Origin of the sequence: Paraferrimonas sedimenticola (assembly GCF_002282855.1) — a bacterium.
Classification (GTDB): Bacteria; Pseudomonadota; Gammaproteobacteria; order Enterobacterales; family Shewanellaceae; genus Paraferrimonas; species Paraferrimonas sedimenticola.
Genome location: NZ_NRIR01000007.1, coordinates 171,763 through 227,518 on the forward strand (window position 1 = coordinate 171,763; position 55,756 = coordinate 227,518).

Here is a 55,756-nt window from a genome sequence, read left to right on the forward strand (position 1 = left end):
AAAGATATCAAAGCCGTTCCAGCAGAAGTTGTGCCAATAGCAGGCGGCAAAACGCAGGTGCTCTTTCATGGTCTTGCCCAGTACCACGCGATTTTCATCGTAGTAGCGGTAGGCCAACGGGTTAGTCGACTCTGGACCTTCGTATTTGACCTGACTCAGGCCTGGAAAATGTTCGCTCATGAGTTCTCCTGGGAAAAAAGCGGTTTTAATACACGATAGAGTTCACCAAAGCGCTGACGTCGCTGCGCATGGCGATTTACTTGATTCGGTTGAGGTTGATGGGTAGCAACGATAGGCGGCACTGGGCACACCTCGCGCACACTTAACTCGGTTTCAATGGCTAAACGCGCCAAACGGGCCGCGCCAAACGCAGGTCCCATTTCGCCGCCTTGGCGAAACACCAACTGTAGGTTGAATATGTTGGCCAGCAGTTGTCGCCAGTAGGGGCTCTGGCCACCACCGCCAATCAGGGATACTTGCTCTGGTACCACGCCAGTTTGATGCAGTGCATCGGCACCGTCGGCGAGCGCATAACCCACCCCTTCCAACACGGCATGAGTCATCATGGCGCGGTTAGTTTGGTGGTTTAGGCCAATAAAATGGCCCATGGCGTGTGGGTCATTGTGAGGAGTGCGCTCACCACTGAGGTAAGGCAAGAAATACAAGCTGTCTTGCTGGCAATCGTCGCTGTGCTCGGCCAGCTCTTCGAGTAAAGCCACTACCGGCAGACCATTGACCTTAGCCCACCACTCCAAACAGGCTGCAGCGCTAAGCACCACTGACATCATGTGCCAGCTGTTAGGCAGCGCGTGGCAGAAGCTGTGCAGTGCTGAGTCGGGGTTAGAACGAAAGCCATCGCTGGCGACGAAGTACACCCCAGAGGTACCCAGACTTAACATGGCCTGTCCTGGCTCGGTTATACCGACACCAACCGCTCCTGCTGCGTTGTCGCCACCACCGGCAACGATAGGCACGCACTCGAGTCCCCAACGCTGTGCCAGCGACTCGCTGAGATGACCGGTGATCTCACTGCCTTCAAACAGCTTTGGCATTTGGCTTTGTGAAAGACCTGTGGCGGCCAGCAGTTCTGGGCTCCAACTGCGCTTGGCCACATCCAGCCATAAGGTGCCGGCGCTATCCGACATGTCAGAAGCGTAATCGCCGCTCAAGCGATAACGCAGGTAATCCTTGGGCAGCAACACCATAGCTACCTGATCGAAAATTTCCGGCTCGTGGTTTTTCACCCACAACAGCTTAGGCGCGGTGAAACCCGGCATAACGATATTACCGCCAATCTCACGACTATTAGGCACCGCAGCTTCAATCGCTTGGCATTCGGCCTGGCAGCGGCCGTCGTTCCACAAGATTGCAGGGCGCAGCACTTGGCCCTGATTGTCGAGTAAGGTCGCACCATGCATCTGGCCGGACAGGCCAATGGCTTTGATTTGCGTGAGAGCACCGGCGAGTTTGAGCTTATCCAGTGCAGTGCAGGTTGCCTGCCACCAGTCGGCTGGGTCTTGCTCTGACCACAGCGGCTGGGGCCGGCTGACACTCAAGGGTTCAGACTGGCTGGCAACCACTTGGTCTTGGTCGTCCAACACCAGTACTTTAACCCCTGAGGTTCCTAAATCTATTCCAATGTACACAGGCATTCCTTCTGGCGAGACCCTGATTTACCACCGCCTAATTGGAGTTGTGAAAAAGCGTTTTGGCGGTCCAATATCAATCAATGTTACCGCTAACATTTCTAATTGCAAGTTGTAACATGAACAAAATACACACAAGTGGTCTTAAAAAATGGTCAAAAGCCCAGCTAGGCTCGCTAGCTGGGCTTAAAAAGAATAGTCAAAGCGGTTGGATTTGCAGCAAACAAGTCAGTGGAATTAACGCAGAATATCTTCCCAGTTGAGTTGAGGCTCACCTAGGACCACAAAGTCCGGGTTCTCTAAGGATTCGCGCTGGTTATAACTCAAAGGTTCGAGTTGCAGCGACAGTATCTGCCCACCGGCTTGTTCAACAATGCATTGAGTTGCACCGGTATCCCACTCGCCGGTTGGTCCTAAGCGAATGTAACAATCGGCCTGGCCTTCAGCAATCCAGCAAGACTTGAGGGCGGCGCTACCCATAGGCTCTAGCTGATATTCCAAATCAGGCGTTAAGTGCGCCAATAAACGCTCGGTCTTTTGGCGACGGCTGACCGCCATGCGCAGTTCGGTCAGCTGTTGTGGGTCTATTTTATTGGTGCGAATGCGCTGGGTTTCGCCTGCGAGTCGCTTAAAAGCCCCTTGGCCTTTGACCGCGAAATAGCAAGCTTTAGTCATAGGGGCATAAACCACCCCCATCACCGGAGTATTGTCTTCGATAAGCGCGATATTGACAGCGAAATCGCCACTGCCAGCGATAAACTCCTGAGTTCCGTCTAAGGGGTCTACCAGCCAATAACGGGACCAGCGACCGCGCTCTTGCAGTGGAACATTGGCATCTTCTTCCGAAAGAATTGGCGTTGTCGGAGTGAGCTGCCTCAGTGCATTAACTATGTACTCATGAGCGGCCAAATCCGCCGAGGTCACCGGAGTCTCGTCGGATTTTGTCAGTTTGGAGAAACTGCCAGATTGATAAATATCGCGAATCAGACCGCCCGCGTGAGTGGCGATCTCAATGGCTGATTCAACTAAGTCTTTGGGCTGCATCGCTACCTCCGCCCCGCACTAACCTTCTGCCAGTGCGCGTTTTGCCAATGCGCGTTGGGCCAACATAAGTGCGGCCACCGAGCGCGACTCAATAAAGTCATCCTGATCCAAAAGTTGGTCCCAGTCCGCACGAGCTACGGTTTTTACCCCAAGTGGCTCTGGCTCATCCCCTTCAAGCCAACTCGAATACAGCTCCTCTGCTAGAAAGATGTGCATCTTGCTGGCAAAGTAGCCGGGTGCCAGTGCTACCTGCTTCAATTCGGTCCAGCGCTTCGCGCCAAAGCCCATTTCTTCTTGCAGCTCTCGGTTAGCCGCCTCCGCTGGGCTCTCGCCCGGGTCAATTAAGCCCTTGGGGAAACCCCATTCGTAGCTGTCGGTACCCGCGCAGTACTCTTGCGCCAGTAATACACTGCCGTCTTGTTGCAGCGCGACAATCATTACCGCGCCGGATCGATTGCCGCGCATTCGCTCGTAAAAGCGCTCGGCACCGTTGGCAAAGCGCAAATGAACTTGCTCAATCTTAAACAGCCGACTTTGGGCGACCAGTTTGGCTTCCAATATCTCTGGTTTTTTGCGGTTGTCGCTCATCAAGCTTCCACTTCCTCAGGCGTGAATATTTTTACTTTATCTCACCAAACAAGGGTTTGAATAGGATTACCAGACAATTTATTAGTCAATTTTTAGTTGCCACAGGGTGATCGAGTCGACAATACGGCTTAGCCACACCTTAATTCGGTAAAAGCCACTTTATATTAGGCCGGCTTCATATATAGTGACCGCTCACTATTTCATATGAGGTAAGCGCGTGCGTGCAATTGGCTCCAAACTACAGAGTGTTTCGTTAGACAGTCTTCCCAAAAAGCGATTGGCTGTATCTACCGCATTTCTGCTCAGTGGAATCTGGATTAGCCTGCAAAGCCCGTTGGAATTCGCGCCTAAGCGCCAAGCCCTAGCGCTACCTAAGACGATGCCCGTCGTGGCCGCTTCCCTGCCCGACAGCGCACAAGTGGATTCACCACAGTGGCAAACTGTCATTGAGCGCGGTGATAACCTCAGCGCCTTGTTCAAACGCGCTGGCCTGTCGAGCCAGATCTTGCACAAGGTGATGCAAGCAGATGCCGCCATTCTGGCTTTGGACACACTGCGTCCGGGGCATGAGCTCAAACTGTGGAAAAACGATCGCGGCGAATTAACTCAATTAGAGCTGGTATTCTCCCGTGCCCATCAAGTGGTGTTTAGCCTTAACGCGGCCAATGAATTCAGCTATGAAGAGTTCAAACGCGAGGGTAATTGGCAGCCAAGAGTCCTGGCTGGCACCATTCACAGCTCCTTTTACGTCGCCGCTAAAAACGCCGGCCTAAGTGCCAGTGAAGCGGTGTTAATTGAGAGCCTGTACCGCGACAAAATCGACTTCAGTCGCAATATTCGCAAGGGTGATCGCTTTCAGGTACTGCGCAAAGCCCAATATCTCGAAGGGGTCGCCACTGGCGAGCATCGCATCATGGCGGTGCGCTTTTTCCGCGGCAACCAGATGCTAGAGGTGTTCCGCCATAGCGACGGCCACTTTTACGACAATAAAGCCAAGGGCTTAGGTCAGGGATTTTTGACCCGTCCGTTTCAGGGCAACTATCGCATCAGCTCGCACTTTAATCCGCGTCGCAAGCATCCGGTCACTGGAGTCACCACGCCACACAATGGCACCGACTTCGCCACCCCAACCGGCACTCGTTTGATAGCTCCCGCGGATGGAGTGGTTAAAACCGTCGCCAACCACCAGTTTGCCGGGCGCTACTTGGTCATTCAGCACGGTGACCGTTACCGCAGTCGTTTCTTACACCTGTCAAAGATTTCAGTGTCGCCCGGTCAAACCGTACGCCAGGGACAGACGATTGCCAGATCCGGTGCCACCGGCCGTGTAACCGGTGCGCACTTGCACTACGAGCTTCACGTCAACGGTCGTCCAGTTGACCCAATGAAAGCGAGCTTCCCTCGCTCTACCGAGCTGGACGCCAAGCAAAAGCCCGAATTCTTTGAGTTGGTTAAATCGCGCCAGCTGATGCTCGACCTGAGCTAATATTCCAAGAATTTCAGACAAAAAAATGCCAGTCGACTGACTGGCATTTTTTTGTGGGATCGGCTTGATTAAGCTTCCATCTGTAAGCTGCGACGGCGGTTGCGATATTTCACTTGCACCACCTTGTTGTTGCCGCTTAAACATTGGTTGCGACCTAAGCTCATCGGCTCTGGCTTGTCTGCCATGGCGTTGAATTGAATTGGCATTTCGCTAGGATTCTTACGCGGCTGATGCTGCCAATCGCGCTCGGCTACGCCAAACTTGCTGTCGTGGTGCTTTTTGGCTTGGTGACGACGGGATTCTTTGGCCTTATTCACTTCTTTCAGTGCCTCAACCTTTTGAGTTTCAAAAGTGATCGGCTTAACCGGCTCAAAGGTTTCCAGATTGTCTGAGTTGGCTTCGACAGGTTCAGGGGCAAAGGTAAAGACCAGCTTATTACTATTGGTTTTCATGGCGCTATCCAGAGGCGAATAAAGTATGGTTCTACTTTATCTAAGCCGCCCTATTTCCTCTGTGGTGTAGCAGTTGTTAAAAGTGTGTTGTTGATGACGCAAGCCAAAAAAAGAGCGCCTAACAAGGCGCTCTTTACCGATAAATCACTGGCTTACAAGCCGGGAATGGTGCCCGAGAATTCAAGCGGATAGCGCCCTTTGGCATCCGGTCGGCCCAAAAAGCTCAACACTTGTTGCAACTCTTTTGGTTGGGTTTCTACCTGACGCACGCTGCCCGTTAGTTGGTACTTACCACCCTCTAACAACCTTAGCTGGCCCAGAACTCCCAATTGATTGCTGTCTTCCGTTGCTACTGCTACTAGCTCACCCGCGTCGCAACTCAAGCCTAAGTTGAAGTTGCCCAAACCAAAATCGCCAAAATTATTAGCCGCTTCTAGGTTAACTACCTCTAGCGAGCCCATCAGCGTTTCACACCAAGGTTGTCCTTGTTGCGCGTCGCGTAACAACAAATCGACCTGACCGCTGGCTTGGGTGCGCATCGGCAGGCTGTTGGCCGGTAGCCAGTAGCTGATATCTGCAGTGAGTTTTAGCTGATTGACAAACGCGCCAGAAAAGCCGTAACCCAGCTCGCCATTACCGTGCAGGTAAGAACGGCTATCGCCCACCTGCACTGCCGCTTCAAGCTTACCCATCAGCAGTTTGGAGGTATGAATTTGCCAGCGCAAATACTCGATGCGCTTACCATCAATATTCAGCTGACCTATCTCTCCATTCCATAAGGAACCGGTGACGCCGGACAAGCTGACGTTGTTTGGCAGTGGCGCCAGTTGGGCAACAAAGCGTGCGGGCAAAAGCACCAGCATGAACACCAGATATAAAAGCACGCTTAGAATAATTATCTTAACTTTGGACACTCGAATTCCCACTATTTGGCCAGACTCAGGCGACGCACTCGTACAACGCCCGGAACATCGGTTTCGGTGACTTCAATGTTCTCGATTTGAACCCCGTGTTGATTCACCAACAACACCAGCCAGTTGACTATGTTCTCAAACGGCGCGTCTTCCATGCTCAGCTGCAACTTGTTATTGCTTGGGTTATAGCGTGTCACATTGAGCTTGTAGTTTTGCGCGCTGCGACTAACGATACTTTGTAGGCTGCCCGAGCTGGACTGAGTGCCAGCTCCCGAGGCACGCAAGCTGGCGATGCGATCGCCCACTTGCTGCACGTGAGCTAGGGTGCGCAACTGCGCCTTGTAACGGTTTTGCGCTTCGTCTCTGGCATCTGCAATCGGCGACCAAATTGCCCAGTAAAAAATGGCAACTAAGGTCAGCGCACCGGCGATGGCCACAATTTGACGCTCGCGTTGGTTCAGATTTTCCCACCATTCCTGCATGGCTATCGCTCCTTGATGGTAATGGTGCCGGTGATCATCTCACCAGAATCGTTCATCGAGCCGGCATTCACATCAAATTGTTGTGAGGCCAGATTCTGGAATTGCTCGATGTGGGCAAAGTTCTCTGCCTTAATGCTCAAGCGCAATTCCTGACGATTGGCGTCGTAGCGAATACCGGATAGTTTAAGACTTGGCACCTCTTCAAAGGCCTTGTCCAGCTCGTCCATCACGCTGAACAACTGGCTGCCCTCACCGCCGCCTTGCAACTCGCGCAGCTTGCTGTCGATTTGAGTGCGAACCAGACCTTTGCGTGGAGTGCTGTTGAACAGCTGCTGGTAAACTTTGCTGGCCTGCTCTTCTAACGCGTCCGCTTCGGCGTTGTACAAGTACCACTGCAAACCGTTATTGAGCATACCAAGCAGCAGGCACACACCTGCAACTACAGCCACTTTTTGCCACAACTTAAAGGCTTTAAAGTATTCGCGCTTTGGTGCAAACTCGCCAGATAACAAGTTCATTGGCGCTTTAGCCGCGCCTTTCGCCAATACCAACAGGGGCAGCTCTAGGGTTTGCTGACGCACCTCGAGCATGGGCAGCTCTAGTGGCGAGTAGGCCGCCACGCTAATTGGGTCGCGCTCTTCATCCGCGGCGTCCGCAACTTCTTTAGCGGCCAATAGCGACAGCCACTCAGGACTGACACTCATGCCTTGGCCGGCTTGTAAGCGCAGTAGCCACTGCTCGCCTAACTGAATTGCCGACCACTGCTCTGAATCGTGAGGTAGCGACAAGACATCGATAACCATCTTGCGTGGCGTCAATTCAGCAGCGGCAAGCCAATCGAGCCATTGGCTCATTTGCGCTTTGGCTACCACCGCCACCGAGGCAATGTTGTTGTCAATTGGGCCGACCACAAAGTGGCACTGCTCTACGTCTTGCGCGAGCTCTTCTTCGAGCATAAAGGGCAAAGCCTTCAGCGCTTGACGCTGGCCTTTCTCGGGCAATTCGACTTGAGTTAAAGTCACCGCCTCGGCGCTAACTAGTACATCCAGGGTTTTACCCCGAGCGCGCTCGGTCAGCTCTTCAAGCTGTCCAGCGTTGGCCAGTTCACCACTGGCAATCACTTCGTCTTCGGTCGTGGAGTACAGCAACCAGCTAATTGGCTGATCGAAATCCCTGCCTAAGCGAATGTAGACTTGTTCGCTCATCGTTGCCCTCCGTATTGGCGGGTTAGCGTTTGCATTTGGTTGTTTCCACCTTTCTTCATCACACTTGAGAGCCTAAAAATGCTCTCGTCGAGACGGGCCGCGGCCTGTACATCAAAATAACTACTACTCACGGAAAGACTGCTCTTAGCGGCACCGTCGAGCTGCAAACCTCGCACTGCCGACTCTTGCCAGAAGTCTTCCATTTTCTCCCAGCCAGAGCTGGGGCGTTGATTCAATAAATTCTGCGCTTCACCAAGACTGATTTGCCCTTGAAGCATGCCCACTAACAACGCCGCTTGTTCCGGCTTTAAGGTGTTTACGTTAAGCACCTGAGTCGTGTCCCCGGGAATGGCACAAACGTAATCTTGTAATTTCTGATACACCTGCTGGCTGTAACCTATCACTGCTCTGAGCTCGCTGCGGTGATTCATCAGCGTATTAGCGGCGCGGTATGGTACCTGGCGACTCTCGTAATCGGCATCTTCGGCGCCGTATGGGCTTGTGACGGTATCGCTGTCAGTGTAGTCCTTGAGCGTATGGGTCAATCGTTCCGCCCCATAACTGTCGAACTCCAAGGCTTCCAACATCGCCTGATACTGGCGTCCTGGCAAGCCCAAAACAAACCCAGAGTTGGCCTGCTTCTCTTGCTCAGTGGCTTCAACGCTCACTGCGTTGAGGTTAAAACACGAACGCAAATCCTTAATTCGCCCGGCGATTTGGCCTTCATCCACCGGAAATACAATGTTGGGGCTTGCCCAGTATTGTTGCAAATGCACTCGGCCTTCGCTGTCGTCTAGATCCTGTTTTAACACTTTTTTGGCCAGCTCTTCGGCGGCCATGGCGTACCAGTAGGCCTGATGATATTGCGCCTGATTCAAAGTGCGTTGCACCGCCAGTTGGCTGCGGCCGTTGATGTCCACGGCCAAGGCTGCAATCACAGCCACCACCAGCAACACAATCAGCAAGGCCATGCCTTGTTGTCGCTTAGCCATTACTCGGGCTCTCCGTCTTCGCGGGAGCTACTGCCAGAGTTGTTGTTACCCGAGTTATTGCCCGAGTTGTTGTTATTATTGTTGCCGTTGTTATTGCCGCCATTCTCTTCGTCGCTGTCATTGGCGCCGCCGGTTTGGCCACCAGGCAATAAGAACTTGCGCAGCAATTTACTGTTGTCCTCAAACTCCACCTCCAGGGCTATGCCTTTAGGCAGCAATTCAGCGGTCACTTCTTGAGTCCAGCTCTTGTCGTAAAAGAAGGAATAGCGCACCGCCAGTACTTCCTCGGCGATCACGGTTATGGTTGGCTCCTCGCCAATGATAGGCTCAGGCAGAGGAAAGTGCAGCCGCTCCAAGCGCCCTTCAAACACTCGGTAGGCCACGCTTTGTAAGCTGCCTCGCGGCAACACACCGTCTGGGTTCAACCAGCCCAGTCGATGAAAAATCAGGGTTTCGCTGTCGGATTCTAGCAAGTTGGTGCCATGAACTAGCACCGCACTGCCGTGCTCTTCCTCACCGCGAAAGGTGCGCGCGACCATTTGGCTAAAGTCGCGCTCCATGGCCCACATGCCTTGCTGCAGGCCTTTCAAGTGATCTGTGTATTGTTTGGTTTGCTCATCTTGGCTCAACACAGTTTGCAGCACCGCATTGCTGGCTAGGCCTATCAAACTAAAGATGGCAATCGCAATCAGCATTTCCAGCAAGGTGAAACCGCGCGTGTTAGTCGAGTTTCGCGACATAACTGCTCACCTCCATGGTTATCCGCTCGTAGCGGCTATCTTCGCTGATTAAAATAGTGACCTTGCGAAACTTCTCGTCGTTGGTTTTCTCAACTACCCGCTTCCAGTACCAAGTCTTTTCTAACTGCTCGACATCGCCACGCTTCTCGCCCACTTCAGGAAATGGCTCAACCAGCAGAGTCTCAACCATCTGGTTGTCCGCTACCCATTGGGCCAAAGTGCGGGTTTTGAGCACCGGCATATTGCTGATTTGCGCACTCAAACTCTTGGCAATCGACACCGCAGCAATCGAGAAGATGGTCAAAGCCACCATGACTTCCAGCAAGGTCATTCCGCGCTGTTTCATAGGTCGGCCTCGATGAAGTCTTGCTCAGTCTCAAGGATTTTCATCCGCCCTAAGCTGTCGGATATCACCATGACTTCAATGTCTTCGTTCTGGTCGTTCTTGGCGGTTAACAGCAACTCAAAGGCACTGATTTCCCCAGAGGGAAACAGCATGACTTGGGGCTCGGGAAACTTTTTGGTCAGTGTGGATTCCACTTCAGCAAATGGCTCGTCAAACCAAGACTCAGATTCATCTTCGTCTTGTTTCAGCGGCAAACCGTCCACGGTCAACTCAAACTCCATCCCTTGCTCGAGATAGCGTTTCTGGAATTGACGCTTGTGCGTTATGGGGATCCACTTGGGGCGATTGCTCTTAGTGCGACGCTCTTTGGCCGCTTGCTCAGATTCGGTGGCTTGCTGAATTTCGTCGTCGTACACCACGAAATAGTAATGGTCGTCTTCGACAACGATACCGGCCCAACGGCCAGATAGAGTCACTTCTTGCAGCGCCATTTCGGTCACTGCGACAAACTTGCGCGCCTGTTTGCTGAGCTGATCCTTAACCGGATCATTGTTAATACTCAGTACAACCGCGGCTGCCGCCAGCCCCATTAGAAGGGCCACCAGCATCACCTCAAGTAAGGTAAAGCCCTGTTGGCGGCGCGCAGTCATGAGGCATTAAATCTCGTTTAGGTTCCAGTTACCGATGTCGTCTTCGGTGCCTGGTTCCATGTCTGGACCCATGCTAAATACATCAACACGGCCATTTTCGCCCGGGCTGATTAGCAAGTATTCGTTGCCCCAAGGATCGGTTGGCAAACGCTTGATAAAACCGCCGTCAGGGTAGTTGCGAGGTTCAGGTGAGATGTTTGGCTTGTTTACCAATGCATCCAGACCCTGCTCGGTAGTCGGGTAGCGGTTGTTGTTCAGCTTGTACATGTCCAACGCGCTCTCTAGCGCCACAATGTCAGACACGGCTTTTTGGCGGTCAGCCTGTTCTTTGTTGCCCATCAAGTTAGGCACCACCAGCGACGCTAAGATCCCCAGGATCACAATCACTACCATGACTTCTAACAGGGTAAAACCGCGTTGCTTTTGGTTCGCTTGTCTCATTACTCTCTCTCTTGTTCGGTTGGCCGTTCTAGCCAATCATATTATTCAATTCTAAGATAGGTTGCAGGATGGCCATCACAATAAACAACACCACTCCAGCCATAGTTACCACTAACATGGGTTCAAACACACCCAGTGCCAAATTCACCTGACCTTCGAACTCTCTGTCCTGATTGTCCGCTGCCCGCTCTAGCATTTGTTCCAACTGCCCAGACTTCTCGCCCGAGGCAATCATGTACAGCATCATGGGCGGAAACAGCTTGGTGTTGTGCAGCGCCGCACGCAAACTGGTACCTTCACGCACTCGATTGGTGGCGTCGGCCACCGCCGCTTTCACTTTCTTGTTTAGCAGTACGTCGCTGGCGATTCTCATTGCATCCAATAGTGGGACAGCGCTGGCAGTCAAAATACTCAATGTTCTTGCAAATCGAGCGGTATTCAAGCCTTTAGCCACTTTGCCGATCACCGGCACATTAAGGATCCACTCGTCATAGGCCATGCGAATGTTGGGCTTTTGCAGTAGGCGTTGCGCCACCACCATAGCCACCATTATCGCCCCGAGTAAATACAGCCCATAACCGCGAACAAAGTCCGACGCGCCGATTAGGAATAAGGTGGTACCCGGCAGGTCTTGACCCATGTGCTCAAACTGGCTGATAACTTGTGGCACCACAGCGGATAGCAATACCGCGATAACGCCAATCGCTACCAGAGTTAGCATTACCGGATAAATCATCGCCTGAGTCAGCTTGGACTTAAGCTGTTGGCGACGCTCGGTGTAGTCAGCTAAACGATTGAGCACCACTTCTAAGTGACCGGACTTCTCACCCGAGGCCACCATGGCCACAAATAGCTCATCAAACACGTGGGGAAATTCGGCCAGCGAATCAGCCATAGAGTAGCCTTCCACAACTCGTGAGCGCACCGCCATGATCATCGAAGACAACCGCGCTTTCTCGGTCTGCTGAGCCACCGCTTTCAACGCTTCTTCGATTGGCATACCCGAGGCCACCAAAGTGGCCAACTGTCGGGTCAAAAGCGCCAGCTCTTCAGCCGAGATCTTGCGCTTAAACAGCGGCGCTTTGATCTTGCGCTGTTTTTGTTCTTTCTCCGCCACTGGCTCAATTGCGGTCGGCATTAAGCCTTTTTCGCGCAGCAGAGCACGCGCCTGGCGGGCGGTATCTGCTTCAATCACTCCGTTGGCTTTCTTACCCGCTTTGGATAGAGCCTTATACTCAAACGCCGGCATGGATTATTCCTCGCGAGTTACGCGCAATACTTCTTCGAGTGTAGTGATACCCAGAAGTACTTTTTCCACGCCGTCTTGTCGAATGCTCGGGCTGATACCGCGAATATGACGCTCAATGGCCAGCTCACCTTTGCCGTTGTGTATCAGCTCGCGCACATCGTCATCCACGACAAGTAGCTCGTGAATGCCGGTACGGCCGCGATAACCGTTGTAGTTACAGTGCTCACAACCATGGGCTCGGTAAATAATGCCTTCATGCTCTGGGCCTATGCCCAGTAGCTCTTGCTCGCGCTCATCGGCTTTGTGCGGGACTTTGCAATCTGGGCACAGGGTACGCACCAATCGCTGCGCTAAAACGCCAAGTAAACTGGAAGAAACTAGGAAGGGCTCAACCCCCATGTCCTGCAATCGCGTAATCGCACCTGAAGCGGTGTTAGTGTGAAGAGTCGATAGTACCAAGTGACCAGTAAGCGAGGCCTGAACGCCGATTTGGCCGGTTTCCAGGTCGCGAATCTCACCTACCATCACCACGTCCGGGTCTTGACGCAAAATCGCGCGCAAGCCACGGGCAAAGGTCATGTCGACCTTGGTGTTGACCTGAGTCTGACCAATGCCGTCTAACTCGTATTCGATAGGATCTTCGACCGTCAGAATGTTGCGGTCGCGAGAGTTAATTTCATTAAGGCCAGCATATAGGGTGGTCGACTTACCAGAACCGGTTGGACCGGTCACCAAAATAATACCGTGCGGTTTGCGAATTAGGTCGTCAAAGTCTTTGCGTACGCTTGGGGTCATACCCAGCTGGGCCAAATCCAAACGGCCGGCGTTTTTGTCCAACAAACGCAGTACTACTCGCTCGCCGTGGCTTGAAGGCATGGTCGACACACGCACATCCACTGCACGTCCACCGATACGCAGGGAAATACGACCGTCTTGCGGTACCCGCTTCTCGGCGATGTCCAAACGCGCCATTACCTTGATACGTGAGACCAACAAAGAGGAAAGCTTGCGGTTGGGCTTGAGCACTTCCTTGAGAACGCCATCGACGCGAAAACGCACCACCAGCTGCTTCTCGTAAGTCTCGATGTGAATATCCGAAGCTTCTTCTTTAATGGCCTCAGACAGTAGCGCGTTGATCAATTTGATGATCGGCGCGTCGTCTTCGCTCTCGAGCAAGTCTTCGGTTTGTGGCAGCTCTTCAGCAAGAGTGAACAAGTCCATCTCGTTGCCGATGTCTTCCATCATCTGCTGAGCTTCGGAGCTATCTTGCTGATAGGCCTCGGTCAGCATGGCATCGAACGCCGCTTCGTCGAGTTTGTGCAGTGGCAATTGGGCACCGCCAACACGACAGGCTTCGAGCATGGCCGGAATCGGTGTCTGGTCGGTGTAGAACAACACCAGCTCGCTCGGGTCGGCGTCGGCATGATGATGAATGGCAAGCTGGTTTCGCTTAGCAAAGGCGAAAGGCAGTCGCCAAGGCGCATGGTTTTCATGCTCCTCGTGCTGCTCTGACTCCAACTCTGGGGCCAGCTCGGCAGCGTCTAGCGCTGCCTCGGTTTCAGTGGCCTGAGCTTTGGCTTCAGTCATTGTTACCTTCCGCTTGTGACTCTTGCTTGTCCTTGTTCTTCGACTTATCCAAGGCACGCAAGGTGCTATCGGTTTCGCGCTTCGGCGTGGTTAGCCCTTCACCGCTGCGGTACTGGTCAAGAATCTGGTTGACTTCGTCCGGCAGGTACTCGTCTTGATTCCACTCTTCCAAAATTGGCACTTCAGTCAGTGGCATCAGGTTAATGCCGCGCTCTTGCTGCTCAAGTTGCAGTGCGCGGAAGTAGTTGTACTTACGACCAGCAATACCTGACATGGTCACACCATCGCGAATAATGGTTGGCTTAATGAATACCATCAAGTTGGTCTTGCGCTTAGACGAATTGGACGATTTGAACAGGTGGCCAATCACTGGAATATCGCCCAAGAAAGGTACCTTTTGCACACTCTCTTGAACCTGCTCGTTCAACAGACCGCCAAGCACAACGATCTGACCCGAGTCGGCCATCACAGTCGTCGTTAGACGGCGGGTGGCAAAGGTCACGTCAATCGCGGTTTGACCGTTGACGTTGGACACTTCCTGCTCAATGGTCAGCTTAACCGACTTACCTTCGTTAATTTGAGGCACCACTTTGAGCTTCACACCCACTTCTTTACGCTCAACGGTAGAGAATGGATTGTCGTTGTTTGAACCCGCGGTTGAACCGGTCAAAATTGGCACTTCATCACCAACGATAAATGACGCTTCTTGGTTGTCTAGGGTAGTAATCGACGGAGTCGCTAGCACGTTAGAGTTGGTGTCAGACGATACCGCTTGTACCAAGGCGCCAAAGTCACCAAAAGCAACACCCCAAGCCATACCGTTAACTTTGCCTAAGCTCTGGGCTAGTAGAGTAATGTCACCGCGCTTTTCTGGGTTTTCGGTACACACACCGTTTTCAGAACAAACCGTGGTGCCCTTTTCTGGCTGGGCTTGCCAAATACCGGCGCCCACTTCGCCAATGCTCGGCCCCAAGTTATTAAACTGAGTAAAACCACCGGCTGCGCTGGCCCACTGCACACCAAAACCGACGTTATCGCCTTCGGCCACTTCAACAATAATGGCTTCAACCAGCACCTGAGCGCGGCGAATGTCCAACTGGCGAATGACGCTATCTAGGGTGCGCATCTGATCCGGTTCGGCATTGATCACCAATGCATTGGTGTCGTTGTGCGCCATGATGGTGATTTTCTTACGCGAGCCTTTGCTGCGAGACGCGGTTGAATTGCCGCCACCTGACTGAGCTTCTGCTTGAGCTTGCAAGGTCTCAGCAAAACCCGATAGCACCTGCTCAAGATCTTCGGCTTTAGCGTGCTTGAGGTAAACCACCTTGGTGTTACCGGTGTTTTCTAGCTCGCCGTCCAAGCGTTTAACCAACTCTTCGACGCGCTTGCGGCTCTTCTCGTCACCACTAATGATGACAGAGTTTGTGCGCTCATCAGCAACCACTTTTGGCGCTTTACCGGCGCCTTGGTTTTGGCCCTGCGCTCGGTACAAAGACTCGACAATGCGAACCATCTCGCCGGCAGAAGCAAATTTAAGCTTAACTACCTTCATGTCAGTGTCGCCCTGGCGGTCGACGCGCTTAACCACTTCGACGAGCTTGTTCACCGTCGCTGCGCGACCTGTGATCATCAGAACGTTTGACGGGTCGTAGTTCACCACGTTACCGCCACCAGCATTGTCGTTTAGCTGGCGTAGCAATGGCGCTAACTGTTTAGCTTCAACGTTGTACAAAGGCACAATGCGGGTCACCATCTCATCGCCAGCGCCGGGGGTGTCATCGTCGGCTACGCGAATGTTCGACAGTTTGGCGTCTTTGTCTTTAATGACCTTGATGATGTTGTTGTCCATCTCGACAATGGCGTAACCGTAGACTTGCAGCACGTTCTGGAAGAACTGGTAGTACTGCTCATCGGTTAGCAGGTCGTAAGAACGAACGTTGATTTTGCCGCGAACGGTGGGGTCAACAATGATGGTGCGATTGAGGTTCTTACCAACAATGTTGATGAACTCTTGAATGTCGGTGCCTTTAAAGTTCGCTGTGTATTGAGCGTCGTTGGCAAAGGCGCCTTGGCTTAACGAAACGGTGGCGGCCATCAAAGACGCCATCAAGCCCATTTTAATCCGTTTTGTAATCATAGCTTCCTCGATGCCAGCACTTATTGCGGCACACTTAAATTAATTTCTACCAGTTGACCGTCACGCTCGACCATTACCGACACGTCAGTTAGCTCGGCTAATTGAGACATGACTTCCATCGCTTGAATCGCGTCAGTAAGGTCGTAGCCGTTAATCGATTTCGCCAAATCGTTGGCGTTAAATCCGGCTTCTTTGAATAGCTTAGGATCTTTTCCGGGATTTAAGCGATATCCCAGAGTTTCACCTGCGCGCGTGACAGGCGTAATATTGATAAGGTCGGTCAATTTGGCTGGGTCTTGCATCAAAGCTTTGCGGTCTACCGTCACCTGAGTGCGATCGCCCTGACGTTTGGCCTCAACCAAGTTTTTGGTCTCGCTGGAGGCTTCACTGGTGTACTCCATACCGTCGAGCATTAGAGTCTCGTAGCGGCCGCGATTACTTATAATGATGCGATCAGCAAACACTTCTTTGATGCTGGCCGATTGGCCTTTGATGGAGTCGCCAATGGCGTAGGTCTCTTGCGCGCCATTGTGCTCAATGATGGCAAGGCCGCGAGTGGTCTGGGTACTGGCCACCACGCCGGTTAGTAAAATTCGCAAACTGGTTTTTGGCGCGTCGAGCAGGGCTTGATCTAAGCCGGGCTCTGGTTGCTTTGCTTGATTGGCGGCACTATCGCCTTCAACGTATTTACCAAAAAACTGCTTTTCGGTGATGTTGGTCGCTTGCACCGTTGACGAGCCACTCACCGGCAACACCGACGGTTGCCAGTTGGGTATGGTGCCCGGTTGATCGAGCAACTGCCAACTGATGCGGGCGCTCAGGTACAAAGCTACCACCAAAAGCACAACAAAAGTGCCGTTGGCCAGCGGAGCTTGAGGCACGGTTTTAAGCCGTGTAAAAGTTGTCTCTATCCAATCCATAGTTTTTATAGCCAGGCTTTGAAGCGGCTGAAAAAGCGCTTGTCTATCATTATTATAAGTGACAGCTAATCCGCTGCCATGTTAACGCGCTTCAAATGTCGCAACAAGCGCAGTGACAAGTTCGCCGAAGTTTAATCGAAGCTATATGCTATCTTTCCAGCGTTTTGTACAATGTGAGCCACTGCAATATTTGCACTTTAGTAAACAAAGTTTTGAGCAATTCTGATAACCAACGCAAAGTTCGCTTAGATAAGTGGCTTTGGTCAGCCCGTCTTTACAAGACTCGAGCGCTGGCGCAAGAAATGATTTCCGGTGGCAAAGTCCACTACAATGGACAGCGCACTAAACCCAGTCGTTCCGTCGAAGTGGGTGCAGAAGTTGTTTTACGTCAAGGATTTGATGAAAAAACCATCATTATTGACCAATTGGCTGAAAAGCGGGTGAGCGCCCCGATCGCGGCCACTTTGTATCATGAAACCCAAGCTAGCCTCACCAAACGCGAGCAAGCGGCTGCCCAGCGCAAACTACTGGCCAGTAGTCACCCGCAGCCCCGCTCCAAACCGGATAAGAAGCAGCGCCGTCAAATCATTCGGTTCAAATCCACCGATTAGTTAGAGAATCAATTCATGTCAAATACCAGCCTGGACAGTCTCAATCGCTACATGTTCGAACAAGCCGACGTTCGCGGCCAAATGGTGCAGCTAGAACAAAGCTATCAGCGCATGCTGCAAGGTCACGACTACCCGCTGGCACTGCAGCGTTTAATGGGCGAGCTGCTTTGCGCCACTAGCCTGCTCACCGCCACCTTGAAGTTTGAGGGAGATATCGCCGTACAGCTACAAGGCGATGGCCCGGTATCACTGGCTGTGGTCAACGGCACCCAGAACCAAGAAATGCGCGGTGTGGCACACTACCAAGGCAGTCTAAAAGACGACGCCAACTTGACTGACTTGATTGGCAAGGGACACATGGTAATTACCATTACCCCGGACAAGGGCGAGCGCTACCAAGGCGTGGTCGCACTTGACCAGTCAAGCATTGCCGCCTGTCTAGAGAGTTACTTTGAGCGCTCAGAACAACTGCCAACCAACATCTGGTTGTTTGCCGACGGTCAGCACGCCGCTGGCATGTTGCTGCAGGTTTTGCCGGGCAAAGATTCCGACTTGGCAGGCTTTGAGCATTTGGCCCAATTGACCAACACAATATCTGCAAAAGAGCTGTTTGAGCTCGACGCTGAAAATATTTTGCATCGTTTATACCACCAAGAAGACCTGCGTTTGTTCGACGCGGTAGCGGTGGAATTTAAGTGTCGTTGCTCTAGAGAGCGCTCTGCAGCTGCGATCCGCTCAATTGATCGCCAAGAGTTGGAAAGTATTCTTGCCGACATGGGACATATTGCGCTTGATTGTGACTATTGCGGAACCAAGTACGAGTTTGATTCAATAGACGTCGCAGCTCTGTTTGATGGCAATTTGAGCGATAACCACACCCACTAACCTTCACCGGTCTCCTGGGCGGCGCTCCTACCCCAAGACGTGCTGCCTATCAAAGCTAACCTGCGACATAGCGATCGCGGGGATATAATTCTTATAAAAAGCACAAAAAATGGCAGGGGCCGGCAAACCGGCCCGAGTATCCACAAGGAGACCTAGAATGGTGGATCATCACACCCGTGTTCGACGCAATCTAACCCGCGCCGAGCTGATTGAGTGCGCCTTACAGGCAAACGAAGGCCAACTCGCCGCTAATGGCGCTTTGGTCACCCAAACAGGCCAACGTACTGGCCGCTCGCCCTTAGACAGATTCATCGTAGCTGAGGCCAGCTCTGAGCATCATATCGACTGGGGCAAAGTCAATCGCCGCTTTGACTCTGAGCGTTTTGATGCGTTGTGGCAGCGCGTCAGCGATTACATGAAAGACCGCATTTGCTATCAATCGCAACTGCATGTGGGCGCCTCCGAGCGTCACTACCTGCCCCTGCAAGTCACCACAGAAACCGCTTGGCATCAGTTGTTCGCCAAGAATCTGTTCATCGAGCCTGAGCACTTCAACCCAAGTGAAAAAGGCGAGTGGCAAATCCTCAATGCACCTGGTTTTGAGTGTCAACCCGAGCGCGATGGTACCAATAGCGACGGCGTGGTGATCATTAACTTTGGTCAGCGCAAGGTGTTATTGGCGGGCATGTGTTACGCCGGTGAGATGAAAAAAGCCATGTTCTCAGTGCAAAACTTCTTGCTCCCCGAGCACGACGTGCTGCCCATGCACTGTAGCGCCAACGTTGGTGAGCAAGGCGATACCGTATTGTTCTTTGGCTTATCCGGCACAGGCAAAACCACCTTATCGGCTGATCCCAAGCGATTTTTGATTGGCGATGATGAGCACGGCTGGGGCGATGGCGAAGTGTTTAATATCGAAGGCGGCTGCTACGCCAAGTGCATTAATCTAAGCCAGAAAAACGAACCGGTGATTTGGGATGCGATTCGCTTTGGTACCGTGCTTGAGAACGTAGTACTCGATGAGCAAAAGACCCCGGACTATGACGATGTTAGCTTGACTGAGAACAGTCGCGCGGGTTATCCGCTAGAGCACATCGCCAAGCGCATTGAAGCCAATCGCGGTGCCGAGCCACACGCGATAGTCTTTTTGACCTGCGACGTTTCTGGAGTGCTACCACCGGTTTCAATCTTGTCGAAAGAGCAAGCGGCTTACCACTTCTTGTCGGGCTACACCGCCAAGGTGGGCTCTACCGAAATGGGCTCAAGTGCTGCCATTCAGTCCACCTTCTCCACTTGCTTTGGTGCACCTTTCTTCCCTCGCGCAGCCGCGGTTTACGCCGAGTTGCTGATGCAGCGCATCGAGCGTTTTGGCAGTCAGGTGTATCTGGTCAATACCGGTTGGACCGGCGGCGGTTACGGCGAAGGTCAACGCTTTGCGATTCCAACCACCCGCGCCATTATCGACGCGATTGTCAGCGGCGAGCTTAAACAGGCACAAACCACTCATTTACCTCAGCTCAATCTGAGCGTACCAACTCGAGTGAATGGGGTGGAGTCAATTCTGCTTAATCCACGAGATACCTGGCGCGACGGACAGGCATACGACACTGCAGCGGCGGCACTAGCCAAGGCCTTCAACGACAACTTTAGCCAGTATTCAGTGAATCAGGCGATTGTTGACGCAGGACCACAAGTGGCTGAAATTTAAGCGCAATAACACAAGCGATCGCACAAAAGTCACATGGAGGTGACCTTTGTGCAACAGTCTTCACAAAGCACTCGGCTTACACTGCAAGCATATTCACTTGTCGAACTAGGCCCAACATGAACATTCAAGGATTCGAACCCGTCATCAGCGCAGCTATGCTGTGTGCCCTTGTTAGCAGCTGGAGCATGGCGTTAGCGCCAGATTACAGCGATACCGCGCAAGTGAAACCCAGTCTTGAACGACTGCTGGCGCCACTCTCACAGCAAGCCCCCACAGAAATTCGCGACCGCGGTCTGCAAGTACATCTCGAGGCAGACAAGCACCTAGAGCAATTGCAGCTGGATTATCGCACTAAGTTGGAAGCCAACGGTTGGCAGGTGGTGGAACATCAAGGTGATAACTGGGGCCCGTTTGAAGCCGGTGAGCTGGTTGCCACTCGAAACCACAATCACTTGGTGGTGCAGTTTTCCGCTCACGCCGGTCATGCCGAAATCGATTTGTGCGTGTGGGACCATCAACCTCGCAACGATACTTGCCCAGGCTAAAGGTTAGTCGTCTAGTAGCTCGCTCAGCTCCAGTCGACGGTCGATAAGCGCCAGTTTTTGAGGTTTGCTCAGGCGCTTTACCTTGTGCTCAAGACGGCTAGCACGACTTCTATCGCCAACACTTTGATTGAACACTAAGGTCAAAGGGCCGCGGCCACGCAGTGCCTTGGCCCCTTTGGGAGAGTCTTGATGTTCACCAAAACGACGCGCCACGTCCGTGGTTATCCCCGTGTATAACGCACCGTCTTTGGTTTGAATTAAATAGAGACTGTACTCGCTCACTTCCAGCGTCGCAGTTGGTGGCCTTTAAAGGCATAGAATGCCAGATACACATAGCCTGGCAAGAGCACCCAATAGGCCCACTGCGAATCACCCGAGCTCTCAGCCACCGCACCGTAAAGCAGTGGCATGATAGCGCCACCACTAATGCCCATGATCAACAGTGCCGCGCCAGTGCTGGTGTGCTTACCCAACCCGTCAAGGGCCAACGGCCAAACCGCAGGCCACACCAAGGCGTTCGCCAGACCAAGTAGGGCTAGGAAGAACAGTGAGTTAGGCACAGTGGGTACGCCAAATAGCGCAATCGTAGCATCGGCAATACTGGTGGAGCCGGCCGAGCTAAACATAATGCCCAGCGAGAACAGAATGCCAAACAGCGCCGAGGCTTGTAGGGCTTTTTCTTGGCTGATAAAGCGCGGGATCAGCGCCATGCCAATCACGTATCCCGCCACCATAAAGGCCATGGTGTAACTGGTGAGCATGCCGAAATTCTCGACACCAAGTTGGCGTCCATACATACCGATAGTGTCGCCGGCAATCACCTCTACCCCGACGTATAGGAACAGCGCTACTGCACCCAACACCAGATGTGGATACTGGAAGACTTCTTTAACTGGCGCCTTGTCTTTGCCGTCATCGCCCAAATCCAGCTCAGGCAGCGGCGAGAACTTAATCGCAAATGCCAGCAGTACCAGCACCCCAGCCATCCAAACATAAGGCTCAACCAAGCGATGGGACAACTCGGTCAAGGCTTGGCTACGAGCCACAGCGTCCATCAGTGCCAACTTTTCTTCGCTGAACTGGTCCATGCCCGATAGCATCAAAGCGGTAAACATCACAGGGGCAACGATACCTGCGCCTTTGTTGAGCAAGCCCATGATACTAATGCGCACCGCAGCGCTCTCTTTGGGGCCAATGTGGACAATGTAAGGGTTAGACGCGGTTTGTAAAATGGTGAGACCTGAGCCCATCACAAACATCGCCAGCAAGAACACTGAGTACTCACGGGACAGCGCTGCAGGGATAAACACCAAAGCCCCCAGCGCAATGATCAGCAAACCCAGCATCATGCCCTTGCGATAACCGGTACGCTGCAAAATCATCGACATTGGCAACGCCATCACTGTGTAAGCGATGTAAAAGGCAGTTGCCACCAAGTAGGCTTCCATCTGATTGAGTTCGCAAACGATTTCCAAAAACGGGATCAGCGAGCCGTTGAGCCAGGTTACAAAACCAAAAATAAAAAACAGGGTACCAATAATAGCCATGGGTACCCATTGGGGTTGGGTTGGAGTCTTGTCGATTGCTGCGTCCATATCCTGCATCTTCTAGTTTTTGTTCGGTTTCAAACGCTGTTTTTGACTGGAGAAAGACAAAATGACAGCGGTGTCATTTTGCTAATCTACGTCACTTTTTGAGCAATTGCCAACTTCTTTTTCCAGCGAGAAACTCGTCTGAGCAGACTCGAAAGGGCCAGCGCCGAGCCGCTAATCGCCAAAATGACTGCGAGTACGGAGAGAATCCGCAGCAGCGGATTGTTGAAATCCTCGCCTTGGCCATAGTCCATGATATGAATGCGCCAAAGGGCGTCAAACCAGACCCAGTAGTCGTTACGGGCCGTAATAAACACACCTTGCTGGTCGAAATAAAAGCGAGTGCTTCTGTGGTCGTCAAACTGTGCCTGCCACACCAAGCCGCGCTGACCTAACTCGTCAACCAGACCGAGCCACCGGCTGGGAACTTGGTCTAGAAACTTAACGGAAATCAGTTCCCCCTCCCCTGCGTATCTTTGTTGGGCGTAGGTGCTAATTTGCTCGGGTGACAATGAATCTACTGGCGTAGCGTCGGCTAAGCGAACTCTATGGGTCTGTTTAGATTGGCGATACTCAATCAAAGGACCTGCGGCACTTTGCACCAGTTTCAACGCATCCACTTGTCCTGGGGCAAAAGCCGACGGCCACGGGGTGGTAATTGCGGGCTCAGGCGCCAACCAGTCTTGAGATTTCACCCAAGATTGAAACGGCACCAAAGCAAAGTAGGCGCCGCCAATTAACCAGCCCAGCATCTGAATAAAGATCAGAATGGCTAAACTCTGGTGTACTTTATGCGCCAGCTTTTTCCACGCCATACGTCACGACTCCTTGTGTATCTGGCTTGTGATTCGCGCTAGCTCGGCTGAATGAGCCACTCTAGCGACCAATCGCCGCGCTGGTCAGGGTCTAGCGCAGCGCTGAGTTTTGGCAGTAGCGTTTTTAGTTTGTCATCGAGCTGATAAGGGGCATTGATAATCGCCATCCCAGAGCCGTGCATGCCAAAGTCTTGCGCCTGCGGTGCCACGCTCAGCTCGGCCACCAGCAGATTTTTCACTGGTAGTTTCGACAACTCATCGAGTAACCAAGGGCTTTGGTCGCGATCGCTGGCCAACATGGGGTACCAAATGGCAAAAATTCCAGTGTTCCAGCGCTGGCTGGCTTTTTTCACTGACTTAACGACTTTGGCATAATCGCTCTTAATTTCGTATGAAGGGTCGACTAAGGCCACCCCGCGTTTCACCGGCAAAGGCAAAATCCCAGGTAGGCCCTCAAAGCCGTCGCGATGATGAATACCCACTCGCTCATCACCGCCTAAATTGGCGCGCAAACGGTCAATTTCGTTGTTGTGCAGCTCCATAAGATGGAGCTGGTCTTGGTCGCGCAACCACTGGCGAGCCAGTTCGGGTGAGCCTGGGTAAAAGCGCAATGCATCGCTCGAGTTGTGTGCTGCAATCGCATCAAAATACGGCGCGAGCTCAGGCAGTTGCTCCGCTATCGGCAATAAGCGAGCGATACCCTCAAGGTATTCGCCGGTCTTTTGCGCGGTTTCATCTTGCAAGTCGTAGAGGCCGCCGCCTGAGTGGCTGTCCAAATAGCTAAAGGGCTTAGCCTTGGCTTTAAGCGCATCGATGATCAAACACAAGCTGGCGTGCTTGATAATGTCGGCGTGATTGCCGGCGTGAAAACTGTGGCGATAACTGAGCAAAATTCGCTCCGAGAACAATAACAAAAGCCATAGCCTAGCACAGACATCTGCCTAGCTATAGAACAGCCAGAGGCAAAAACGGCGCCACACAGGCGCCGTCCTCAAGGCCGAGTTGGTGTTAGGCTGAAAACATACCGAATACCATACCAAAGCCAATAGCAACCGCAATGATCAGCGCGAAGCTAATCACGGCGTTGGCTATGGCTTTCCAGATACTAAATTCTTGCACCTCGGAAAGACCCACAATGGATAGCACCATGCCCCAGATCGCAGCAACAATGCTGACTATGCCCATGGCCATCACGAAGAAGGCCAACGCCAGCGAGCCAGACTCGGCAATCGCATTCGGCTCCACATAGCTTTGTCCCAGCCAAGCCACCAGAATAACGCTGAACGGCAACACCAGTAGTGTCGGTGTATTGGCCCAACAAAAGACATCAAACATGCGAGCAAAGCTGGCTTTACCGCCAAGCCAACGACCGGTCAAACGGAATAGCCAAGCGCCAATCATAGCGCCGACAATCCCGCCAATCGGCCCCGCGATTAACGCAACCAAGATGGCAATCGCGGTGCTTTCAATACCCGACTCACCTTGCAACGACTGAGACAGCAGCTGGCCAATACCCGCCAGAGCCGCAATGGCGTAGTTAAAGCCGGGCAAAGGATGGCGCCCCAATGCTTTGAAGGCCTCGCGCGGGTAAAACCAAATCTCCTTAAAGGGGTGACGTAAATCGTCTTCAGGCTCGCTAACGTCTGGCTGACCGTCTTCGGACTCTGCGTACCTTGTTGATTCTGTGGCTTGGCTTGCCCAAGGCGAATCCGCGGATTCCATAGGAGTCGGGCTTGGCTCAACTTGGGCTTGAGTGGCCTCGTCTGGAGTCTGGGACATCGGCTCCGGGACACGAGTTTGCTCAACCTCATCCTGAGGTTGATTAGGATTCAAATCGTCCTTATTCATGAAAGTAACTCTCCTTGCTAAAACAGAGGTTTAGCATGAACACAATTAATCCAAAAAGCTAGTCGACCGCGCCTAGTGGCAAGCTAACTTGGGCTCTAAGTCCACCGCCAATGCGATTGCTCAATCGTATTTCGCCACCGTGGCCGCGCACGACACGACGTACAATGGCCAGTCCTAAGCCTGAGCCAACGCTTCCACGGGCGCTGTCGCCTTGAGTGAAAGGCTGAAACAAGTCTTTGATTTTGTCATCAGGGATCCCAGGGCCGTTGTCTTCAATGCTAAACCACACCGCTTCAGATGACTGGCCGCAGGACAAGCGCACCATGCCATTGCCGTAGCGCAAGGCATTTTCCACCAAGTTACCTATCACCCGCTTGAAAGCGACTGGGTTGAGTTTTAGCTCGGGCAAGGGTTCGAAGTCGGTTTCCAACTCGCTGATGCGATGGCGCTCGGCTTCAGCCACTTCTTTGAGCAATTCACTTAGCGAGCAATCCACTCGGTTCTCTTGCTGATCGGTGCGAATAAAGGCGATAAACTGATTGATGATCTCGTCCATGTCTTCAATGTCATGGGCAATGCCTTGTTGCAGGTATTCATCCTGCTCGCTCATCATCTCGCTAGCCAGTCGAATTCTCGTCAACGGCGTTCTCAAGTCGTGGGAAATGCCCGCCATCAACAGCGCGCGGTCCGCTTCCAGTTGTTTCATGCTATCGGACATCTGGTTGAAGGCCTTGGTTACCGCCTCGACCTCGGCACTGCCTTGCAGAGGCAGAGGGTCTGGGTACTGGCCTTGGGAGACAGAAATCGCCGCCCGTTGTAAGCGCCGCAGCGGACGCGACTGTTGTCGAGCGAATAGCCAGCCACCAAGCACACTCAAGGCGCCGATCACCAACAAATACAAGGTCAGTGGCGATATGTTGGAATCACTTACTCCAGGCAGTGGTATTCGAATCCAAATACTCGGCGCTTGCGGTGGGCGTACCCATACCAAATACTGCTCGCCACTGGTAATTCGCACATCCGCTTCACCACCCAATTGCTCGGACATTTGATCCGATAAAAAGCCGTAATACACCGCTTGTTCTACGCCGTTTTCGCGGGCTTGTTTGGGAGTAAAAATTTGTAGCTCGTCGTCGCGAGACTTGGCTCTAAGTGCCTCGGCGAAGGTGGGATTTTCCGCGGTCAACTCAACCCCGTCGATAAACAACTGGTTGATTTGGCGGCCCATGAGTTCGTTGAGTTGTTGCGAGGTGGGTTTGATAACGTAGACAGCTACAGTGACATAGCTAACCAACTGGTTAATCAGCAGCACGCTACCAATCAATAAGGCTGTTTGGCCAAACGCGCTGCGAGGAAGAAACCGCTTTAACATGACGGCCTAGCGGCTAGAACCGTCCGGAATGAAGACATAACCCAGGCCCCAAACCGTTTGTATGTACCTTGGGTTGGTCGCATCAACTTCAATCAATCGACGTAAACGCGACACTTGCACGTCAATCGAGCGCTCGAGCGCCGAGTAATCGCGACCACGAGCCTGGTTCATGAGTTTGTCACGTGACATGGGCTCGCGCGGATGGCTTACCAAGACTTTAAGCACAGCAAATTCGCCACTGGTCAAAGCGATTTGCTGATCGCCCTTGGTCATCTCACGCGTGGCTAAGTTAAGCTTAAACTCGCCAAACTCCACCAATTCCTCGGTTTGCGATGGTGCGCCTGGGGCTTCGATAACTCGACGACGCAATACCGCTTTGATGCGAGCGAGTAGTTCTCTTGGGTTAAAAGGTTTAGGCAGGTAATCATCAGCGCCGAGTTCAAGACCTATGATGCGATCCACCTCGTCGCCTTTGGCGGTGAGCATCACAATCGGCAGGTTATCGTCCTTTTGGCGCAAGCGGCGACAAATCGACAAACCATCTTCCCCGGGCAGCATCAAATCCAGTACCAGCAAGTGGAAATTCTCGCGCTCTAAAAAGCGGTCCATTTGTTCGGCGTTGGCCGCTGCGCGAACTTGGAATCCTTGCTCCACCAGATAGCGTTCCAAAAGCGAACGCAGTCGCATATCGTCGTCTACTACCAGAATTTTCGAGGTTTCTTGGCCCATGGCCCCATCCTTATGTTCACCGGTTCTTACAGAGTCTACACTAGCATGCCACTAAATCGCTGTTTTTGAATCTAATCTTTTGTGGAGCAAGTATCAAAAATTGTTAGTAATCTTGTCTTAGGCGCGCTGGGCTTTCTCATCCCGCGCGTCAATGCTATAACCAATCTTTTGCCAGCTGGAAGGACAGAGTGCGAACCGCCATTATCACCCGCGAAGGCTTTGACCGACTCAAGAAAGAGTTGGACTTTTTGTGGCGCGAAGAGCGCCCTGAAATCACCAAGAAGGTGGCCTGGGCCGCAAGCCTTGGCGATCGTTCGGAAAACGCCGATTATCAATACAACAAAAAGCGCTTGCGAGAAATCGACCGACGCGTGCGCTACCTGCGCAAAGCCATCGACCGCTTGCAAGTGGTGGACTATAACCCGGTACAAGAGGGCAAGGTGTTCTTTGGCGCTTGGGTGGAAATCGAAAATGAAGACGGTGAGCAACTCAGATTTCGAATCGTTGGCTATGATGAAATCTTTGGCCGCAGCGACTACATTTCGGTGGACTCGCCCATGGCTCGAGCTCTGTTGAAAAAATCGGTGGACGACGAAGCCACCGTCATCACCCCTAAAGGTGAAACTCTGTGGTTCATCAACGCCATTCAATACACAGCTTTTGACTCAGAGTAACTGCAGCGGCATGAGTGTTGTGCCGCTTTGTGTTACTGTGTTTTTCCCGCGAATTTGGAACTTATCCCATGTTGTCGATTAGCCAACTTATTGCTCGTGAACTTGCAGTGGACCCGGCCCAGGTGCAAGCCAGTATCGAACTTATAGACGCCGGCGCTACCATTCCTTTCATCGCGCGTTATCGCAAAGAAAAAACCGGCGGACTCGACGATGGTCAATTGCGCCAACTCGCCAGTCGCTTGAGCTATCTCACCGAACTCAACGAACGCCGCCAAGTGATTCTGGCCAGCATCGAGGCTCAAGGCAAATTGAGCGATGCCCTTAAAGCGCAAATTGAGCAGTGCGATGGTAAGAGTCAGCTCGAAGACTTATATCTGCCCTACAAGCCCAAACGTCGCACCAAAGGACAAATGGCTATCGAAGCCGGCCTAGAGCCACTGGCAGAGCAGTTATTAAACCAAGCAGACGCGGTGCCAGAGGCCTTAGCCGCGGCCGCTATCGATGCCGACAAAGGCTATGCTGACGCCACGGCCGTCCTTGAAGGGGCGGCATATATTCTGATTGAGCGCTTTGCCGAAGACGCTCAGCTTATCGACAAAATCCGTGGCTACCTCAAGCAAAACGCTCGTCTTCAAGCCAAAATAATCAAAGGTCAAGAAAAGGCCGGTGCTAAGTTTCGCGACTACTTTGAGCACAGTGAATTACTGGCAAAAGCCCCTAGTCATCGAGTGTTGGCCATGTTGCGCGGTCGCAACGAAGGAGCGCTGAGCCTGGGCCTAGACCTTAAGCCCGCCGAAGGGCAAGTTCGTCACCCGGGCGAACAAATGCTGCATCAACACTTAGGGCTTAATCTAGGCGACAGTCCTAGAGATGCCTGGCTGGCTCGAGTATTAACCTTGTGCTGGCGCATCAAACTTGCCGCCCATCTTGAAACCGAGCTCCTAAGCGCGCTGCGTCAAGTGGCGGAAGCCGATGCGATTCAGGTGTTTGCCAACAATTTGGGCGATTTGCTGATGGCGGCCCCTGCCGGAGCCAAAGTGACTATGGGGCTAGATCCTGGCCTACGCACTGGGGTTAAGGTGGCCATTGTCGACGCCACAGGTAAGTACCACGCTCACACCACCATCTTCCCCCACGCGCCGCAAAACGCTTGGGATAAATCGGCGCAAACCCTTAACAAGCTTATTGATATGCACAAGGTGGAGCTGATTGCGATTGGCAATGGCACCGGCTCTCGCGAGACCGATAAGCTAGTAGCGCAAGTCTTGTCAAAACGCGAAGGGGCTAAGCCAAGCAAGGTGATGGTATCGGAAGCGGGCGCCTCGGTGTACTCGGCCTCAGAATCAGCCGCGTTAGAGCTGCCGGATTTGGACGTCACCATTCGCGGTGCCATTTCCATCGCCCGTCGTTTGCAAGACCCGCTGGCGGAGCTCGTGAAAATTGAACCCAAAGCCATTGGTGTGGGTCAGTACCAGCACGACGTAAGCCAGAGCCAATTGGCGCAAAGCTTGGATCACGTGGTGGAAGATTGCGTTAACGCCGTAGGTGTCGACGTTAACATGGCCTCTGCTGCCCTGCTGTCACGCGTGGCGGGTTTGAGCAAAAGCATGGCTGACAACATTGTCGCCCATCGAGACGAAAACGGTCCGTTCACACAGCGCAAGCAGTTACTTAAAGTGGCTCGTCTCGGGCCTAAAGCCTACCAGCAATGCGCGGGTTTCTTGCGAATTCGCGGTGGTGAGAACCCGTTGGACAGCTCGGCGGTACACCCAGAGGCTTATCAAGTGGCGCAGAGTATTTGTGAGCACCTCAAGCTCCCAGCCAACGAATTGATTGGCCGCACTGACCTACTCAAATCACTGAACCCGAAAGATTTTACTAGCGATGAGTTTGGTGTGCCGACGGTTACCGACATCATCAACGAGCTAAATAAACCCGGACGTGACCCTCGCGGCGAGTTCAAAACGGCTGAGTTTAAAGAAGGGATTGAGAAAGTCTCGGATTTACAGCTGGATATGGTGCTTCAAGGAGTCGTCACCAACGTTACCAATTTCGGCGCCTTCGTGGATGTGGGCGTTCATCAAGACGGTTTGGTGCACATCTCTAGCCTGGCGGACAAGTACGTCGACGACCCGCGCAAAGTGATTAAAACCGGCGATGTGGTCAAGGTGAAAGTGATGGAAGTGGACGTTGAGCGCAAGCGTATTGGTTTGAGCATGCGCCTCGATGAAAAAGCGCCACCGGCTGGACAGAGCAATCGCGCCAACAAGCCAAGCAAAGGGGCTAAACCGTCTCAAAGACCAACTCAAAAACCTCGCCACAAAGGCAAGCCAAAGTCGGCTCCCGCCAACGCTGCCATGGGCGACGCATTCGCTGCGGCCTTTGCTAAGGCGAAAAAGTCTTAAGCTTCGGTGTCCAGCTCGCTCTCATCGGTTTTGGGAGCGCTGGCACTTTGGTAGGTCTGTTGAATTTGTCGCTGAAATTGGCGCGCTTGCGCCGGTGTTTCAGCGGCTATCCCTTCCGCCTGAGATTGGGCTTGGGTTTGGGCAGACGTCTGAGCATCAATCGTTGGACGAGAAACCACAGGGCGTGCTTCGGCTAACCAATGTTGAACCTTGCCTGATTGCCCGGCTTTGGGTTGATTTTGTCGCTGTTGCTCGTCCCGCTCTTCGCTTTGATTTTGATTCTGACCTTGGTCTTGGCCGTCGAGAGCTTCCACTGCATCCAACAAATCGGCGAACACCAAATGCTCGTCTTTCTGTTTTTCGGTTTTGCGCTGCGCTGCGGATTGCTGGGACTTGGTGGTCTTCTTGATGACAGGTTTTCTGGCCGCATCAGTGCGCGCCTGATCCGTGGCCGGATTGGACGTGGCTATGGGCACCTGCGGAAAATTCGAAACCAGCATAAGGGCATCAATTTATTCACCAAAGTGTTTAAATATTAACCGCTTAATCACTGAAAGAAAAGAGGATTAGTCTAGCCCTAGCCACGCCTTGATGCCATCGCAAAACAGCTGCGGATGGGACACAAACGGCGCGTGATTGGCCTTAGCTAATACCCAGTCCTGACCCTTGTCCAGCGACAGCGCATCCTTTTGCGCAACCGGAGTCAAACCATCTAACCGCCCCCAGACTCTGAGCCAAGGCTGCTCAATTGCCCTCCAGTCGTCGCGCATATCGCAGTTCTCCAGCAGCTTTAGGCCGTCCGCCAGCGCTTGTTGATTGGGTAGCGCTTGGGCCAGCACCGCCTGCTTTAAGCGGCGAATATCTTCGCGAGCACCTTCACTACCCATGGCTTGCAGTGCCAAGAAACGCTCTAGGGTGAGTTTGAGATCTTGGCTCAAGGCGCGCTGAAATTGCTTGAGTACTCTTCGTTGAGTACCGGGCCAATCGCTATCGGCGACAAAGTAAGGGCTGCTAGCCACCGTAATCAAGCCCACCACCTTTTGTGGATAGCGCAGGGCTAATTGACTGGCCACCAAGCCACCAAGCGACCAGCCCAACAAGACGCAAGGTTGGTCGATTTGAGCGGCAATCGCATCGACCCAATCGTTCAGCTGAGCCCCGCTAGTGGAGGCAGAGCCATGCCCTGGCAATGGCAGCGCCTGAAGCGCTAGCCCATGGCTTGATAAGCCGGCGAAAACCGCCGGATTCATACCCCAACCGTGCAACGCCAAGACTGGAAAATGGCTCAAATTCACTCCTTTGGCGGAGGGCGTTGGCAATGCATCGACGGCTATATTGGATGACATGAATTTCTCTTATTGGCGGAAAAAGCTCGTGGTCTGGCTGGGCAGTTTACCCAAGCGCTGCCTGCTGTGCCAGCATTGGCTCAGCGCGCACGAGCATGGGATTTGTGACTATTGCTTTAGCGAGCAACTCACATCGACCCAAAGGTGTTTGGGCTGTTTTCAACCCTTAGCGTTACAGCCACCCTTGTTGTGCTCGGTTTGTCGGCGTAACAAGCAGTTGTTGGTGGTGCATGGGGTGTTATTTCATTCTCAAGTCGGCTTTGGGGTGGCGGCGTTTAAACGCTATGGTCAGTTTGCCTGGCTCATGCCTTTGTGTCGCATACTTGCGTTGCGCCTGCGCAGTCTGTGGCAATCGGGTTTACTGCCTATGGTGGATGCCATCGCTCCAGTGCCGGCGTCTCATTTCGCCCTTAAAAAACGAGGATTTAACCAGTCCAAAGTCATCGCCCTCACTTTGGGACACATGCTAGGGCTGCCTGTGGTTGATTTGTTTCAGGCAAAGTTCAAACGCTCACAGCAAGGCTTAACTCGAAGCCAACGACTAACGAATCTGAAAGGCGTGTTCAGTCAACAAAAAACCGCACCACAGCGTTTGGCGATTGTAGATGATGTGGTGACAACGGGAGCAACCGCCCAGTCATTGGTGCAACTGGTGGAGAAAGATTGTGAAGAGATACAGGTTTGGGTGCTGGCTCGCACCCAAACCCAAAGCTGACTTGCGGGTGTTACAGCGCCATATTTGGCGTTAGCAACACACTGTTGGCGATGATTTTCTCAGTGCCCAGCCAAATGTTGCGGAACACTAAGTTGTCAGCGGCGGCAACCACACGACCTTGACCGTAGGCTTCGACCATCAGCGCATTTTGCTCGGCAAAAGCCTGCTGGTATTCCTTGGCTAGGTATCCGCTCAGTAGCGGAGACTTGGCGTAACTCGCCGCACTGGCAAAGGCTCTGCTCGGCATGCCTAAAGTGATGGCGCGGTTTTTCAACACGGCCAAGCGCTCGCCTTGAGTACCGAACAACAAGGGGTGTGACGGGTCAGAATCCAGTTGTAATATCGCACCACCCACCGCCTTCTTGGCGTTGAAGGCATCGCGATCGCTATAGCTGAGTTGAGAGCCGTCAAACAATTCGGCAAAGTCGCGCTTTTGCTTAACCTTAACGCTTAGTAAGCCTTGTTCTGAGGCCCAAGGAACAGCGTTTTGCAAAGCCACCAGCACACCGCCATTGCGAAGCCAGTTTTTAATCGCGGTTACTTGGTTAGAACTCAAGTCACGGTAGCTACCGTCGCTTAAGACCAAGTGGGTGTAGCGCTTTAGCACAGGTGCCGTCAAACGGTGCTTGTCCACAATGCTAGTTGGGGTGTCCATGGTGCGGTCTAGGTAGTACCACAGCTGGCCAAAGGCCAACTGATTTACCCCAGCACCGCCCAACATGGCCAACTTCACCGGGCGAATGGCGCGATATTCAGGGCTACCCAAATCCGAACCAGAAGCGGCGGCACCACTGTCTACGGCAATCGCCTCAATTTGATACTGTTCCAACATAGGCTGCATTAGTGTCTGCAACTCGGCTGGCGTGTACTTAGGCTGATCCGATGGGATCATCAAGAAACCGGCCGACAAACTCAGCGGCTTGCCTCGGTAAGTCAACGTGGCGCCTTTGGTAGCGGACTTAACCACAACCCCTTGCGACGTTAGCGCTTGCGCCAATGCCGGAGCGCGACCGTGGCGGTAATCCACCAACCAGTATAGAGCGTCGTCGTTCAGTGAATAATCGCCGCGCGGTGCGGTATCGCTTAGCTGCGCCGATTTTGGCGAAGCATCTTCGCCCAGACTCATGTCAAAGGCGCGCGCCATGTGCCACGACGAAATGTCGTAAAACACGTTCTCAGCGAACTCGGTGCGACTGTCGAACAGACTGTGCAACAGTGGCGCCTGCGCTTGCTGATACGGCAAGTACAAACCGCCAGCCGGGGTATAGGTTTCACCCTTGTGAGTGATGTTCTGCTTTAAGTAACGAAACTCAACCTTGTGCTGGGTAAGCAGGCTTGCCAACTGATCGCGGCGGTAGCTATCACCGGCAGCTTCAATCAGGTAACCCTTGCGCGAGCGACTGTTGGCAAGCGCTTCTTTAAAAAATTCGCTTTGGTAGCTCTTTAGCTCATCAGCCAGCGCCGCCGAGCCTTCTAAAGTAGAAATCGAGGTCAACCATTGGTTGCGAATGGCGCGCTGTAGGGTCAACACGCCATTGTCTGAGTCCTGTGCGTGGCCACGAGCCGAGGCTTGCTCAAACAAGATGCCCACCGAGCCGTTAATGTCTGGGTAAGTCGAGCCTTTACCGTAGAAGAAATCATCAAAACGCTCGCGAGAGAAATACGCCTGACGCACGCCGTCCAATGCCTTTTGGTGGAACTTGGCAATTTGGGCGGTTAACTCTTGGTTCATTGCTGGCGTTAGCGGATTGGTGCGGCTTGGAACGCCCGGCTGGAAGAAGTAGGTGGAGTTGTGGCCCATCTCGTGAAAATCACCCACCACGTGTGGCAACCACTGTTGGAATAACTTCACACGCCCTTGTGACTCAGGGTGACGCAAGAACAACCAGTCGCGGTTAAGGTCTTGCATGTAGTGATTCACACGACCCGCCGGCCAAGGCTGTTTGTGCTCTCTGTGGTGGTTATCCGAGACGATGTTTTGGCCCTTGTGGGCGTTAGCCCAGTTGGCGAAACGATCCATGCCGTCTGGGTTTTGGCTTGGAGTGATCAGCACCAGATTGTTCTTGAGCAGGTCTTTTACCCAGGCTTCTTCACTGGCGGCCAAGTAATAGCTCATTAGCATGCCAACATGCGCGCCGCTGGCTTCATCACCGTGAATTGAGTAGGCCAGCCAAATCACCGTTGGACCGTCTTGTTTGGCACCGGTGCGCACCTTGGCGCGCTCGGCCATCAATTGCTCTTTGTTGGCGATTAGGCTTGGGTCGCCGATGAGCAAACTACGCTGAGCGCGACGCTCGTGGGAGTAGCCACTGTCTAACAGGGCAACGCGCTCACTTTGAGCTGCTATCAGTTGAATGTAACCGTTGAGTTGGTCGTGACGCAGGTGCCATTCACCTACGGGGTAACCAAGGTAGTCGGTTGGGTGAGTGATATCAGACTGATAACTCACGTCGGGCAATACAGGGTTAGCGAAAGCGGACGGCCATACCAAACAGGCCATCAGCAGCAACAGGGCTCTGAACTTCATAGCGAGTTTAAGTCCTTTATTATTCTAATTTTATCGTAATTGATTAAGGCGACGAGAAGCGCACTTGCAGGCTCACGTTATCATTGTCGCTGCTGATTGGCGAATTTTTAGCTGTTGCCAAATGTGTCGAAAGTCCCAAAGCGATTGTAACCAAGAGTACAAAGACTACCGCTTGAGTTTGAAGCCATGTATGATTGGCGTCTATTTCTTGACTAATTTACTCAGATAAAGCTAATGGAGCGGTTGTAATGATTGCCATTTCCGAGTCTGCCCAGGCGCACTTCGCCAAGTTGTTGGCCGACCAGCCTGAAGGCACCCACATTCGTGTGTTCGTAATTAATCCTGGAACTCCATCAGCCGAGTGCGGCGTGTCTTACTGCCCGCCTGACGCTGTGGAAGAAGAAGACATTCAACTAGAATTTGAAAGCTTTAAGGCCATGGTTGATGACAAAAGCGCGCCTTTCCTAGAAGACGCCTCAATTGACTTTGTTACCGACCAACTGGGCAGCCAACTAACCCTTAAGGCACCAAACGCCAAGATGCGCAAAGTGTCTGATAATGCGCCGCTAGCCGAGCGTTTGGATTATGTGATTCAAGCGGAAATCAACCCGCAATTGGCCAGCCACGGCGGTCACATCGTACTGACTGAAATCACCGAAGAAGGCGTTGCTGTGATCCAATTCGGCGGCGGTTGTAACGGTTGTTCCATGGTAGATGTGACTCTCAAAGACGGTATCGAAGGTCAGCTTCTTGAGCGTTTCGCTGGCGAGATCACCGGTGTGCGCGATGCTACCGAGCACCAACACGGCGAGCACTCTTACCAATAAGACAAGCTTGTAGCTTGGACTTTAAGCGCGAGCGCGTTGCGCGGCCTCCCAGGCCTGCATGATGCGTTTGCGCTCACTTCCCCAACGATAATGCCCTACCTCTCCACTGCCTAAGATCACTCGATGGCAAGGGATCAAATACGCGATTTCATTGGCCGCCATGGCCGAGCCTACCGCGCGTGACGCTTTGGGTGAATTGGCCATACTCGCCAGTTGGGCGTAGGACACCAACTCCCCTTGGGCGACATTAAGCAGGGCTTGCCACACCTTTATTTGAAAGTTGCTTCCCTTGAGTAGCAAATGTAGAGGTTCATTGCCCGAGTTGGCAAACACTCGCTGCGCCCAAGGTTGGGCGTCTCCCGCCTGCCAATTGGCAAGTGGCCAGCTGGTCTTTAGACGGTCTAACGGCTGCTGTTCATTATCGACAAAAGCGAGGTAGCAAAGCCCGCGCTCGCTCCAACCAAACAAGGCCTCACCAAATGGCGTCGCTGCCACACCATAGCCCAAATTTAGCCCCTCTCCACGGCGCTTGATTTCACCGGGCGTGAGCGCCTCGCAAGTCACCATCAGATCGTGCAATCGACCTGGGCTAGATAGCCCGGCACTCAAACTGGCTTCAAGCACTGAGTCGCTGTGTTTCAGCGCTGCGAGCGCATGTTCCTTGGTGAGATACTGTAAGAACCGCTTAGGCGACACCCCGGCCCAACGGCTGAACTGCCGCTGCAAGTTGGACTCGCTCATGCCCACTGCGCTAGCCACTTGCCCCAGCTCGGGTTGGTCTTGAAAGTTAGCCTGTAAATACTCGATGGCCTGACCAATCTGCTGATAAGCGCGAGATACCTCATCCATGGGCACGCCTCCTTTGTTTAAACCATTGCAGCGGATTAAAGCCGGTGATCAGCATGGTGCCACTAACTACAACTAGCCCGCCAAGGAGTGTGTGCCAACCGATAGACTCGCCTAAGAACCACCAGCCCCACAGCATGCCAAACAGCGGAATCAAATAAGCCACCGACAAGGCCGAGGTCGCCCCAACTTGATCGATAAGGCGGAAATACAGCAGGTAAGCCACACCCGAGCAAACGATGCCCAAAGCCAACACGGCCAAGGAGCTGTTTAGGCTAGGAAGCGCATCCGGCAGATTGGTCGGTTGCAGTGGCATCAACAAAATAGCCGCCGCCCACAAGCAACCGTGGGCATTACCAAACGCCCCTGCTGCCTTGCCCCGTTTGGAGGCGTAGTTTGACGCCAAGGCATAGCAAAATGCGGCAAAGCCGGCGGCTAGTAACCCTAGAGTGCTGGCCTGCCAAGCACCATCTGAGGTCAGAATCACCACGCCAGATATGCCTAATAACAAGCCAAACACTTCCGATTTTTGTGGCAGGCGTTTTTGGTCCACCGCGTTGACCACCGAGCCCCACATGGGCGCGGTAGCGTTGAGAATCGCCATCATGGCCACCGACAGTTGGGTGGCGGCGTAGCTGTAGAGCAAGAAAGGTAGTGCGGAGTTAAGTAGCCCCACCACCAGAAAATAGCGCCAGTACTGGCGCGCATTTAACACGCGCTTGGTGATTAGCGCGACGATGGCCAAGAAAATCGCTGCCAATAACAAACGCAGCTCGGTCAGCAAGGGCACCCCAAACTCGTCCACCGCGACGCGCATGAACATAAATGAGCTACCCCAGATAGCTGCCAGCAATACTAATTGGACAGCGCTTTGCCAGCCCATGCGTTCTCCTGCTAAACCTATAATCTCAATCAAACCCAAACAGGCATTGGCCGTTTCGGGTCTAGCCACTATAGTGGCAATAGACACCGGCTGACCACCCGATTCTTGCACAGCGACCATGACCGACGATCAACTGAGCCAACAACTGCCGTTTTTATGCCAGCTCGACGCCGATTTGGCCAAAGCTTTTGAAAGCCTTGGCGCACCGCCGGCGCGAGTTCGTCCAGCGGGGTTTCGCACGCTACTGAACATTATTGTCAGTCAGCAGATCTCAGTGCACGCGGCACGAGCGATTCAGGGGCGCTTGGACGTTCTACTCGATGGTGGAGATGCACAAACTTGGCTAAGTCTGGACGAGCAAGCCATCATAGCTGCGGGTTTGTCTGCCCGAAAACGCCAATACGCCCAAGGCTTGGCCCAGGCCCTAGTGTCGGGTAGTTTGGATTTGGATTCGCTCGATTCCATGTCAGACACCGATGCCATTGACGCTGTCACCCAACTTAAAGGCTTTGGCCGTTGGAGTGCTGAGATCTATTTGATGGTGTCGCACCACAGACAAGACATATTTCCCGCCGATGACATCGCACTGCAAACCGCACTCGCTAGGCTCAAAGGATTGGATGAGCGTCCGAGTGCCAAGCAGGCAAGAGAGCTGACCGAGCATTGGGCGCCTTATCGCAGCGCTGGTTCCCTATTGCTTTGGCACTATTACCAGGGTGCCCCTACTTAAGGCTGTGACCAAGAAGCTGACCCCTATAAGCCCATAAACCCTGTCCAGCTAGCGGCTGATAAAACCACCTCGAGCAAGACGCCAGCGGTAATGGCCGTATAGGCTAATGCCTCGCGCCAGCATAAATACCGACAAGGCTGCCCACAGTGCGGTATTGCCCAAATCAGACATTAACCACCACAGTGGGAAAAACACCACAAAGGCGCTGAAGATCATACTGTCGCGCATCTGCTGGCCTTTGGCGGCACCGATATAGATACCATCCATCAAGTAGCACAAGAAGGACAGCAAAGGCAGCGCCACCACCCAAGGTAGATAGGTCAGCGCGTACTCGCGTACTTCGCTGATTCCTGTCATCAAATGAATCAGCGCCGAGCCAAATAAGCCAAAGGCCAAACTGAATATCAGAGCTGAGCCAAAGCCCCAAATCAGATTCAATCGCACCGCTTTATTGAGAGCCTGATTCTCACCCTGGCCATAAGCACGGCCCACTTGAGCTTCAGCCGAATAGGCAAAGCCGTCCAGCGCGTAGGAAATTAGCATCAGGAAGTTGAGTAAAATCGCATTAGCCGCCAGAGGAATATCGCCTAAGCGCGCCCCTTGAAAGGTCATGAAGGAGAACACGGCTTGCAAGCAAGCGCTGCGAATGAAGATATCGCGATTGAGCGCTAGCAAGCTGCCAAGGCCAGCCAGTTTGGCGTACTTTTGTAACGTGCCTAGCCAAGTCTCGCCAAGACTGCGCAGTTGCCCTCTAGTGAACCACAAGAGCAACAACATGCTGCCAGTTTCGGCCAGCAAGGAGGCCCAGGCCACTCCGGCCACGCCCCAACCAAGACCGATGACGAACCAGAGATCCAGAGTCAAATTCAAGCAGTTGGTCAGAATGACCGCATACATCGCCAGCTTGGACTTCTGTCGTCCAAGTAGCCACCCCATTAGCACCAAGTTCACCAAGGCCATCGGTGAGGCCCATACTCGAATCTCAAAATAGCGCTGCGCTTGCTCGCTGACCTCGGCACTGGCGCCCGCCAGCCAATGAGCTAACTGCCAAATCGGCCATTGCAGCAGCAAAATCCCAAAAGCGATCACCAGAGCGACCATAAGCCCTTGAGCTAACAATTGAATTTGCGCTGCGCTATCATTGGCGCCGAATGACTGGGCTACCTTGCCGGTAGTAGCCATGCGCAGAAACCCCATGAGCCAGAAAATCAGGGTTATAATCATAGATCCGACCGCCACACCGCCAAGGTAATACGGCTGGTCCATGTGACCAATGACCGCGGTGTCCACCAAACCCAACAAGGGCGAGGTGATATTGGATAGGATCATCGGCAGCGCTAACGCCAACACAGCTTTGTGGTTGACCGCTTGCAGCGCACTCTGACTCATAGCATTCCTTAGAGGTAAAAAGTGAAACAATTGTTCGTGGGTCTAGCCCTTTGTTTGGCCGCCGTAAGCGCCAAAGCCGCGGTAATCCTGCAGTACCACCACGTCGCAGACGACACCCCTCGCTCCACTAGTCTGACAGTGGAAGCCTTTGAGCAGCAAATGCAGTACCTCAAAGACCGAAATTTTCAGGTCATCGCTTTATCTGAGCTAGTCGCCGCCATTCAGCAAGGTAAAGCACTGGCAGAAAACACTGTGGTGATCACCTTTGACGATGGTTATCAGAACAACTTCGACAACGCGCGTCCGATCTTACGCCAACACGGCTTTCCTTACACTGTGTTTGTTGCCGCGGAGCCGATTCATCAAAAGCAGCGCCCCATGATGTCGTGGCAGACCCTCAAACAAATGGCGGACGAAGGTGCGGAAATTGCCAATCACTCATGGTCGCACAATCACTTGGTCCATCGTCGCACTGACGAAACCCACAGTCAGTGGCTGGCTCGAATTCAGGGCGACTTGCAAAAGGCCGAGCGCGATATTGAGAAATACACGGGCCAATCCTGGAAAACCCTAGCCTATCCTTTCGGCGAATTTGATGCGGACTTGAAAAACCTACTCAAACAAATGGGCTATGTGGGCATTGGCCAACACTCAGGTGCCGTGGGGTTGACTAGCGATCTACAAGCTCTGCCTCGTTTTCCCATGGCCGATGCCTTTGCCGACATGGACAGCTTTAAACTTAAAGTCAGTAGTCGAGCGTTTGAGATTGAGTCGGTGACACCCGAGAACCCAGTATTAGCTCACGAGGATAGCCGTCCTGTACTGACCGTTACTCTAAACACAAAAGATATCAACAAGAATGGATTGATGTGCTTTGTGCAAGGGCAAGGAGCGAAAGCACCGACTTGGGTGTCGGATAACCAGTTCACCGTAAAAGCAGACCAGCCGCTGAGCATTGGTCGCTCGCGCTACAACTGCACCGCACCTAGCTTATCGAGTAAGGGTTACTACTGGTTTTCGCAACCTTGGCTCAGAGCCAAGGCCGACGGTAGCTTTCCTAAAGGCTAGCCGCCTCGATCAACACGCCGACGTCATGCGCCACATCGTCGGCTTTCACCATCGCCAGCTCACCTGGCTTGAAATCCTTGGGCTTAAGCAGCGCCACTAACTGGCCTTGGGGGTTAATCAGGGCCACTGCGGCGCTGTGATCGACCTGATAATCTTCTGGGTCGTCACCGTTCATGGCGTACACCAAACCCAACTGTTGTGTCAGCGGGTATAGCTGAGGGTGCTCACCCCGCACCGCCACAAACTCAGGATTAAAGTAGTCCATGTACTGCTTAAGTTTTTGCTGAGTATCGCGCTTAGGGTCCACAGACACTAACACCACTTGCAACTGGTCCTGCAGGCCCACCTGCTGATGGGCGCGCTTTAGCTGCAACAAGGTGGTCGGGCAGATATCCGGACAAAAGGTGTAGCCGGCAAACAACAGACTCCATTTGCCTTTAAGGCGCTGTTGGTCAAAGACTTGGCCGTTCTGATCGGTCAGCTGAAACGGCGCTAGCTGCTTCGGTACTGGGTATACCAAAGCCGAACGCGGTGGAGTTGGCGCAGGCTTGTATTGCTGCAAGAACACCCCTGCACCTAATGCGATTAGCGCCACCAATCCAAATACCCAATTGACCGCCTTACCCATGGCTATGCTCCTATACACTGATTGGAAGGTAATGATCGCTAAGCAACACGATGAACAGCGCCATCAGATGCACAATAGAGAACTTAAACAAACCGAAGGCGTGTTTGGGATTGTCCTGATACTTAAGCTGCCAAGCCTTGTAGATAAACATCCCCGACAACACGCTTGAGCCAACCAAATAGAGGTTGCCGCTCATACCTACCAAAACCGGCAGCAAACACACGACGCCCAATAGTAGGGAGTACAAGAACACCGCGGTTTTGGTAAAGCTAATGCCGTGGGTTACCGGCAGCATGGGTACGCCCACTTTGGCGTAATCGTCACGACGGTGGATCGCCAGCGCCCAAAAATGGGGCGGCGTCCAAACAAAGATGATCATCACTAGCAACCAAGCATGGCCATGCCACTCGTTGGTCACCGCGGTCCAACCTAGCAGCGGCGGCATCGCACCGGCCAAACCACCAATAACAATGTTTTGCGGGGTCGCGCGTTTTAAGTAACTGGTGTAGATAACCGCGTAGCCAACCAAGCTAGCGGCGGTTAACCAGGCGGTCAGTGGATTGACCAAAGCGTACAGCATGATAAAGCCTGCCCCGGTTAATAGGCAGGCAAACACTACAGCTTTACCCACGGTCACCTTGCCCTCAGGCAATGGGCGCTTGTGAGTACGCGCCATAATCGCGTCGATGCGACGGTCAATTACGTGGTTGAATGCGGCCGCGGCACCGGACATGGCGCCAATACCCACTAAGCCAAATACCAGCTTATCCAGCGGCACAGCTCCTGGCACAGCTAGGCACATGCCAACGACTACCGTTAGTAGCATTAAGGCCACCACCTTGGGCTTGGTCATTTCTAAGTAATCCCGCCAAGGTAGGCTGAATGTCATGCTTGGCGCTACAGCGCTAGATTGCAGAGTTTTAGCCATGAGGCCTCCTTGCTTAGGCTTTACGCCAACTGAGATAGTTAATCAGAACCAATGAGAGCAGCAGTAACGCCGCTCCGCCGTTGTGAGCCACCGCAACCGCTAGCGGTAGTTGCCATACGATGTTGCTAACACCCAGACCAAATTGAACCACAAGCAGAGCTAGCATCAGCCAGGCTGCCTGACGTACTAGCGGATTTTGGCAGGCACGCAGCATGCGCCAACCCAACAGCAGTAACACCAGACTGACCACCACAGCACCAACGCGATGACTGATGTGTACTGTCATGCGCGCGCTGTAATCCATCACCCCAAACTCGTAACTGTCGTGCTCGCCGGATGGCAGTGAAAAGGCCTCAGCGAAATTTAAACGCTCGCGCCAATTGCCCTCACACATGGGGAGCTCGGTACAGGCAGTAGCGGCGTAGTTAGCCGAAGTCCAGCCGCCGAGCATGATTTGTCCTACCAAGAGCACCAAGGCCAGGCTTGCCAGAGGTGCTAGTGCTTTTAGGGCAGGCTCTTGTAGGCTGCTCTCGCTCATTTGGCGGCGCAGCCACCACAAGAACAGCAAGCTAAATACGGTAAACCCGCCCAGTAAGTGCGCCATTACCACTTGCGGCAACAGCTTCATGGTGACTGTCCAAGCGCCTAAAGCCCCTTGAAAGCACACCAAGGCAAAAAGAGTCGTGGCGAGTTTGGACTGGGTTTTGTGGCCCAGTTTCTTTTGGCGCAGTGAGTGCACCATTAACAACAAAATGGTCAAACCCAGCCCCGAGGCGATATAGCGGTGGATCATCTCGAGCCAGCCTTTGTATGCTTCCACCGGGCGCTCGGGAAACGCCGCTTCAGCCGCTTGCACATGCTCAGCCTGAGTGGGCACGGTGACAAAACCATAGCAACCGGGCCAATCCGGGCAGCCCAAACCCGCGTCTTCCAATCGAGTAAAGGCCCCCATTAGAATTACGCAGATCGCCAGGCCTAAAGAGAACACTAAACCGCGATTAATACTCATAGCCCTAGCCCACCTTGCTCATTTTTAGGAGCTTTTTGACATCCAAAAAGCGCTCGCGCGAATTGCGAGCTTGCTCGCTTTTAAGCCCTTGCTGGTCATAACTCAGCACCCAGTTACCAAGAGGATCGACAATCGCGCTATCACCCAAGCCAATCGGCATTTGCGCGGGATGTTCGGCCAAGATAAAGCCTGAATCGCGCAAGGTCTGGCGGGTCTGTGGCGCCATCGCACTTGGCACCAACACCACAGGCTCTACGCGCTCGTTTAAGCGTCCCAAAGCGGTAATTGAGTTGGCCAACAAGGTGAGATCGGCCTGACACACTTGTAGGCACTGCTCGGGGTGGGCGTAGACCAACTGCCATTTGCCTGGGCTTGGATTTTCCAACGCCATGTCTTGGTAGCTCTGAGCTTCAATCAATTGACCGTGATTGGTGACACCGCCTTGATACCACTCTTGGCTCAAAAACAGCTTGGCCACGCCCACGGGCAACAAAAAGGCCAATACAATCAATAAAAAGGTCTTTTGGTGAGGTTGGATGCTCATGCTAACTCCTTGTGGGCAAACCATTGGCGGTAACCAAAAATAGACGCCACAACTGCGAGCACGCTTGCCATGGTAAACCACTGAATGGCATAACCTTTGTGCTTTTGGGGCGGCATCACTTGGGCTTGATAATTTGGGGTGAGACTCAGCGCTTCGATTTCTTTTAGCTGAACCAAATAGGGTGATAGTTCCAATTCCGACTGGGCGGCAATGGCGTCGATTTGCAGCGCTTGAATGCGCTTGGGCCAACCTGCTTCGGCAGCGAGTTCAGCGTTAAAACGATTGCTGTGGGGGCGGTACAAACGGCCTTGAATATGTTGCTCGACGCTAAGGGTTGGAAGCTCGGGAAGCGTACGACGAGCTTTATCCCCCTCAACAAAGCCAAGATCTAACAGCACCCCTTGGCGATAGCCAACGTCCAATAGCGCCAACCAGCGATAGCCGACCTTGCCGTCATACACTTGGTTGTCCAACAACCAGTAGGATTGATTTTGAAGACGACCACTCAAGCGCACCGAATAGCCTTGCCAATCGCCTTGTTGCCACAGCTTGGTGGCGTCTAAGGGCTCGGCCTGCTGCGCGGCTTGTAAGCGTTCAAGGTTTTGAGTTGCCGCTTCAAAGCGAGACAGCTGCCAAAATCCCAGCTTGACCATCAGCCCAAACAAGGACAGAGTAAATCCAACAAACATCCATAAGCGGATGCTTTTAAAAGGATTTTGAATGCTGGTATTCAAACTACTCATTATTGGCTTACTACTCGTCATTGTTTTCAGTCTTGGGCAAGCGCTATTTGCAATGCTCAAGGGAAACCGCAACCACTCCATGACGCGCCATTTGGGACGGCGGGTGGCCTTTTCGGCCGTGGTTATATTGTTATTGTTATTGGCCATGGCGCTGGGCTTAGTTCAGCCCAACCCACGGCCATATTAGCCTTGCTTTAAAGCACGTACACGAACACGAATAGACACAACCAGACCACGTCAACGAAGTGCCAGTACCAACTGCCCGCTTCAAAGGCGAACTGATTTTCTTTGTCGAAGTGCCCTTTGAGCACTCTGAAGAACAGGATAATCAGAATGATGGTGCCCAGAGTCACGTGCAGACCGTGAAACCCGGTGAGCAAGAAGAAAGTGTTGCCATACACGCCAGAGGCCAGTGTCAGTCCCATTTCGCGGTAGGCGTATACATACTCTTCGGCCTGCAAGGCCAAGAACACAATACCCAGCAAAATAGTGATACCTAACCAAGCGGTAAGGACTCCGCGTTTCCCCTTATCCAGCGCGGTATGCGCCACGTGCAGAGTGATGGAGGACACCACCAGAATAATGGTGTTGTATAGCGGTAAACCCTGCCACGGCATGGCTTCAGTGGTGGTACCATCCGGCGTTTTCAGCAAAGGCCACATTGCCTCAAAGCCCGGCCACAGCACCTCGTTGGTCATGGCGTTGTTACTCGCCCCACCCAACCAAGGCACAGCGATCATTCGCGCATAGAACAGAGCGCCAAAGAAGGCGGCGAAGAACATCACCTCAGAGAAGATGAACCAGCTCATACCCTGTCGGAACGAGCGGTCCATTTGCGCCGAGTACATGCCACCCATCGACTCGTCGATGACGTTTCTAAACCAACCCACCAACATAAAGATAATAGTGGCGATACCGGCCAGCAGAATGTAGCCGCCAAAGCCTTCGCCAGTGCCAAGATTTTGCACATAGCTACCGGCTCCAAAAGCGATTAGGAACAAACCCACAGCGCCAACAATTGGCCAAGGGCTTTGCTCGGGTACGTAATAGACTTGTGTTTTTTCAGTCATAGTGAGCTCCATTTGCCACTTGCGCGGTCAACTGATCACTGATGTTGTAAAGGGTATAAGACAGAGTCAGGGTTTCGATGTCTTTTGGCAGTTGCGGGTCGACAAAGAACACCAAGGGCAAATCGGCAGTGCCGCCCGCCGCCAGTTGTTGCTGGTTAAAGCAAAAACACTCGGTCTTATTGAGATATAGAGCGGCGGTACCTGGGCTGACCGACGGAATGGCCTGCCCTAGAGTGATATCACCGCTTTGGCTGGTGACTTCAAAAGCCACCTGCTTTAGCTCGCCTGGATGCACTGTCATGCGCTTCACCTTGGGCGCAAAGTCCCAAGGCATGCCCGGTGATACGTGAGCAATAAACTCAACGTTCACCAGACGCGAGGTGTCTACCTCGCCCGCTTGATAGACCGCTGCTTCAGTACTGGTTTTGCCGTTGATGCCAGTCCATTCGCAAAACACTTCGTAAAGCGGTACTAGCGCAAATCCAAAACCAAACATGCCAAGGGCCACCAGCAATAGGCTGACGGTCAATTTTTTGTGTTTGGTTTGGGTGAGCTCAGTCATCTACTTCACCTGCGGAGGCGTGGTAAAGCTGTGGTACGGCGCTGGACTTGGCAGAGTCCACTCAAGACCCTCAGCACCTTCCCAAGGTTTACTTGGGGCTTTCTCACCGCCGCGAATACACTTGATCACCACCGCCAAGAAAATGAGCTGCGAAAGACCAAAGGCAAAACCACCGATCGACACGATTTGGTTAATATCGGCAAATTGCAGCGCATAATCAGGAATACGACGGGGCATGCCCGCCAGTCCCAAAAAGTGCATTGGGAAGAAGAGCACGTTGACCGAAATCAGCGAGCACCAAAAGTGCCACTTAGCCAAACCTTCGTCGTACATGTTGCCGGTCCATTTCGGCAGCCAGTAATAGGCGGCGGCCATAATCGAGAAGATAGCCCCGGTTACCAGTACATAGTGGAAATGCGCCACCACAAAGTAGGTGTCGTGGTACTGGAAGTCCACTGGCGTAATCGCCAGCATCAAGCCAGAGAAACCACCGATTGTGAACAGTATGATGAAGGCCAGTGAGAACATCATAGGCACTTCAAAGGTCATCGAACCACGCCACATAGTAGCTACCCAGTTAAACACCTTCACGCCGGTCGGAACTGCAATCAACATGGTGCAATACATGAAGAAGAGCTCCGCCGCCACCGGCATCCCGGTGGTAAACATATGGTGCGCCCAAACTAGGAAGGACAAAATCGCGATACTGGCGGTGGCGTAAACCATGGAGGCATAGCCAAACAATGGCTTACGGGCGAACGCCGGTACAATCGCTGAGATAATGCCGAAGCTCGGCAGAATCATGATGTACACCTCTGGGTGTCCAAAGAACCAGAAAATATGCTGGAACAACACAGGATCACCACCACCAGCGGCATCAAAGAAGCTAGTGCCGAAGTACTTATCGGTTAGCACCATGGTGACCACGCCCGCCAGTACTGGCATCACTGCGATCAACAAGAAGGCAGTAATCAACCAAGTCCACACAAACAGAGGCAACTTCATCCAGGTCATACCCGGAGCACGCATGTTCACAATGGTCACAATCACGTTGATGGCACCCATGATTGAACTGATACCCATGATGTGCACAGCAAACACAAATAAAGCGGTGCTATCTGGGCTGTAGGTAGTCGATAGAGGTGCGTAGAAAGTCCAACCAAAGTTTGGACCGCCGCCTTCCATGAACAAGGACGATAACAGAATGGCGAATGCGAATGGCAGAATCCAAAACGACCAGTTATTCATTCGCGGTAGCGCCATATCTGGCGCACCAATCATCATAGGGATCAGCCAGTTAGCCAAACCGGTAAAGGCCGGCATTACTGCACCGAACACCATGATAAGACCGTGAACCGTGGTCATTTGGTTAAAGAAGTTTGGTTCCACCAGCTGCAGGCCTGGCTCAAATAGCTCGGCGCGAATGACCATGGCCATCGCTCCACCTACCAAAAACATGATGAAACTGAACCACAAGTACAAAGTACCAATGTCTTTGTGGTTGGTTGTTAGTACCCAACGCATCAGCCCTTTCGCCGGGCCGTGGTGGGCGTCGTGATGATCACCGTGCGCCTCGGCTACGGTTTGATCATGAGTCGCTGTACTCATAATTACGCTCCTTATTGCCCGGCCTTAATGGCCTGAATTTCAGCAGGTTGCACCAACTCGCCAGAGTCATTACCCCAAGCATTACGCTCGTAAGTGACAACAGCAGCGGCATCGGTGTCGGATAACATGGCGCCAAAGGCCATCATGCCGGTGCCGGCTTTGCCGTTTAGCACAATGTCGATGTGGTCCTTGATATCGCCCTTGATAAGCGGGCTACCCACTAGGGACGGGAACGCAGGCGGCATACCTTGACCGTTAGGCTGGTGACAAGCAACACATTGGCTCATGTATACCTGTTCACCTTTGGCCATCAGAGCTTCCATGGTCATGTCTTCTAGCGCTTCTTGAGCTTGCTCGGTTGCTTCGGCGACCGCTGCTCCAGCTGTGGCCACTGCCGCTTCACTAGCGTCAACCACAGCATCTGCTGCTTGCTCGACGGCTTCAGTTGCAGCTTCGACCGCTTGCGCAGGCGCTGAACCACCGCCGCTAAAGGTCGCAACGTCTGAAGCCTGAATCAAATCGCCTGTGTCATTCCCCCAAGCGTTTCGCTCGTAGGTCACCACCGCTGCAATCTCTTTGGCACTGATTTGACCGGCAAAGGCCTGCATCGCGGTACCTTCCTGACCATTAACCACGATGTCGATGTGATTAGAGATGTCGCCTAGGATGTATGGCGATTTGAGTAGACTTGGGAATACCCCTTGAAGACCTGCACCATTAGGTTGGTGACAAGCGGCACAGCGAGCGATATACACTTGCTCACCCAAAGCCATGGACTCTTCCATGCTCAAAGACTGAGTCAGCGCCGCTTGTGCTTCGGCTTCTGCGGCTGCTGCCGCTTGCTGCTGCTCGCCCACCCAAACATCAAAGTCGTCTTGGCTAACCGCGTGCACCACGATTGGCATATACCCGTGGTCTTTACCACACAGCTCTGCACACTGACCGCGATACACGCCAGGGTCATCAACCACTGTCCAGGCTTCGTTAATAAAGCCTGGGTTGGCGTCCTTTTTAACCGCAAACGCCGGTACCCACCAAGAATGAATAACGTCATCTGAGGTCATCAAGAAGCGGACTTTCTTACCGGTTGGGATAACCAAAGGCTTATCCACTTCCAATAAGTAGTGTTCACCTTTTGCCTCAGCACCCTTGATTTGCTCTTGAGTGGTGGCCAGAAGGCTGAAGAATTCAATGTCTTGGTCAAAGTATTTGTAGTGCCATTTCCACTGGGAACCAGTCACTTGAATGGTGATATCCGAGTTGGAAGGATCTTCCATGGCAATTAGGGTTTTGGTGGCTGGGATGGCCATACCGACCAAGATCAAAAAAGGCACTATAGTCCAAATCACTTCGACCTTAGTGCTTTCATGGAACTTAGCGGCTACCGCCCCTTTGGATTTTCGGTGGGCCCACATTGAGTAGAACATGGCCCCAAATACGATGACACCGATCGCACAACAGATGTAGAAAATGGTCATGTGCAGGTCGTAGACCTGTTGACTGATTTCAGTTGCACCTGGTGTTAGGTTCAATGGCGATTCAGCAGCCATTGTTGACGGTACGCATAACAACGCCGCCAACCAACACAAGATTCGCGTCACAAGCTGACTCCTTTCATTTAGTGCCGAAGCACAAAATAGGCAAATTTACCGCTAAAGGATTCAAGAATGCATCGTGTCTATAACACGGACCTCGCACCTACTGCTGAATGTATTTTTATTGGTGTTTCACTTTTAACCTAACACGAATGTGATCTGAATCAAGTTTTAAAAGGAAGGAAAATGCAGCAGCAGGAGGAGAGCCCTGCCACCGCCAGGCATTTCTGAATTAATGCAGAGATTGTGATGAATTACTTTTAGAATGAGAGACTTGCGAAATGGCATTGGATGCAGGTAAGTGACCACTCGCATACTCGGGTTGCATCAAGTAAGCCACGGCTTGTGCATTTGCTGCCGCCAGTTGCAAGCGACGGCTGTCACGCTGGTCCAAACCATTTACCCAGCCAACTACCGCACTACAAGTGCCCGAGGTCAGCGCTTTTTCGATGGCCCACAGAGCATCGATGTCGTCTTTGGGGTGCACCAGTAAAACCTTGTCGATGGCCACGCCAGCTTCGATGAGCATTTGTTTGTACTGCCATGTGGGCGGCGCCACCATTACCAACCACTGACCGGCGCGGCTCAGTTGAGCCAGCTTAGACGCGATTTCGGCAAATTCGTCGGCACCCTGATCTTTAACTTGCACATGATTGACAACAGGACCTTGGTTGGCGCTATTCGAGTTCGACTTCCACATTCCAGGGTGACGCGGGGCATTACCTAAAAGCTTCTTCATAACCATTCTCCATTGCGAATAACACCCACGGCCAATCCTTCGATAGCGAAGTTCTGACAAGTCAGGTCTACCTTAATTGGGCTCAGTTCATCGTTTTCCGGATGCAACAACACAGTGCTGCCTTGACGCTCAAATCGTTTCACTGTGACATCTTCGTCGACGCGGGCGACAACCACTTGGCCATTGTTGGCGGTTTGCATCTTGTGCACCGCCAGCAAGTCACCGTCGAGAATGCCTATGTTTTTCATACTGTCGCCGCTAACTCGCAGCAGAAAGTCTGCGCTTGGTCGGAACATAGACGGGTCAACTTGATAGTGATTTTCGACGTGCTCTTGCGCCAGAATTGGCTCACCAGCGGCCACTCGACCAATCAGGGGTAGGCCTTGCTCGTCGTTGGCGCTGTCGTCGTGACACAGGCGAATACCGCGAGAAGTACCAGGCATAATCTCGATGAAACCCTTTTTGGCTAACGCCTTTAAATGCTCCTCTGCGGCGTTGGCACTGCGAAAGCCCAAAGTCTTAGCAATTTCGGCGCGTGTTGGTGGCATGCCAGTATCCTGAATAGCGACTTTGATCAACTCTAGGATCTCAGCTTGGCGTGGGGTTAAGGGTCTCATGTGTTACCTGTCTATTTGTACAGTGTTATGTACAGTAGTATATACAGTAATCAATTGTGGTCAACCCTTAATCAAAATGTGGGCTCAAATCTGTCTGTGCCCGTGGTGAAGTTATTGATTTTCGTCACCACTTTGCTTTAACAAAGTGGTCAGCATCAACTTGTGAGTGGTATAAAAGACCCGGATATGGGCCGCTGATGCATATACAGTTTTTTCATTAACGTCTGCAAAAGCAGTCTAGGATGCTTTAAATCAAGTCTATAACTAGCAAAGGGAAATTGATGAACATCGAACAAGGAACGTCTAACGACCTAACTTCTAAAGAAGCTGCACTCAATAACGACAGTAAAAACTTCGGCATAATCTCGTATGTGTTTATGATTCTTGGATTGTTTACACTTTTTCTGGGGATCATAGGGGTCATTCTAGCCTATGTTAAACGAGGCTCAGACTCCTGCTCTGTGATGAATAGTCACTACGACAACATCATTGGCGTATTCTGGAAGGGTTTGATTCTAGCTATTGCTGCTTTCATTGGGATACTAATAGGCACAGGCTTTGGCGCCACAGGCAATTGGTTCGGCTTAGTGATCGCTTTTGTCGGCTACTTGCTTCTCTTTGCGGTCTGGATTTGGGAAATCTATCGTATGGTTAAAGGTGTCGTGAAGCTATCGGAAGGTGCTCATTACCCTTTTTAGTTCTAGTTTAGACAGCTCTTCAGTCAAAAAAACTACAAAGACTAAGGCAATATTTAATCCAAAAACAAGGAAGAAAAACAATGAATTGGTATATACACGTTCTAAAGAACTACGCGGTATTCTCGGGAAGAGCAAGAAGAACAGAATATTGGATGTTCACACTCATCAGTTTTTTGATCTCTATTGCTTTAGGCGTGATTGATGGAATGACTGGCGCTGGTGAGTCTGCAGGGCTACTAGGCTCCTTGTATGGCCTTGCTGTGCTAATCCCATCAATTGCAGTGACAGTGAGAAGGCTTCACGACACTGGAAGAAGTGGTTGGTGGTGTCTGATAGTTTTGATTCCAATATTAGGGTGGATTGCACTCCTTGTCTTCTGCGTATTGGATAGCAATTCAGACGAAAACGAATATGGGGCAAATCCTAAACTAGCCACCGCTTAAAGGCGCCTTTGCGCCCAAAGTCAAAGGAGCTCAATAGAGCTCCTTTTTAAGATGTTTACGAGCCAGCTCATAAAAAATTCCTCATTCACCCCCCTCGTTGTGCGCACTCTCAAGTAAAGAAAACCCGGGGCCACTTCTTGGTTTACAGCGACGCGTCCATCCTTACTCTGAACTCTACTCGCTAACAATACTTCCGCACAACCAAGGCCTAGGCAAGCAAACTTCAGAGGAACGAGTAATGAAAAAAGTCACAACAGCAGCACTTATGATCTTTATCCTTAGTGCTTGCGGAGGCGAAGAAGCCGTTACAGAGAATTGGGTAGAAGTCTCCCCTAATAATTGGAAACTAGGTCCCCTCAATGAGACTGTTTTGCCCCAAAACCCTGCCCTCAGTCCATACCAAGAAATGCAAGGCAACTCGTTCAACCATTATGGGTACTCGACTGACCAAAGACACCTCTACAACCACTACAGGTACACAGAGTCACTGGATCAGCAGACTCGAACCCGTACCTACATGATTGAACAGCTTCCCTTTGGGCTAAGATATGTATCGACTTTTACCTCTGATTTGGCGCCAACGATTCACTCTGTCGAAGCTCAGGAAGATGGTTATCTTTCGGTACGCGATCATCGAGACTCAACGATTTTAGAGTGCAATCCACCAGAGCGAACCTTCAATCATACTGAATGTGTTCATGCGGGCAGCCAACTGCACATTATTACAGACATAACCCACCGTCCCGCTCCTCCTTCTATGGTCGAAAAGCCCGACCCGCTCAAGGGCACAGACTTGGCCAACGGTGAGCACACGATTAGGTTGTTAAACTATTATCTAGGAGAGCTAGGAATCGAGTGGCTTTAGACTTCACGACTGTGTATGAGGCGTGCCATAAAGGCACGCCTTATACTTTTAGCTGGCCTAGTGCACGAGCTTCTCTCGCAAGCATCAAACTCGAACAAAACTACCCACTCCGGCAAAATATCTGATCCAGATCACTGGTAAAAATAGCAATTCCTAATATACTTTCCACACTAGACCGACCGTCGGTCGGTTCTCACAATGTGGAAACAATGAGTCGCACCATAAAGCCAGCAGACGAGCGCCGTAGAGAGCTATTAAACGCCGCCCGCCACCTGTTTTTCGACAGGGGATACGACAATACCTCGATCAACGACATCCTCAATGTTGTTGGCTTGTCTAAGGGTGCTTTTTACCATCACTTTAGCTCTAAAAACGCCTTGCTCGATGGCTTAGTCGACCACGAAGTTGCCGATTTATATCAGGCCACGAAAGCAGCCTGTCTGCAGCCCGGACTAACCGCACTACAGCGATGGCAACGACTGTTCGAACGTTCGGCTCAATGGGAGCTTGCCAACAAGACAAACTGGATTGTTCTGCTCACCAGCCTATATCGCGACGAAAACCTGCGGTATCGCCTCAAGCTCACGCAGGCCGCTCAACTAACCACAGCCAACTTGTTCAGCCAAGTAATTACCCAAGGCGTTGATGAAGGCAGTTTTTCCGTAACCGACCCTAAGGCTTGTGCAACCATTCTGGTGTCGGCACACCAAGCCCTATCGGATCGCATCGCCGAGCTGTTACTCAGTCAACAAAACCCAGCCGCACTCGATCAGATTCACCAACTTTGCCAAGCCACACAGGAGCTCAGCGAAAGAGCCCTTGGCGCTCCTAAAGGCAGCTTACCCATTGTTGACCGCGCCACCTTAGCGGCTTGGTTTCAATCACAGGAGTCACCATGCGCAGACTAATTTCAGCCCTCGTGCTGACCATTTTGGCACTACCCGTATTGGCTCAGGATGCCAGCGAAATCGTGCGCCAATCGGATGCGCAAATGCGCGGTGCCAGCTCTGGCTACACTGAGGCCACCATGAAAATCACTCGCCCCGAGTGGACCCGCTCGATGAGTATGAAAAGCTGGAACAAGGGACTCGATCTATCTCTGGTGCTGATCACCGCGCCCGCCAAAGACAAGGGCAGCGCCTCGCTTAAACGAAAAAAAGAAATGTGGAATTGGATACCCGGCATCGAGCGAGTCATCAAGATCGCCCCATCCATGCTAGGTCAAAGCTGGATGGGCTCAGATTTCACCAATGACGATCTGATTAATCAATCGTCGATTGTGGTGGATTACCAACACTCTTTAGTCGAAGAGGTTGAGTTCGACGGGGACGCGACTTGGGTCATCGATGCCGTGGCAAACCCCGATGCGCCTGTCGTGTGGAGTAAGGTGCGCTTGTGGATCTCAAAATCCACCTATATTCAGCGAAAAATTGAGTACTACGATGAGTTCGATGAGCTTGTGAACACCATGTCCACTTACGACATTCAAGACCTGGGCGGCCGCCAAATGGCAACAAGGATGGAGATGATACCGGCGGACAAACCTAACCAAAAGACTGAGCTAATTACTCATCAAGCCCAGTTCGACTTCGAAATTGACGATAACTTTTTCTCCCAATCGCAAATGAAAGCGCTTCGAGATTAGGACAGCAACCATGTTAACCAAACTTGCTTGGCGCAATCTGTGGCGGCAAAAGAGAAGGACCTTACTCACAGCGTCCGCTTTGGCTCTGGCCTTGGTGCTGTCTTTGTTTGTTCGCAGCTTGCAAGAAGGCACCTACGCCAGCTATATCGACAACGCCGCGCGTTTTTACTCGGGCCTGATTCAACTGCAACACCCAGAATTTGGTGACAGCCAAAGCATCGATGACTTAATGCCAGGCGACGAAGCGTTTATCGCAGTCGCCCAAAACCACCCCAACATCTCCAATGTGCTGCCTCGCATCGAATCCTTTGCACTTGCGGCGGCCGGTGACAAGTCCAAAGGCGCTATGGTTTTGGGTGTGGAGCCACAATTGGAAAACCAGTACTCGGGCATTGCCGACAAAGTTATCGATGGTCGCTATCTCGATGGCGGCGAGAACCAAGTATTGCTCGGCGAGAGTCTTGCACGATTTTTTGAGATAGAGGTGGGTGATGAAATCGTGCTTTACGGTCAAGGTTATCGCGGCCAAACCGCCGCTGGCCTGTACAAAGTGCAAGGCATATTGCGCTTCCCCATGCCTCAGCTAGACAGTATGTTGATATACATGCCGCTAGCGCAGGCCCAAGCCCTATACAGTACGGAAAACCAAGTCACCAACTGGCTACTTCACACCAAAGACCTAACACAACTAGCGCAAACCCACAGTGAGTTACAAAGCGCCTACCCAAATACTAACGTGCGCGATTGGCAAGACTTATCCCCCGAGATGGCACAGCAAATCAGCCTAGATAAGGTGACCGGTGTTTTCATGATCTACCTGCTTTACGGCGTGGTGGGATTTGGCCTATTCGCCACTTTATTAATGATGACTTTAGAGAGGCAACGGGAGTTTAGCGTGATGCTCGCCACCGGCATGCTGCGTACCCGCCTGCTCAAGCTCATCGGTATTGAATCTCTATTTATCGCGGGTCTTGGGGTGTTGATTGGTCTAGCTGTCGCCTCGCCAATTTTGGCTTACTTCTACTTCAACCCAATCACAATGACGGGTGAGAACGCAGAAATGATGCTGGAGATGGGATTCAAACCCGTACTGCCTATGCAGTTGTCGGCGGACCTGTTTATCAACCAAGTAATAATAGTGCTGGTGTTACTGGCGCTTTGTCTCATTTACCCCATGTGGCGGGCATATCGCCTCAACTTGGTATCAGGACTAAAAGGAGGCTCCGATGCTAATTAAATTGGGTTGGCGCAACCTTTGGCGCAATAAACTGCGCACCGGCATTATGCTCGCCGCCATGGTGTTTGGCCTAGTCAGCGTAATTGGCGTCATGGGCTTTATCAACGGCATGATTGATTCCATGGTCAACAACGCCATCGCTTGGCAGACCAGCCATATTCAAGTGCACAACAAGCGCTACATCGACAATCCTCAAATCAAGGACACGCTCGTTAATAGCGAGGAGTTACTCAAGGCCATTCAGACCCACCCTGAGGTGACCGATTACGCTGCGCGTTTTTTGGCGGACGGCATGGTGGCCTCAGCCCGCAGTACTCGAGGGGTGCGCATCAATGGTATCGAGCTGGCTCAGGAAGCCCGCGTCACCCCCTTAGCGACACACATTATCGACGGTCAATGGCTTGACGAGTCGGGACGCAACCCTGCGC

Annotated in this window: 60 protein-coding genes (2 of these 60 running past the window's edge); 19 read left to right on the plus strand and 41 right to left on the minus strand. The window is 52.5% G+C overall.

Features of this window, described 5'->3' with window-relative positions:
* The 4 genes from xylA to nudE form a co-directional block, all read right to left on the minus strand.
* Positions 1-180, minus strand: the beginning of a protein-coding gene (gene xylA / locus CLC93_RS13330) for a xylose isomerase (RefSeq protein WP_095506475.1). 1,134 nt of this gene lie to the left of the window's left edge; the window shows 180 of its 1,314 coding nt (coding positions 1-180); its start codon is at positions 178-180; its stop codon lies beyond the left edge, outside the window.
* Positions 177-1,646, minus strand: a complete 1,470-nt coding sequence (xylB, locus tag CLC93_RS13335; RefSeq protein WP_095506476.1) for a xylulokinase — start codon at positions 1,644-1,646, stop codon at positions 177-179. Before xylB ends, xylA begins: the two co-directional genes overlap by 4 nt.
* Positions 1,647-1,883: 237 nt before the next feature.
* Entirely contained in the window at positions 1,884-2,690 is an 807-nt protein-coding gene (gene cysQ / locus CLC93_RS13340; RefSeq protein ID WP_095506477.1) for a 3'(2'),5'-bisphosphate nucleotidase CysQ, read from the minus strand.
* A gap of 18 nt (positions 2,691-2,708) precedes the next feature.
* Positions 2,709-3,278: an ADP compounds hydrolase NudE gene (gene nudE, locus CLC93_RS13345; RefSeq protein WP_095506478.1), complete on the minus strand. Its 570-nt coding sequence runs from the start codon at positions 3,276-3,278 to the stop codon at positions 2,709-2,711.
* Positions 3,279-3,495: 217 nt separating this feature from the next.
* Between nudE and CLC93_RS13350 the strand changes: the two genes are divergently transcribed.
* The gene (locus CLC93_RS13350; protein ID WP_095506479.1) at positions 3,496-4,764 is read left to right on the plus strand and encodes a peptidoglycan DD-metalloendopeptidase family protein; all 1,269 of its coding nucleotides are present in this window, start codon (positions 3,496-3,498) and stop codon (positions 4,762-4,764) included.
* Between the two features lie 68 nt (positions 4,765-4,832).
* On the opposite strand, the gene CLC93_RS13355 is transcribed toward CLC93_RS13350, so the two are convergent.
* The 13 genes from CLC93_RS13355 to gspC all read right to left on the minus strand — a co-directional run bounded on the left by CLC93_RS13355 (position 4,833) and on the right by gspC (position 16,882).
* Positions 4,833-5,216: a hypothetical protein gene (locus tag CLC93_RS13355; protein ID WP_095506480.1), complete on the minus strand. Its 384-nt coding sequence runs from the start codon at positions 5,214-5,216 to the stop codon at positions 4,833-4,835.
* A gap of 152 nt (positions 5,217-5,368) precedes the next feature.
* Positions 5,369-6,130 carry a type II secretion system protein N gene (locus CLC93_RS13360; RefSeq protein WP_095506481.1) on the minus strand — a complete coding sequence of 254 codons (762 nt, stop codon included), beginning with the start codon at positions 6,128-6,130 and terminating at the stop codon, positions 5,369-5,371.
* 11 nt (positions 6,131-6,141) lie between these two features.
* Entirely contained in the window at positions 6,142-6,612 is a 471-nt protein-coding gene (gene gspM, locus CLC93_RS13365; protein ID WP_095506482.1) for a type II secretion system protein GspM, read from the minus strand.
* Between the two features lie 2 nt (positions 6,613-6,614).
* Entirely contained in the window at positions 6,615-7,817 is a 1,203-nt protein-coding gene (gspL, locus tag CLC93_RS13370; protein ID WP_095506483.1) for a type II secretion system protein GspL, read from the minus strand.
* Positions 7,814-8,809, minus strand: a complete 996-nt coding sequence (gene gspK / locus CLC93_RS13375) for a type II secretion system minor pseudopilin GspK (RefSeq protein WP_095506484.1) — start codon at positions 8,807-8,809, stop codon at positions 7,814-7,816. The genes gspL and gspK overlap by 4 nt, the downstream gene beginning before the upstream one ends.
* A complete protein-coding gene (gene gspJ, locus CLC93_RS13380; RefSeq protein ID WP_095506485.1) occupies positions 8,809-9,549 on the minus strand; it encodes a type II secretion system minor pseudopilin GspJ in 741 nt (246 codons plus the stop codon). The genes gspK and gspJ overlap by 1 nt, the downstream gene beginning before the upstream one ends.
* The gene (gene gspI / locus CLC93_RS13385) at positions 9,530-9,895 is read right to left on the minus strand and encodes a type II secretion system minor pseudopilin GspI (RefSeq protein ID WP_095506486.1); all 366 of its coding nucleotides are present in this window, start codon (positions 9,893-9,895) and stop codon (positions 9,530-9,532) included. Before gspI ends, gspJ begins: the two co-directional genes overlap by 20 nt.
* Entirely contained in the window at positions 9,892-10,545 is a 654-nt protein-coding gene (gspH, locus tag CLC93_RS13390; RefSeq protein ID WP_095506487.1) for a type II secretion system minor pseudopilin GspH, read from the minus strand. The genes gspI and gspH overlap by 4 nt, the downstream gene beginning before the upstream one ends.
* A gap of 6 nt (positions 10,546-10,551) precedes the next feature.
* Positions 10,552-10,986, minus strand: a complete 435-nt coding sequence (gene gspG / locus CLC93_RS13395) for a type II secretion system major pseudopilin GspG (protein WP_095506488.1) — start codon at positions 10,984-10,986, stop codon at positions 10,552-10,554.
* 28 nt (positions 10,987-11,014) lie between these two features.
* Entirely contained in the window at positions 11,015-12,235 is a 1,221-nt protein-coding gene (gene gspF / locus CLC93_RS13400) for a type II secretion system inner membrane protein GspF (RefSeq protein ID WP_095506489.1), read from the minus strand.
* 3 nt (positions 12,236-12,238) lie between these two features.
* Positions 12,239-13,822, minus strand: a complete 1,584-nt coding sequence (gspE, locus tag CLC93_RS13405) for a type II secretion system ATPase GspE (protein WP_095506490.1) — start codon at positions 13,820-13,822, stop codon at positions 12,239-12,241.
* Positions 13,815-15,962 (minus strand): type II secretion system secretin GspD, encoded by a 2,148-nt coding sequence (gspD, locus tag CLC93_RS13410; protein WP_095506491.1) that lies wholly within the window; start codon positions 15,960-15,962, stop codon positions 13,815-13,817. Before gspD ends, gspE begins: the two co-directional genes overlap by 8 nt.
* Positions 15,963-15,982: 20 nt before the next feature.
* A complete protein-coding gene (gene gspC / locus CLC93_RS13415) occupies positions 15,983-16,882 on the minus strand; it encodes a type II secretion system protein GspC (RefSeq protein WP_095506492.1) in 900 nt (299 codons plus the stop codon).
* Positions 16,883-17,094: 212 nt separating this feature from the next.
* Here gspC and hslR point away from each other — a divergent pair, with 212 nt between their 5' ends.
* The 4 genes from hslR to CLC93_RS13435 all read left to right on the plus strand — a co-directional run bounded on the left by hslR (position 17,095) and on the right by CLC93_RS13435 (position 20,631).
* The gene (gene hslR / locus CLC93_RS13420; protein WP_095506493.1) at positions 17,095-17,493 is read left to right on the plus strand and encodes a ribosome-associated heat shock protein Hsp15; all 399 of its coding nucleotides are present in this window, start codon (positions 17,095-17,097) and stop codon (positions 17,491-17,493) included.
* A 15-nt stretch (positions 17,494-17,508) separates the two neighbouring features.
* Positions 17,509-18,378 carry an Hsp33 family molecular chaperone HslO gene (gene hslO / locus CLC93_RS13425; RefSeq protein WP_095506494.1) on the plus strand — a complete coding sequence of 290 codons (870 nt, stop codon included), beginning with the start codon at positions 17,509-17,511 and terminating at the stop codon, positions 18,376-18,378.
* Positions 18,379-18,535: 157 nt separating this feature from the next.
* Positions 18,536-20,086: a phosphoenolpyruvate carboxykinase gene (locus CLC93_RS13430; RefSeq protein WP_095506495.1), complete on the plus strand. Its 1,551-nt coding sequence runs from the start codon at positions 18,536-18,538 to the stop codon at positions 20,084-20,086.
* 116 nt (positions 20,087-20,202) lie between these two features.
* Complete coding sequence (locus CLC93_RS13435) at positions 20,203-20,631, plus strand: hypothetical protein (RefSeq protein WP_141237398.1); 429 nt, start codon at positions 20,203-20,205, stop codon at positions 20,629-20,631.
* 3 nt (positions 20,632-20,634) lie between these two features.
* Here the strand turns inward: CLC93_RS13435 and CLC93_RS13440 are convergent, their stop codons facing one another.
* The 7 genes from CLC93_RS13440 to ompR form a co-directional block, all read right to left on the minus strand.
* Positions 20,635-20,913, minus strand: a complete 279-nt coding sequence (locus CLC93_RS13440) for a GIY-YIG nuclease family protein (protein ID WP_095506497.1) — start codon at positions 20,911-20,913, stop codon at positions 20,635-20,637.
* Positions 20,910-22,226, minus strand: a complete 1,317-nt coding sequence (locus CLC93_RS13445; protein WP_245837164.1) for a sugar MFS transporter — start codon at positions 22,224-22,226, stop codon at positions 20,910-20,912. The genes CLC93_RS13440 and CLC93_RS13445 overlap by 4 nt, the downstream gene beginning before the upstream one ends.
* A gap of 86 nt (positions 22,227-22,312) precedes the next feature.
* Positions 22,313-23,038: a hypothetical protein gene (locus CLC93_RS13450; protein WP_095506498.1), complete on the minus strand. Its 726-nt coding sequence runs from the start codon at positions 23,036-23,038 to the stop codon at positions 22,313-22,315.
* A 38-nt stretch (positions 23,039-23,076) separates the two neighbouring features.
* Positions 23,077-23,928: a 23S rRNA (adenine(2030)-N(6))-methyltransferase RlmJ gene (locus CLC93_RS13455; protein WP_095506499.1), complete on the minus strand. Its 852-nt coding sequence runs from the start codon at positions 23,926-23,928 to the stop codon at positions 23,077-23,079.
* A 118-nt stretch (positions 23,929-24,046) separates the two neighbouring features.
* Positions 24,047-24,886, minus strand: coding sequence for a Yip1 family protein (locus CLC93_RS13460; protein ID WP_095506500.1), 840 nt, complete (start codon positions 24,884-24,886; stop codon positions 24,047-24,049).
* Between the two features lie 58 nt (positions 24,887-24,944).
* Entirely contained in the window at positions 24,945-26,258 is a 1,314-nt protein-coding gene (gene envZ / locus CLC93_RS13465; protein WP_095506501.1) for a two-component system sensor histidine kinase EnvZ, read from the minus strand.
* Between the two features lie 6 nt (positions 26,259-26,264).
* Positions 26,265-26,987, minus strand: a complete 723-nt coding sequence (gene ompR, locus CLC93_RS13470; protein ID WP_095506502.1) for an osmolarity response regulator transcription factor OmpR — start codon at positions 26,985-26,987, stop codon at positions 26,265-26,267.
* 188 nt (positions 26,988-27,175) lie between these two features.
* Here ompR and greB point away from each other — a divergent pair, with 188 nt between their 5' ends.
* Both greB and CLC93_RS13480 read left to right on the plus strand, forming a co-directional pair.
* On the plus strand, positions 27,176-27,661 hold the full coding sequence (gene greB / locus CLC93_RS13475) for a transcription elongation factor GreB (RefSeq protein WP_095506503.1): 486 nt from the start codon (positions 27,176-27,178) through the stop codon (positions 27,659-27,661).
* A gap of 68 nt (positions 27,662-27,729) precedes the next feature.
* Positions 27,730-30,066 carry a Tex family protein gene (locus CLC93_RS13480; RefSeq protein ID WP_095506504.1) on the plus strand — a complete coding sequence of 779 codons (2,337 nt, stop codon included), beginning with the start codon at positions 27,730-27,732 and terminating at the stop codon, positions 30,064-30,066.
* On the opposite strand, the gene CLC93_RS13485 is transcribed toward CLC93_RS13480, so the two are convergent.
* Together CLC93_RS13485 and bioH are read right to left on the minus strand one after the other, a co-directional pair.
* Positions 30,063-30,566: a hypothetical protein gene (locus CLC93_RS13485; protein ID WP_095506505.1), complete on the minus strand. Its 504-nt coding sequence runs from the start codon at positions 30,564-30,566 to the stop codon at positions 30,063-30,065. The two genes, CLC93_RS13480 and CLC93_RS13485, sit on opposite strands and share 4 nt — an antisense overlap.
* A gap of 66 nt (positions 30,567-30,632) precedes the next feature.
* On the minus strand, positions 30,633-31,412 hold the full coding sequence (gene bioH, locus CLC93_RS13490) for a pimeloyl-ACP methyl ester esterase BioH (protein ID WP_095506506.1): 780 nt from the start codon (positions 31,410-31,412) through the stop codon (positions 30,633-30,635).
* On the opposite strand from bioH, the gene CLC93_RS13495 reads away from it, so the two are divergent.
* Complete coding sequence (locus CLC93_RS13495; RefSeq protein ID WP_095506507.1) at positions 31,411-32,127, plus strand: ComF family protein; 717 nt, start codon at positions 31,411-31,413, stop codon at positions 32,125-32,127. The two genes, bioH and CLC93_RS13495, sit on opposite strands and share 2 nt — an antisense overlap.
* A gap of 10 nt (positions 32,128-32,137) precedes the next feature.
* Here CLC93_RS13495 and CLC93_RS13500 read toward each other — a convergent pair whose 3' ends face one another.
* Positions 32,138-34,654, minus strand: a complete 2,517-nt coding sequence (locus CLC93_RS13500; protein WP_095506508.1) for a M14 family zinc carboxypeptidase — start codon at positions 34,652-34,654, stop codon at positions 32,138-32,140.
* A 248-nt stretch (positions 34,655-34,902) separates the two neighbouring features.
* Between CLC93_RS13500 and nfuA the strand changes: the two genes are divergently transcribed.
* A complete protein-coding gene (gene nfuA / locus CLC93_RS13505; RefSeq protein WP_095506509.1) occupies positions 34,903-35,481 on the plus strand; it encodes a Fe-S biogenesis protein NfuA in 579 nt (192 codons plus the stop codon).
* Between the two features lie 21 nt (positions 35,482-35,502).
* On the opposite strand, the gene CLC93_RS13510 is transcribed toward nfuA, so the two are convergent.
* Together CLC93_RS13510 and CLC93_RS13515 are read right to left on the minus strand one after the other, a co-directional pair.
* Positions 35,503-36,330: a methylated-DNA--[protein]-cysteine S-methyltransferase gene (locus tag CLC93_RS13510; RefSeq protein WP_095506510.1), complete on the minus strand. Its 828-nt coding sequence runs from the start codon at positions 36,328-36,330 to the stop codon at positions 35,503-35,505.
* Positions 36,323-37,210, minus strand: a complete 888-nt coding sequence (locus CLC93_RS13515) for a DMT family transporter (protein ID WP_095506568.1) — start codon at positions 37,208-37,210, stop codon at positions 36,323-36,325. Before CLC93_RS13515 ends, CLC93_RS13510 begins: the two co-directional genes overlap by 8 nt.
* Before the next feature lie 118 nt (positions 37,211-37,328).
* Between CLC93_RS13515 and CLC93_RS13520 the strand changes: the two genes are divergently transcribed.
* The gene (locus CLC93_RS13520) at positions 37,329-37,940 is read left to right on the plus strand and encodes a DNA-3-methyladenine glycosylase family protein (RefSeq protein ID WP_095506511.1); all 612 of its coding nucleotides are present in this window, start codon (positions 37,329-37,331) and stop codon (positions 37,938-37,940) included.
* 48 nt (positions 37,941-37,988) lie between these two features.
* On the opposite strand, the gene CLC93_RS13525 is transcribed toward CLC93_RS13520, so the two are convergent.
* Positions 37,989-39,329 (minus strand): MATE family efflux transporter, encoded by a 1,341-nt coding sequence (locus CLC93_RS13525; RefSeq protein WP_095506512.1) that lies wholly within the window; start codon positions 39,327-39,329, stop codon positions 37,989-37,991.
* A 21-nt stretch (positions 39,330-39,350) separates the two neighbouring features.
* Here CLC93_RS13525 and CLC93_RS13530 point away from each other — a divergent pair, with 21 nt between their 5' ends.
* Entirely contained in the window at positions 39,351-40,397 is a 1,047-nt protein-coding gene (locus CLC93_RS13530; RefSeq protein ID WP_245837165.1) for a polysaccharide deacetylase family protein, read from the plus strand.
* Here CLC93_RS13530 and CLC93_RS13535 read toward each other — a convergent pair.
* Genes CLC93_RS13535 through CLC93_RS13555 form a run of 5 tightly spaced genes read right to left on the minus strand, consistent with a single transcriptional unit; the run spans position 40,387 to position 44,249 of the window.
* Positions 40,387-41,025, minus strand: coding sequence for an SCO family protein (locus tag CLC93_RS13535; RefSeq protein WP_095506513.1), 639 nt, complete (start codon positions 41,023-41,025; stop codon positions 40,387-40,389). The two genes, CLC93_RS13530 and CLC93_RS13535, sit on opposite strands and share 11 nt — an antisense overlap.
* Before the next feature lie 10 nt (positions 41,026-41,035).
* Positions 41,036-41,953 (minus strand): heme o synthase, encoded by a 918-nt coding sequence (gene cyoE, locus CLC93_RS13540; protein WP_095506514.1) that lies wholly within the window; start codon positions 41,951-41,953, stop codon positions 41,036-41,038.
* Between the two features lie 13 nt (positions 41,954-41,966).
* Positions 41,967-42,962 carry a COX15/CtaA family protein gene (locus CLC93_RS13545; RefSeq protein ID WP_095506515.1) on the minus strand — a complete coding sequence of 332 codons (996 nt, stop codon included), beginning with the start codon at positions 42,960-42,962 and terminating at the stop codon, positions 41,967-41,969.
* Between the two features lie 4 nt (positions 42,963-42,966).
* Complete coding sequence (locus tag CLC93_RS13550) at positions 42,967-43,506, minus strand: hypothetical protein (RefSeq protein WP_095506516.1); 540 nt, start codon at positions 43,504-43,506, stop codon at positions 42,967-42,969.
* Positions 43,503-44,249 carry an SURF1 family protein gene (locus CLC93_RS13555; protein ID WP_245837166.1) on the minus strand — a complete coding sequence of 249 codons (747 nt, stop codon included), beginning with the start codon at positions 44,247-44,249 and terminating at the stop codon, positions 43,503-43,505. The genes CLC93_RS13550 and CLC93_RS13555 overlap by 4 nt, the downstream gene beginning before the upstream one ends.
* On the opposite strand from CLC93_RS13555, the gene CLC93_RS13560 reads away from it, so the two are divergent.
* Positions 44,227-44,436 carry a DUF2909 family protein gene (locus CLC93_RS13560; RefSeq protein WP_095506518.1) on the plus strand — a complete coding sequence of 70 codons (210 nt, stop codon included), beginning with the start codon at positions 44,227-44,229 and terminating at the stop codon, positions 44,434-44,436. The genes CLC93_RS13555 and CLC93_RS13560 overlap by 23 nt on opposite strands.
* Positions 44,437-44,443: 7 nt before the next feature.
* Here the strand turns inward: CLC93_RS13560 and CLC93_RS13565 are convergent, their stop codons facing one another.
* From CLC93_RS13565 to lexA, 6 genes are all read right to left on the minus strand, one after another.
* Positions 44,444-45,319: a cytochrome c oxidase subunit 3 gene (locus CLC93_RS13565; protein ID WP_095506519.1), complete on the minus strand. Its 876-nt coding sequence runs from the start codon at positions 45,317-45,319 to the stop codon at positions 44,444-44,446.
* On the minus strand, positions 45,312-45,881 hold the full coding sequence (locus tag CLC93_RS13570; RefSeq protein WP_095506520.1) for a cytochrome c oxidase assembly protein: 570 nt from the start codon (positions 45,879-45,881) through the stop codon (positions 45,312-45,314). Before CLC93_RS13570 ends, CLC93_RS13565 begins: the two co-directional genes overlap by 8 nt.
* Complete coding sequence (ctaD, locus tag CLC93_RS13575; protein WP_095506521.1) at positions 45,882-47,489, minus strand: cytochrome c oxidase subunit I; 1,608 nt, start codon at positions 47,487-47,489, stop codon at positions 45,882-45,884.
* Positions 47,490-47,500: 11 nt separating this feature from the next.
* Complete coding sequence (gene coxB / locus CLC93_RS13580; RefSeq protein ID WP_425439855.1) at positions 47,501-49,090, minus strand: cytochrome c oxidase subunit II; 1,590 nt, start codon at positions 49,088-49,090, stop codon at positions 47,501-47,503.
* Between the two features lie 226 nt (positions 49,091-49,316).
* Positions 49,317-49,823: a SulA-like leucine-rich domain-containing protein gene (locus tag CLC93_RS13585; protein WP_169903026.1), complete on the minus strand. Its 507-nt coding sequence runs from the start codon at positions 49,821-49,823 to the stop codon at positions 49,317-49,319.
* Positions 49,820-50,440, minus strand: a complete 621-nt coding sequence (lexA, locus tag CLC93_RS13590; RefSeq protein WP_095506524.1) for a transcriptional repressor LexA — start codon at positions 50,438-50,440, stop codon at positions 49,820-49,822. The genes CLC93_RS13585 and lexA overlap by 4 nt, the downstream gene beginning before the upstream one ends.
* Positions 50,441-50,721: 281 nt before the next feature.
* Here lexA and CLC93_RS13595 point away from each other — a divergent pair, with 281 nt between their 5' ends.
* From CLC93_RS13595 to CLC93_RS13625, 7 genes are all read left to right on the plus strand, one after another.
* Positions 50,722-51,138, plus strand: a complete 417-nt coding sequence (locus CLC93_RS13595; protein ID WP_095506525.1) for a DUF4870 family protein — start codon at positions 50,722-50,724, stop codon at positions 51,136-51,138.
* A gap of 80 nt (positions 51,139-51,218) precedes the next feature.
* Positions 51,219-51,581: a DUF805 domain-containing protein gene (locus tag CLC93_RS13600; RefSeq protein WP_095506526.1), complete on the plus strand. Its 363-nt coding sequence runs from the start codon at positions 51,219-51,221 to the stop codon at positions 51,579-51,581.
* A gap of 238 nt (positions 51,582-51,819) precedes the next feature.
* Positions 51,820-52,446 carry a hypothetical protein gene (locus CLC93_RS13605; protein ID WP_095506527.1) on the plus strand — a complete coding sequence of 209 codons (627 nt, stop codon included), beginning with the start codon at positions 51,820-51,822 and terminating at the stop codon, positions 52,444-52,446.
* 209 nt (positions 52,447-52,655) lie between these two features.
* Positions 52,656-53,354, plus strand: coding sequence for a TetR/AcrR family transcriptional regulator (locus tag CLC93_RS13610; RefSeq protein ID WP_095506528.1), 699 nt, complete (start codon positions 52,656-52,658; stop codon positions 53,352-53,354).
* Positions 53,342-54,091: an outer membrane lipoprotein-sorting protein gene (locus CLC93_RS13615; RefSeq protein ID WP_095506529.1), complete on the plus strand. Its 750-nt coding sequence runs from the start codon at positions 53,342-53,344 to the stop codon at positions 54,089-54,091. The genes CLC93_RS13610 and CLC93_RS13615 overlap by 13 nt, the downstream gene beginning before the upstream one ends.
* 10 nt (positions 54,092-54,101) lie before the next feature.
* Entirely contained in the window at positions 54,102-55,328 is a 1,227-nt protein-coding gene (locus CLC93_RS13620) for an ABC transporter permease (RefSeq protein WP_095506530.1), read from the plus strand.
* Positions 55,318-55,756: the 5' portion of an ABC transporter permease gene (locus CLC93_RS13625; protein WP_095506531.1), read on the plus strand. It continues 779 nt past the right edge of the window; only the first 439 of its 1,218 coding nucleotides appear in the window; it begins with the start codon at positions 55,318-55,320; the stop codon falls past the right edge of the window. Before CLC93_RS13620 ends, CLC93_RS13625 begins: the two co-directional genes overlap by 11 nt.

Excerpts from the sequence above, each read along its gene's own strand:
- gspL (WP_095506483.1), bottom strand. The coding sequence starts at position 7,817 with ATGAGCGAACAAGTCTACATTCGCTTAGGCAGGGATTTCGATCAGCCA.
- gspC (WP_095506492.1), bottom strand. The coding sequence starts at position 16,882 with ATGGATTGGATAGAGACAACTTTTACACGGCTTAAAACCGTGCCTCAA.
- CLC93_RS13585 (WP_169903026.1), bottom strand. The coding sequence starts at position 49,823 with ATGAAGAAGCTTTTAGGTAATGCCCCGCGTCACCCTGGAATGTGGAAG.
- CLC93_RS13545 (WP_095506515.1), bottom strand. The coding sequence starts at position 42,962 with ATGAGTATTAATCGCGGTTTAGTGTTCTCTTTAGGCCTGGCGATCTGC.
- CLC93_RS13510 (WP_095506510.1), bottom strand. The coding sequence starts at position 36,330 with ATGGATGAGGTATCTCGCGCTTATCAGCAGATTGGTCAGGCCATCGAG.
- cyoE (WP_095506514.1), bottom strand. The coding sequence starts at position 41,953 with ATGGCTAAAACTCTGCAATCTAGCGCTGTAGCGCCAAGCATGACATTC.
- CLC93_RS13495 (WP_095506507.1), top strand. The coding sequence starts at position 31,411 with ATGAATTTCTCTTATTGGCGGAAAAAGCTCGTGGTCTGGCTGGGCAGT.
- CLC93_RS13430 (WP_095506495.1), top strand. The coding sequence starts at position 18,536 with ATGGTGGATCATCACACCCGTGTTCGACGCAATCTAACCCGCGCCGAG.
- bioH (WP_095506506.1), bottom strand. The coding sequence starts at position 31,412 with ATGTCATCCAATATAGCCGTCGATGCATTGCCAACGCCCTCCGCCAAA.
- CLC93_RS13460 (WP_095506500.1), bottom strand. The coding sequence starts at position 24,886 with ATGAATAAGGACGATTTGAATCCTAATCAACCTCAGGATGAGGTTGAG.
- CLC93_RS13515 (WP_095506568.1), bottom strand. The coding sequence starts at position 37,210 with ATGGGCTGGCAAAGCGCTGTCCAATTAGTATTGCTGGCAGCTATCTGG.
- cysQ (WP_095506477.1), bottom strand. The coding sequence starts at position 2,690 with ATGCAGCCCAAAGACTTAGTTGAATCAGCCATTGAGATCGCCACTCAC.
- gspH (WP_095506487.1), bottom strand. The coding sequence starts at position 10,545 with ATGACTGCGCGCCGCCAACAGGGCTTTACCTTACTTGAGGTGATGCTG.
- gspE (WP_095506490.1), bottom strand. The coding sequence starts at position 13,822 with ATGACTGAAGCCAAAGCTCAGGCCACTGAAACCGAGGCAGCGCTAGAC.
- envZ (WP_095506501.1), bottom strand. The coding sequence starts at position 26,258 with ATGTTAAAGCGGTTTCTTCCTCGCAGCGCGTTTGGCCAAACAGCCTTA.
- gspK (WP_095506484.1), bottom strand. The coding sequence starts at position 8,809 with ATGGCTAAGCGACAACAAGGCATGGCCTTGCTGATTGTGTTGCTGGTG.
- ompR (WP_095506502.1), bottom strand. The coding sequence starts at position 26,987 with ATGGGCCAAGAAACCTCGAAAATTCTGGTAGTAGACGACGATATGCGA.
- CLC93_RS13595 (WP_095506525.1), top strand. The coding sequence starts at position 50,722 with ATGAACATCGAACAAGGAACGTCTAACGACCTAACTTCTAAAGAAGCT.
- CLC93_RS13615 (WP_095506529.1), top strand. The coding sequence starts at position 53,342 with ATGCGCAGACTAATTTCAGCCCTCGTGCTGACCATTTTGGCACTACCC.
- CLC93_RS13525 (WP_095506512.1), bottom strand. The coding sequence starts at position 39,329 with ATGAGTCAGAGTGCGCTGCAAGCGGTCAACCACAAAGCTGTGTTGGCG.
- nudE (WP_095506478.1), bottom strand. The coding sequence starts at position 3,278 with ATGAGCGACAACCGCAAAAAACCAGAGATATTGGAAGCCAAACTGGTC.
- gspF (WP_095506489.1), bottom strand. The coding sequence starts at position 12,235 with ATGCCGGCGTTTGAGTATAAGGCTCTATCCAAAGCGGGTAAGAAAGCC.
- ctaD (WP_095506521.1), bottom strand. The coding sequence starts at position 47,489 with ATGAGTACAGCGACTCATGATCAAACCGTAGCCGAGGCGCACGGTGAT.
- gspM (WP_095506482.1), bottom strand. The coding sequence starts at position 6,612 with ATGCAGGAATGGTGGGAAAATCTGAACCAACGCGAGCGTCAAATTGTG.
- CLC93_RS13480 (WP_095506504.1), top strand. The coding sequence starts at position 27,730 with ATGTTGTCGATTAGCCAACTTATTGCTCGTGAACTTGCAGTGGACCCG.
- CLC93_RS13450 (WP_095506498.1), bottom strand. The coding sequence starts at position 23,038 with ATGGCGTGGAAAAAGCTGGCGCATAAAGTACACCAGAGTTTAGCCATT.
- CLC93_RS13485 (WP_095506505.1), bottom strand. The coding sequence starts at position 30,566 with ATGCTGGTTTCGAATTTTCCGCAGGTGCCCATAGCCACGTCCAATCCG.
- gspG (WP_095506488.1), bottom strand. The coding sequence starts at position 10,986 with ATGAGACAAGCGAACCAAAAGCAACGCGGTTTTACCCTGTTAGAAGTC.
- gspD (WP_095506491.1), bottom strand. The coding sequence starts at position 15,962 with ATGATTACAAAACGGATTAAAATGGGCTTGATGGCGTCTTTGATGGCC.
- CLC93_RS13550 (WP_095506516.1), bottom strand. The coding sequence starts at position 43,506 with ATGAGCATCCAACCTCACCAAAAGACCTTTTTATTGATTGTATTGGCC.
- CLC93_RS13610 (WP_095506528.1), top strand. The coding sequence starts at position 52,656 with ATGAGTCGCACCATAAAGCCAGCAGACGAGCGCCGTAGAGAGCTATTA.
- nfuA (WP_095506509.1), top strand. The coding sequence starts at position 34,903 with ATGATTGCCATTTCCGAGTCTGCCCAGGCGCACTTCGCCAAGTTGTTG.
- CLC93_RS13570 (WP_095506520.1), bottom strand. The coding sequence starts at position 45,881 with ATGACTGAGCTCACCCAAACCAAACACAAAAAATTGACCGTCAGCCTA.
- CLC93_RS13600 (WP_095506526.1), top strand. The coding sequence starts at position 51,219 with ATGAATTGGTATATACACGTTCTAAAGAACTACGCGGTATTCTCGGGA.
- CLC93_RS13500 (WP_095506508.1), bottom strand. The coding sequence starts at position 34,654 with ATGAAGTTCAGAGCCCTGTTGCTGCTGATGGCCTGTTTGGTATGGCCG.
- CLC93_RS13535 (WP_095506513.1), bottom strand. The coding sequence starts at position 41,025 with ATGGGTAAGGCGGTCAATTGGGTATTTGGATTGGTGGCGCTAATCGCA.
- hslO (WP_095506494.1), top strand. The coding sequence starts at position 17,509 with ATGTCAAATACCAGCCTGGACAGTCTCAATCGCTACATGTTCGAACAA.
- CLC93_RS13565 (WP_095506519.1), bottom strand. The coding sequence starts at position 45,319 with ATGACTGAAAAAACACAAGTCTATTACGTACCCGAGCAAAGCCCTTGG.
- lexA (WP_095506524.1), bottom strand. The coding sequence starts at position 50,440 with ATGAGACCCTTAACCCCACGCCAAGCTGAGATCCTAGAGTTGATCAAA.
- CLC93_RS13435 (WP_141237398.1), top strand. The coding sequence starts at position 20,203 with ATGAACATTCAAGGATTCGAACCCGTCATCAGCGCAGCTATGCTGTGT.
- CLC93_RS13520 (WP_095506511.1), top strand. The coding sequence starts at position 37,329 with ATGACCGACGATCAACTGAGCCAACAACTGCCGTTTTTATGCCAGCTC.
- CLC93_RS13355 (WP_095506480.1), bottom strand. The coding sequence starts at position 5,216 with ATGAAAACCAATAGTAATAAGCTGGTCTTTACCTTTGCCCCTGAACCT.
- CLC93_RS13560 (WP_095506518.1), top strand. The coding sequence starts at position 44,227 with ATGCTGGTATTCAAACTACTCATTATTGGCTTACTACTCGTCATTGTT.
- CLC93_RS13445 (WP_245837164.1), bottom strand. The coding sequence starts at position 22,226 with ATGGACGCAGCAATCGACAAGACTCCAACCCAACCCCAATGGGTACCC.
- CLC93_RS13605 (WP_095506527.1), top strand. The coding sequence starts at position 51,820 with ATGAAAAAAGTCACAACAGCAGCACTTATGATCTTTATCCTTAGTGCT.
- gspJ (WP_095506485.1), bottom strand. The coding sequence starts at position 9,549 with ATGTCGCGAAACTCGACTAACACGCGCGGTTTCACCTTGCTGGAAATG.
- CLC93_RS13620 (WP_095506530.1), top strand. The coding sequence starts at position 54,102 with ATGTTAACCAAACTTGCTTGGCGCAATCTGTGGCGGCAAAAGAGAAGG.
- gspI (WP_095506486.1), bottom strand. The coding sequence starts at position 9,895 with ATGAAACAGCGCGGAATGACCTTGCTGGAAGTCATGGTGGCTTTGACC.
- CLC93_RS13555 (WP_245837166.1), bottom strand. The coding sequence starts at position 44,249 with ATGAGTAGTTTGAATACCAGCATTCAAAATCCTTTTAAAAGCATCCGC.